At 47.2% G+C, this 57041-nt stretch carries 56 protein-coding genes and 1 tRNA gene (1 of these 57 cut by a window edge); 32 read left to right on the top strand and 25 right to left on the bottom strand.

Annotated features, from left to right (window positions below; genetic code table 11):
• From LEPBO_RS0105435 to LEPBO_RS0105455, 4 genes are all read right to left on the bottom strand, one after another.
• Positions 1–36, bottom strand: the beginning of a protein-coding gene (locus LEPBO_RS0105435; RefSeq protein WP_017286526.1) for an efflux RND transporter permease subunit. The gene continues 3081 nt to the left of window position 1, outside the view; only the first 36 of its 3117 coding nucleotides appear in the window; its start codon is at positions 34–36; the stop codon falls past the left edge of the window.
• 4 nt (positions 37–40) lie between these two features.
• Positions 41–1699 (bottom strand): efflux RND transporter periplasmic adaptor subunit, encoded by a 1659-nt coding sequence (locus LEPBO_RS0105440; RefSeq protein WP_017286527.1) that lies wholly within the window; start codon positions 1697–1699, stop codon positions 41–43.
• A 150-nt stretch (positions 1700–1849) separates the two neighbouring features.
• Complete coding sequence (locus LEPBO_RS0105445; protein WP_017286528.1) at positions 1850–2560, bottom strand: DUF305 domain-containing protein; 711 nt, start codon at positions 2558–2560, stop codon at positions 1850–1852.
• 553 nt (positions 2561–3113) lie between these two features.
• Positions 3114–3200: transfer RNA gene (locus LEPBO_RS0105455), tRNA-Ser, on the bottom strand.
• 90 nt (positions 3201–3290) lie between these two features.
• Here LEPBO_RS0105455 and LEPBO_RS0105460 point away from each other — a divergent pair.
• The gene (locus LEPBO_RS0105460) at positions 3291–3659 is read left to right on the top strand and encodes a 2Fe-2S iron-sulfur cluster-binding protein (RefSeq protein WP_017286529.1); all 369 of its coding nucleotides are present in this window, start codon (positions 3291–3293) and stop codon (positions 3657–3659) included.
• Between the two features lies 1 nt (position 3660).
• On the opposite strand, the gene LEPBO_RS0105465 is transcribed toward LEPBO_RS0105460, so the two are convergent.
• The 4 genes from LEPBO_RS0105465 to LEPBO_RS0105480 form a co-directional block, all read right to left on the bottom strand.
• On the bottom strand, positions 3661–5592 hold the full coding sequence (locus LEPBO_RS0105465) for an ATP-binding protein (RefSeq protein WP_017286530.1): 1932 nt from the start codon (positions 5590–5592) through the stop codon (positions 3661–3663).
• Between the two features lie 30 nt (positions 5593–5622).
• Entirely contained in the window at positions 5623–6924 is a 1302-nt protein-coding gene (locus LEPBO_RS0105470; protein ID WP_017286531.1) for a P-loop NTPase family protein, read from the bottom strand.
• A 137-nt stretch (positions 6925–7061) separates the two neighbouring features.
• On the bottom strand, positions 7062–7301 hold the full coding sequence (locus LEPBO_RS0105475; RefSeq protein WP_017286532.1) for a helix-turn-helix domain-containing protein: 240 nt from the start codon (positions 7299–7301) through the stop codon (positions 7062–7064).
• Positions 7302–7402: 101 nt separating this feature from the next.
• Positions 7403–8464, bottom strand: coding sequence for an AAA family ATPase (locus LEPBO_RS0105480; protein ID WP_017286533.1), 1062 nt, complete (start codon positions 8462–8464; stop codon positions 7403–7405).
• A gap of 176 nt (positions 8465–8640) precedes the next feature.
• Here LEPBO_RS0105480 and LEPBO_RS0105485 point away from each other — a divergent pair, with 176 nt between their 5' ends.
• Together LEPBO_RS0105485 and LEPBO_RS0105490 are read left to right on the top strand one after the other, a co-directional pair.
• Complete coding sequence (locus LEPBO_RS0105485) at positions 8641–11487, top strand: cation-translocating P-type ATPase (RefSeq protein WP_017286534.1); 2847 nt, start codon at positions 8641–8643, stop codon at positions 11485–11487.
• 110 nt (positions 11488–11597) lie between these two features.
• The gene (locus LEPBO_RS0105490; RefSeq protein ID WP_017286535.1) at positions 11598–12083 is read left to right on the top strand and encodes a DUF29 domain-containing protein; all 486 of its coding nucleotides are present in this window, start codon (positions 11598–11600) and stop codon (positions 12081–12083) included.
• A 20-nt stretch (positions 12084–12103) separates the two neighbouring features.
• On the opposite strand, the gene LEPBO_RS0105495 is transcribed toward LEPBO_RS0105490, so the two are convergent.
• Positions 12104–13480: a cytochrome P450 gene (locus tag LEPBO_RS0105495; RefSeq protein WP_036045386.1), complete on the bottom strand. Its 1377-nt coding sequence runs from the start codon at positions 13478–13480 to the stop codon at positions 12104–12106.
• A 169-nt stretch (positions 13481–13649) separates the two neighbouring features.
• Between LEPBO_RS0105495 and recF the strand changes: the two genes are divergently transcribed.
• The 4 genes from recF (at position 13650) to LEPBO_RS0105515 (ending at position 16458) form a co-directional block, all read left to right on the top strand.
• A complete protein-coding gene (gene recF / locus LEPBO_RS0105500; protein ID WP_017286537.1) occupies positions 13650–14822 on the top strand; it encodes a DNA replication/repair protein RecF in 1173 nt (390 codons plus the stop codon).
• A 100-nt stretch (positions 14823–14922) separates the two neighbouring features.
• Complete coding sequence (locus LEPBO_RS0105505) at positions 14923–15720, top strand: glutathione S-transferase family protein (protein ID WP_017286538.1); 798 nt, start codon at positions 14923–14925, stop codon at positions 15718–15720.
• Between the two features lie 101 nt (positions 15721–15821).
• Positions 15822–16049 carry a DUF2281 domain-containing protein gene (locus LEPBO_RS36245; RefSeq protein WP_017286539.1) on the top strand — a complete coding sequence of 76 codons (228 nt, stop codon included), beginning with the start codon at positions 15822–15824 and terminating at the stop codon, positions 16047–16049.
• The gene (locus LEPBO_RS0105515; RefSeq protein ID WP_017286540.1) at positions 16042–16458 is read left to right on the top strand and encodes a type II toxin-antitoxin system VapC family toxin; all 417 of its coding nucleotides are present in this window, start codon (positions 16042–16044) and stop codon (positions 16456–16458) included. The genes LEPBO_RS36245 and LEPBO_RS0105515 overlap by 8 nt, the downstream gene beginning before the upstream one ends.
• 16 nt (positions 16459–16474) lie before the next feature.
• Here LEPBO_RS0105515 and LEPBO_RS0105520 read toward each other — a convergent pair whose 3' ends face one another.
• Positions 16475–18094, bottom strand: coding sequence for an ArnT family glycosyltransferase (locus tag LEPBO_RS0105520; protein ID WP_017286541.1), 1620 nt, complete (start codon positions 18092–18094; stop codon positions 16475–16477).
• Positions 18095–18207: 113 nt separating this feature from the next.
• Here LEPBO_RS0105520 and LEPBO_RS0105525 point away from each other — a divergent pair, with 113 nt between their 5' ends.
• Positions 18208–19905 carry a helicase HerA domain-containing protein gene (locus tag LEPBO_RS0105525; protein ID WP_017286542.1) on the top strand — a complete coding sequence of 566 codons (1698 nt, stop codon included), beginning with the start codon at positions 18208–18210 and terminating at the stop codon, positions 19903–19905.
• Between the two features lie 2 nt (positions 19906–19907).
• Positions 19908–20270, top strand: a complete 363-nt coding sequence (locus tag LEPBO_RS0105530; RefSeq protein WP_017286543.1) for a Lin0512 family protein — start codon at positions 19908–19910, stop codon at positions 20268–20270.
• On the opposite strand, the gene LEPBO_RS0105535 is transcribed toward LEPBO_RS0105530, so the two are convergent.
• Positions 20267–21229, bottom strand: a complete 963-nt coding sequence (locus LEPBO_RS0105535; RefSeq protein ID WP_017286544.1) for a lysophospholipid acyltransferase family protein — start codon at positions 21227–21229, stop codon at positions 20267–20269. The two genes, LEPBO_RS0105530 and LEPBO_RS0105535, sit on opposite strands and share 4 nt — an antisense overlap.
• 172 nt (positions 21230–21401) lie before the next feature.
• On the opposite strand from LEPBO_RS0105535, the gene LEPBO_RS0105540 reads away from it, so the two are divergent.
• Both LEPBO_RS0105540 and LEPBO_RS0105545 read left to right on the top strand, forming a co-directional pair.
• A complete protein-coding gene (locus LEPBO_RS0105540; RefSeq protein ID WP_017286545.1) occupies positions 21402–21692 on the top strand; it encodes a hypothetical protein in 291 nt (96 codons plus the stop codon).
• A 3-nt stretch (positions 21693–21695) separates the two neighbouring features.
• Positions 21696–22088 (top strand): type II toxin-antitoxin system VapC family toxin, encoded by a 393-nt coding sequence (locus LEPBO_RS0105545; RefSeq protein WP_017286546.1) that lies wholly within the window; start codon positions 21696–21698, stop codon positions 22086–22088.
• Between the two features lie 146 nt (positions 22089–22234).
• Here LEPBO_RS0105545 and LEPBO_RS0105550 read toward each other — a convergent pair whose 3' ends face one another.
• The 4 genes from LEPBO_RS0105550 to LEPBO_RS0105570 form a co-directional block, all read right to left on the bottom strand.
• On the bottom strand, positions 22235–22570 hold the full coding sequence (locus LEPBO_RS0105550) for a XisI protein (RefSeq protein ID WP_017286547.1): 336 nt from the start codon (positions 22568–22570) through the stop codon (positions 22235–22237).
• The gene (locus LEPBO_RS0105555; protein WP_017286548.1) at positions 22558–22974 is read right to left on the bottom strand and encodes an element excision factor XisH family protein; all 417 of its coding nucleotides are present in this window, start codon (positions 22972–22974) and stop codon (positions 22558–22560) included. The genes LEPBO_RS0105550 and LEPBO_RS0105555 overlap by 13 nt, the downstream gene beginning before the upstream one ends.
• An 87-nt stretch (positions 22975–23061) precedes the next feature.
• The gene (glgA, locus tag LEPBO_RS0105565; protein WP_017286550.1) at positions 23062–24468 is read right to left on the bottom strand and encodes a glycogen synthase GlgA; all 1407 of its coding nucleotides are present in this window, start codon (positions 24466–24468) and stop codon (positions 23062–23064) included.
• A 43-nt stretch (positions 24469–24511) separates the two neighbouring features.
• Entirely contained in the window at positions 24512–25870 is a 1359-nt protein-coding gene (locus tag LEPBO_RS0105570; RefSeq protein WP_026148440.1) for an 8-oxoguanine deaminase, read from the bottom strand.
• 223 nt (positions 25871–26093) lie between these two features.
• On the opposite strand from LEPBO_RS0105570, the gene LEPBO_RS0105575 reads away from it, so the two are divergent.
• Positions 26094–26426 carry a hypothetical protein gene (locus tag LEPBO_RS0105575; protein ID WP_144056149.1) on the top strand — a complete coding sequence of 111 codons (333 nt, stop codon included), beginning with the start codon at positions 26094–26096 and terminating at the stop codon, positions 26424–26426.
• 119 nt (positions 26427–26545) lie between these two features.
• Here the strand turns inward: LEPBO_RS0105575 and codA are convergent, their stop codons facing one another.
• Both codA and LEPBO_RS36250 read right to left on the bottom strand, forming a co-directional pair.
• Positions 26546–27799, bottom strand: a complete 1254-nt coding sequence (gene codA / locus LEPBO_RS0105580) for a cytosine deaminase (protein WP_017286553.1) — start codon at positions 27797–27799, stop codon at positions 26546–26548.
• Between the two features lie 155 nt (positions 27800–27954).
• Positions 27955–28299 carry a hypothetical protein gene (locus LEPBO_RS36250; RefSeq protein WP_017286554.1) on the bottom strand — a complete coding sequence of 115 codons (345 nt, stop codon included), beginning with the start codon at positions 28297–28299 and terminating at the stop codon, positions 27955–27957.
• 323 nt (positions 28300–28622) lie between these two features.
• Between LEPBO_RS36250 and LEPBO_RS0105590 the strand changes: the two genes are divergently transcribed.
• From LEPBO_RS0105590 to nuoK, 5 genes are all read left to right on the top strand, one after another.
• Positions 28623–29765, top strand: a complete 1143-nt coding sequence (locus LEPBO_RS0105590) for a citrate synthase (protein WP_017286555.1) — start codon at positions 28623–28625, stop codon at positions 29763–29765.
• A gap of 381 nt (positions 29766–30146) precedes the next feature.
• The gene (gene nuoH, locus LEPBO_RS0105595) at positions 30147–31265 is read left to right on the top strand and encodes an NADH-quinone oxidoreductase subunit NuoH (RefSeq protein WP_017286556.1); all 1119 of its coding nucleotides are present in this window, start codon (positions 30147–30149) and stop codon (positions 31263–31265) included.
• Between the two features lie 29 nt (positions 31266–31294).
• Positions 31295–31876, top strand: a complete 582-nt coding sequence (ndhI, locus tag LEPBO_RS0105600; protein ID WP_197693408.1) for an NAD(P)H-quinone oxidoreductase subunit I — start codon at positions 31295–31297, stop codon at positions 31874–31876.
• 49 nt (positions 31877–31925) lie between these two features.
• Positions 31926–32525, top strand: a complete 600-nt coding sequence (locus LEPBO_RS0105605) for an NADH-quinone oxidoreductase subunit J (protein WP_017286558.1) — start codon at positions 31926–31928, stop codon at positions 32523–32525.
• Between the two features lie 12 nt (positions 32526–32537).
• Entirely contained in the window at positions 32538–32843 is a 306-nt protein-coding gene (gene nuoK / locus LEPBO_RS0105610; protein ID WP_017286559.1) for an NADH-quinone oxidoreductase subunit NuoK, read from the top strand.
• 68 nt (positions 32844–32911) lie between these two features.
• On the opposite strand, the gene LEPBO_RS0105615 is transcribed toward nuoK, so the two are convergent.
• A complete protein-coding gene (locus tag LEPBO_RS0105615; RefSeq protein WP_017286560.1) occupies positions 32912–33799 on the bottom strand; it encodes an RpnC/YadD family protein in 888 nt (295 codons plus the stop codon).
• 114 nt (positions 33800–33913) lie between these two features.
• Between LEPBO_RS0105615 and LEPBO_RS0105620 the strand changes: the two genes are divergently transcribed.
• The 10 genes from LEPBO_RS0105620 to LEPBO_RS0105660 all read left to right on the top strand — a co-directional run bounded on the left by LEPBO_RS0105620 (position 33914) and on the right by LEPBO_RS0105660 (position 41650).
• Entirely contained in the window at positions 33914–34351 is a 438-nt protein-coding gene (locus LEPBO_RS0105620) for a hypothetical protein (protein WP_017286561.1), read from the top strand.
• A gap of 43 nt (positions 34352–34394) precedes the next feature.
• On the top strand, positions 34395–34931 hold the full coding sequence (locus LEPBO_RS0105625) for a tol-pal system YbgF family protein (RefSeq protein WP_017286562.1): 537 nt from the start codon (positions 34395–34397) through the stop codon (positions 34929–34931).
• Between the two features lie 58 nt (positions 34932–34989).
• Positions 34990–35730: a DUF3153 domain-containing protein gene (locus LEPBO_RS36255; protein ID WP_017286563.1), complete on the top strand. Its 741-nt coding sequence runs from the start codon at positions 34990–34992 to the stop codon at positions 35728–35730.
• 6 nt (positions 35731–35736) lie between these two features.
• Positions 35737–36816: an AI-2E family transporter gene (locus tag LEPBO_RS0105635; protein ID WP_017286564.1), complete on the top strand. Its 1080-nt coding sequence runs from the start codon at positions 35737–35739 to the stop codon at positions 36814–36816.
• A gap of 125 nt (positions 36817–36941) precedes the next feature.
• Positions 36942–37295, top strand: coding sequence for a LapA family protein (locus tag LEPBO_RS0105640; RefSeq protein ID WP_017286565.1), 354 nt, complete (start codon positions 36942–36944; stop codon positions 37293–37295).
• Between the two features lie 75 nt (positions 37296–37370).
• Entirely contained in the window at positions 37371–37523 is a 153-nt protein-coding gene (locus tag LEPBO_RS42815) for a hypothetical protein (protein ID WP_154660823.1), read from the top strand.
• A 15-nt stretch (positions 37524–37538) separates the two neighbouring features.
• Positions 37539–38357 (top strand): segregation/condensation protein A, encoded by an 819-nt coding sequence (locus tag LEPBO_RS0105645; protein WP_017286566.1) that lies wholly within the window; start codon positions 37539–37541, stop codon positions 38355–38357.
• Between the two features lie 105 nt (positions 38358–38462).
• Entirely contained in the window at positions 38463–39548 is a 1086-nt protein-coding gene (gene murG / locus LEPBO_RS0105650; RefSeq protein WP_017286567.1) for an undecaprenyldiphospho-muramoylpentapeptide beta-N-acetylglucosaminyltransferase, read from the top strand.
• 2 nt (positions 39549–39550) lie between these two features.
• Positions 39551–40675: a THUMP domain-containing class I SAM-dependent RNA methyltransferase gene (locus tag LEPBO_RS0105655; RefSeq protein WP_017286568.1), complete on the top strand. Its 1125-nt coding sequence runs from the start codon at positions 39551–39553 to the stop codon at positions 40673–40675.
• Between the two features lie 255 nt (positions 40676–40930).
• Positions 40931–41650: a carbonic anhydrase gene (locus LEPBO_RS0105660; RefSeq protein ID WP_017286569.1), complete on the top strand. Its 720-nt coding sequence runs from the start codon at positions 40931–40933 to the stop codon at positions 41648–41650.
• Between the two features lie 93 nt (positions 41651–41743).
• Here LEPBO_RS0105660 and LEPBO_RS0105665 read toward each other — a convergent pair whose 3' ends face one another.
• From LEPBO_RS0105665 to LEPBO_RS0105685, 5 genes are all read right to left on the bottom strand, one after another.
• Positions 41744–42913: a zinc-dependent alcohol dehydrogenase gene (locus LEPBO_RS0105665; protein WP_017286570.1), complete on the bottom strand. Its 1170-nt coding sequence runs from the start codon at positions 42911–42913 to the stop codon at positions 41744–41746.
• On the bottom strand, positions 42914–43357 hold the full coding sequence (locus tag LEPBO_RS36260) for a hypothetical protein (RefSeq protein ID WP_017286571.1): 444 nt from the start codon (positions 43355–43357) through the stop codon (positions 42914–42916).
• Between the two features lie 2 nt (positions 43358–43359).
• Complete coding sequence (locus tag LEPBO_RS0105675; protein ID WP_017286572.1) at positions 43360–44529, bottom strand: zinc-dependent alcohol dehydrogenase; 1170 nt, start codon at positions 44527–44529, stop codon at positions 43360–43362.
• Between the two features lie 18 nt (positions 44530–44547).
• Positions 44548–45258: an SRPBCC family protein gene (locus LEPBO_RS0105680; protein ID WP_017286573.1), complete on the bottom strand. Its 711-nt coding sequence runs from the start codon at positions 45256–45258 to the stop codon at positions 44548–44550.
• 70 nt (positions 45259–45328) lie between these two features.
• Positions 45329–46420, bottom strand: a complete 1092-nt coding sequence (locus LEPBO_RS0105685; protein WP_239741291.1) for a DJ-1/PfpI/YhbO family deglycase/protease — start codon at positions 46418–46420, stop codon at positions 45329–45331.
• Positions 46421–46610: 190 nt separating this feature from the next.
• Here LEPBO_RS0105685 and LEPBO_RS0105695 point away from each other — a divergent pair, with 190 nt between their 5' ends.
• From LEPBO_RS0105695 to LEPBO_RS0105705, 3 genes are all read left to right on the top strand, one after another.
• Complete coding sequence (locus LEPBO_RS0105695) at positions 46611–47120, top strand: DUF6335 family protein (RefSeq protein ID WP_017286576.1); 510 nt, start codon at positions 46611–46613, stop codon at positions 47118–47120.
• A gap of 12 nt (positions 47121–47132) precedes the next feature.
• Positions 47133–48146 carry an SDR family oxidoreductase gene (locus LEPBO_RS0105700; protein ID WP_017286577.1) on the top strand — a complete coding sequence of 338 codons (1014 nt, stop codon included), beginning with the start codon at positions 47133–47135 and terminating at the stop codon, positions 48144–48146.
• 67 nt (positions 48147–48213) lie between these two features.
• Positions 48214–49851: a RecQ family ATP-dependent DNA helicase gene (locus tag LEPBO_RS0105705; protein WP_017286578.1), complete on the top strand. Its 1638-nt coding sequence runs from the start codon at positions 48214–48216 to the stop codon at positions 49849–49851.
• An 83-nt stretch (positions 49852–49934) separates the two neighbouring features.
• On the opposite strand, the gene LEPBO_RS36265 is transcribed toward LEPBO_RS0105705, so the two are convergent.
• Complete coding sequence (locus LEPBO_RS36265) at positions 49935–53390, bottom strand: HEAT repeat domain-containing protein (protein WP_017286579.1); 3456 nt, start codon at positions 53388–53390, stop codon at positions 49935–49937.
• 485 nt (positions 53391–53875) lie between these two features.
• Here LEPBO_RS36265 and LEPBO_RS0105715 point away from each other — a divergent pair, with 485 nt between their 5' ends.
• Positions 53876–54253 carry a hypothetical protein gene (locus tag LEPBO_RS0105715; protein WP_017286580.1) on the top strand — a complete coding sequence of 126 codons (378 nt, stop codon included), beginning with the start codon at positions 53876–53878 and terminating at the stop codon, positions 54251–54253.
• 209 nt (positions 54254–54462) lie between these two features.
• A complete protein-coding gene (wecB, locus tag LEPBO_RS0105720; protein ID WP_017286581.1) occupies positions 54463–55578 on the top strand; it encodes a non-hydrolyzing UDP-N-acetylglucosamine 2-epimerase in 1116 nt (371 codons plus the stop codon).
• A gap of 132 nt (positions 55579–55710) precedes the next feature.
• Here wecB and LEPBO_RS0105725 read toward each other — a convergent pair whose 3' ends face one another.
• Positions 55711–56979 (bottom strand): NAD(P)/FAD-dependent oxidoreductase, encoded by a 1269-nt coding sequence (locus LEPBO_RS0105725; RefSeq protein ID WP_017286582.1) that lies wholly within the window; start codon positions 56977–56979, stop codon positions 55711–55713.
• Positions 56980–57041: the final 62 nt, after the last annotated feature.

Raw genomic sequence — 57041 nt, forward strand, 5'->3', positions numbered from 1 at the left:
GCGTGCGATCGCCCATCTCACAATAGAACTCAGCATAGGTCTAATTCTGGGGACGATCGAACTGTTTCTCGGTCACTTCAGTCGGCAATTTGCCGTTTTGGGATTGAAAATGATTCAGGTCAATCTCTGGATTAGGATGAAATCCATTGGACTCTGCGGGAACAGGTGAAGCAAAGCGTTGACGACGATTCGCCCAATACATCCCTGCCCAGAATGTAGATCCGATCAGCAAACCTCCGATAGGCAGAATTGCCCACCACGGTAAAGGCATGGAACTTTGAGAAGTCACAGTGTTAGGGGAATGATTCGCTTCTTTCTGGCCCCCAGTGCGTAACGATTGCGCGTAGAGTTGAGTGGCTCGTTGTGTAACCACGCGATCGCCATCAAATAACCCGTTTGTGACCTCGACAAACTCTCCCGATTCGCGACCCAGTGAGACTTCGGTTGGTTGGAAAGCTTGACCGTTTTGGACAAACACAATCTTTTTCTTGTCGTTGGTTTCAACGATCGCGGATTTCGGAACAGCCAAAACTGCAACAGGGGTTCGATCTGTTAACACTTCCAGTTCAGCAAACATTCCCGGCTTGAGCGCACCATCAGCATTATCGAGTTCCGCTTTGACCGGAACAACACGAGTATCACCTTGCACCGTTGCACCGATCACACTAATTCGTCCGCGAAACATGCGATTCGGCAAGCCATTGACTCTGACCTGTACCCCTTGCCCTTGTTGAACTTTATCTAAATCTTTCTCATAGATATCGGCAGCGATCAATACACTACTGCCATTTACGATCGTCATGATCTTTTTGCCCGCATCCTGTCCCGATTCGCCGATTGTCGCTTCTCGGTCTGCGACCACTCCAGAAATAGGAGCTGTGATGGTAATTGTCCCGTCTGCATTCGCACTTGCGCCTAACTGCCTCAGTCGAGTTTGATAAGTCTGCCCACTCAATTGACTCTTGGATTGCGCTACATCAACGGCAGACTGGGCGCGTTTAAGTTGTGCCTGAGCTTCAGAGACTTGCAACTGACTTCTAACTTTTGCAAATGCCGCTTTCGCCTCGGCGAGTTTCGATTCGGACTCTAGAACGGTACGGCGGGGGATAGCTCCAGTAGAAAGAAGGTCGCGATCGCGGTCATATTGCTCTTGAGCCACATTTAACGCCACTTGTGCCTGCTGAATCTCGGCTTGAGCAATTCGCTGTTGCTGCTCATAGTTTTGCTGCGCTAGGCGTAAATCTGCCTCGGCTTGTTGAACGCTGCCTATTGCTTCGGACTGTCGATCAAGGGCAATGGTGCGAAGTTCGGCAAGCTCTGGACTAGTCATGATGGCAACGGGTTGTCCTACCCTGACTTGTTCTCCGGGCTTAACCAACAATCGCAACACGGTTCCCCCAACAGGCGTTGTTACCTCTGCTTGTTGATTCGGCTGGGCTTCAATCTGTCCGGTCGTTTTGATACCCGAGACAAGACGTTGACGGCTCACGGATTCCACTGTCAGCCCCATACGTTCTGCGGTAGCAGCATCCACCTCAATCGCTCCCACAGTCTGGACAGGCTGACTGTCATGCTGAAACTCGTTGCCGTGTCCAGCATGCGCTAGCGTGATTTGGGGAGCTACTATGATCAGCAACAAGCCCAAGACGGTTGCAGAAGCACCGCTAGAACGCTTGGGACGGTAAGAAATGTGAAGCATCGGTCGCGTCCTTGATAGAGGTTCGGGGCAGGTTGAGTTCAGCAGAATCTGGAGGAATTCGGCTGCGACACAGTCTGCATGAGCCAAAGGCAGCAAGCAGATACCCAGTCAACAGTTTCGCAGCCAAACCTAAAACTAAGATGAAATGGGCTACTGGTTATACCAAGCTTTCCGCCACTGTTTCATCTGAGCAATTTCCTTCTCCTGCGAAGCGATAATCTCTTGAGCGAGCTTCTTGATTTCTGGACGCTTTGATTTACTCAGAGCATCCTGCGCCATCGTAACGGCTCCCTCATGGTGCGGAATCATCGCATTAATAAAGCGCAAATCGAACTGATTATCCGCAGCCCCTAAATCCATTCCCATCATCATGCCTTTCATCTGATCAGCCGACATCGGCATCATCTGTCCCATCTTCGAGTCATACGCCATCGGAATGCTATTGGCTTTGGGATACCAGGCTTGCCGCCACTGCTTCATCTCTCCAATCTCTTGATCCTGGGCTTTGATGATATCGGCCGCCAGTTTCTTGATTTCTGGGCGCTTGGATTTTTGCTGCGCCTCTTTTGCCATCTCGACCGCGCCTTGATGATGTGGGGTCATGGCATCAATGAAGCGTAAATCAAAGCTGGCATCGGCTGGACCTAAATCCATCATCATGTTGCCATGATTCATACTGCCGTGATCCATATTGCTATGATCCATTCCCAGCATCGTGCTGGCAGCAGGAGAAGAATTGGTAGCAGGATTTTGTCCAGTTGTGGTGGAACAGGCGGCGAGAGTAGCAATTGCAACGATTCCAACAACGGTTTGGGTCGTCGTTGACTTGAGAGATCGTCTTAAAAATCGAGAATTGAACATGGAGCGTTTCATTGAGAGAGGCTGGAGTAATAGAACCTCTTTATTCTGATCTCTCCAGTCAGATAGAGAGTCAAGGGTTGAGGCTAAGGATTTGATAGAACTATCCCTACCGACTAAAAGAACATACAAAAATAAAATCAGGATGAAATAAAGCGACTCATTCAACTAGAAATCGAATGCCTGACGCTTGGTAGGGGCGACTTCAAGATGTTGAGTTTCAGCTTCAACTTAGGAGAACGAACAATGCCTCATCAGCCATATCAGTCGATTATTAATGCTGCGGTTCACTGCGCTTCCGAATGTGAACATTGTGCCAAGTGTGTCTGACTGATACGGAATGGGCGCGAGTCTGCCAGGATTGCGCTCAACTCTGCTGAACGATCGCGTCTTTTATCAGCCGCAGTTCCCGCTTTATTCCCACGTTGCGCGATCGTGCATCGAAGTCTGTCAAGCCTGTGTCACCGAATGTGAAAAGCATTTGATGTTTGAAGCAAAAAGAACTCTCGGATTTTCGAGGACTTCCTGAAAACCTTAATCTACTGAGGCTTTAGAACGGAGAGAGAGGGATTCGAACCCTCGTTACAGTCACCCGTAAACAGCATTTCCAGTGCTGCGCCTTCAACCACTCGGCCATCTCTCCAAACCATGCAGCTTTTTACGCCGCAGAATTCATATAGTAACAGAACATGTCGCATACTGAATAGAGAAGATTCAAAATTTGTTGATCATCATGCCTGAGTTTCATACTGTTCGTGTTTATCACCGCCAAGAAAATAAATTTTATTCTTTTGAAGTGCCGAGCGATCGCTATATCCTCCAAAGCGGCGAAACCCAAGGCGTTGAACTTCCCTTCTCCTGCCGTAATGGAGCCTGTACCGCTTGTGCGGTGAGAGTTTTATCGGGGCATTTAGAGCAGCCAGAAGCCGTCGGACTCTCACCCGAGTTGAAGCGGCAAGGATATGCATTACTCTGTGTCAGTTACGCAAAATCAGATATCGAAGTCGAAACCCAAGACGAAGATGAAGTGTATGAACTACAATTTGGACGATTCTTTGCGAAAGGACGTGTGAAACGAGGACTGCCACTCGACGAAGAATAGGTCAATGCGATTTGTCTGAATGAGAAATGGTTGCGGTGACTGCATCGACAAAATCTGTCACCGCCTGTACCAAAGGTTTGGGCAAATGCTTTCGGAACCATTGATACACATAAATTAACGTCAAGCCATCGACTTTCTTCTGAGTAAACAATTCTTCTTGCAAATCATTCAAATGCTCCAAGGCTCGATTCTTCAAATCGATTGGAGCCTCTGCATTGACTTGCGCTTTTAACTGATTAAAGTTCTGCTGTAAGGTCTGCAAATCTGCTTGTTCCGCATTCATTTCCGCGATCGAGGAAATGTAAGCGCGATTCTGACTCGTGATCGGAATCACTCGCAGATGCTCTATATACTGCTGCTCTTTGCGGACTTGTTCTAATAATCGTCTGATTTGTAGATTTTCAGGTTCGATCGCTAAGGCTTCTTCTAAGTGAGCGATCGCATCTTGAGTTTCTCCCAAGTTATGCAATTCTTCGCCATAATCGAGCAGCGCTTGAACATAACTATCTCGAACGCGCACCGCATCGACTAAATAAGCACGTTTGTAATATTTTAACGCCTGCCCAAACTCTCGCATTTCCGCCAAACTATCTGCCAGTTCAAATAGCGATTCAAAATGATTGGGATTGAGTCGCAGTGCTTCATTCAACAGGCTGACAATCTTCGGATTCGTGCCGCGCAGCCGCGCAGATTTTGCGGCTTCGTATAAATTTTGGGCTTCTGTATTCAGATCTTCGAGTCCCCGGAATTCTCGCCGCACCGGATGCCGCTGAATCAGCCAACGGCGTACCAGTTCGATCGACACTCGATAGGTCGCCAAAGTCGGAGGCATAGAAAGATGTTTCTGCCCTGGAAGAATTCCCGATCGCACTCCAGAGGTTCTTAACAGTTTCCAGCCCACCAGATTCAACAAGGCTTTGCGGATCGGTTCAGTGAGTTCAACGCCGCATTCGCGCAATAATTGCAACGGCTCGACTTCGCTAAAGTCTAAGCTCGAAATTTCAGGAAACTCCATTTGTCGTGCCCGTGGAACCTCTGCTGCCGCTGAAAAAACGACGCGTTCCGGCAAGGGAATGCCTTCCCAAAACCAACCTAATCCGCCTTCACCGAGTTCGATCGCCCGATCGACAATAAATCGCACATCAGATCGCGTCACTCTCCACCGTTTTTCTGCCCGAGCATTAGAAAAGAGCGCAAAACAGACGACTTGAGTGAAATAGGGATGCCCAGCCGTCAATTCCCAAATTCCATCGATCGCGGCTAAGTCGTATTCTAAAATTCCTTTGGCGGGAATTGTGATCAACTGTTCAGTACTGCGTTGATCGAGAAGCCCTACTTCTTGATTCGGCGCTTCTCGAAACAGACTGAGCATCAAAGGCAAATCTTCTAACTGCCGACCAACGACAGGAATAATGTACAAATTCGGATTGTCATAGACCGCCGTTTGTAAATACCCGAACAGATGCTCGGCTGCTTGCTTGACATCGACATTGTAGAGCGTATCAAACTCATCCAGCAGCAGCACGATATTTTTAACGCCTAATTCGCGCCGCAGGGCTGGAATAAAATTATCGATAAAAATTTGCGGATTTTCGGCAAAAGCCTGAACCGGAGGAACCTGAATCGTCAAGTCAAACTGTTGCACAGAATCGCGTGACAATTCGTGCAGCACCTCAGCCAGCGATTTCCGGCTATCTCCTTCAAGAGAAAGGGGCACAAATGCAAACTCTTTGAGGTCAATTGCTCTGGGAATTTGCGCCAATACCGAAGACTTACCGATGCGGCGATGCCCGTGCAATAAAATCACTTGAGCTGATTGAAGCAAATTGTCTTCGATGAACTCAAATAAGCGATCGCGTCCGAAAAAACGGTCAGGTTCGGTAATAGGACGACCGATAATATATGGATTTCTCCGCTCGATCGAGTAACTCATATCTAAAGCAGTGGCTTACGCCGCTCCGAATTATCCCTGAATGAAACCAATCGGTAGGGCAGATGTAACCTTCCCTAACCAAGACAGAATAGATGGTATTTCTTCTTTATGCTGCCAAAGCCAGCGTATCGCATTGGTCACGGTTTCCGCTTGGCGACGGCTCATGAGATTCAGAAACGTGCGCTGTCGGGCTTGTAACGCTTCTTCGTCACTATTCTCGATCTCTTTGACGACCCACCACTCCATGAGCGAGGAAGCAAAGCGATACTGTTTCTTGCCCTCTTGCACTTGGTAGACCACAACCCCTCGTTCTTCGAGATCCCTTAATTCTCGCTCCTTTTGGCTAAAAATTACATCCGTATCACCGAGGTCATAACGTTTCTTCAGTAGCCGCCCTTTCAAATGGGTCAGTGCGAGGAGCATTAATAACGTCTGTTCGGTATCGTTCGACTGATTCCAGTTGTCTTCAAAATAATGCTCGGTGGCTCGCTGAAATTCTGTAGCGAAGGCATCGCTATCTGGAATACGCTCAGCGCGGAATTCTCGGAACAAAAGGTATCCAGCAACTTGTAAAAGGGCAGGACTGCCATCCGCAATATCGCGAATGCCATCCCGCAGAGCAGGGGTCAACGGCAATCCTCCTAATAGCGAGGCTGCATCGGTTTCACTGAACGGCTTCAAGGGCTGGAATAAGTAATGATTATACCAAGGGGATTCTCCGGGTTTGAGTTTGATCCCCGCTTCATTCAGCCGCCGCAGTGAGGTGACAATGCTGGCGAAATAATCGGATTCTTTGGAGTGAGAGGCGAGATTCCGACAATCGCTTAAGAAATCGCTGGCATCATCTTCGGTGTAGTTTGCTGTAGGACGAAGCGCGACATCGTAATCGTCGATCAGGAGTAAGAGGAATTTATTGCGATCGCCAATCATGCGGAGAATCGATCGTAAACAATCTTTACTTGCAGTTCGTCGCTCAATAAATTTATCGACTTCGGCAGCAATTTCTGGTTCATTCGCGAGGGCATCTTTCAAGATCACAAAGACTTCGTGCCAAAAGTTTTCCGCGGTGAACGGAGTCACGCCCAGGCAACTGAGCAGCACAACGACTGCCTGAGTCGGATCATGCCCCCGAAACTTCCAAGTTTGCGGCGCAGCGATCATATTGAGAAACGACGTTTTCCCAATTCCAGAGCCGCCCCAAACTGCGAGGTGTCCCCGACTGAGAATTTGATCGAATGCCGTTTCGATTTCTCCTGTCCGCCCGATAAACAGTAAGGGCGAAACAGGTTTTCCTGGCACGTACGGATTTCGTAAAAATGGAGAGTCGGGCATATCAGGTCATCGATCAGGCTTTTTTCGATCGTACCTGTGATTTCCTTAACCGAGGCAAACTTCCGCCGAATTAACTAGGGTGGGGAGTGGGGAGTGGGAGAGTGGGGAATAGTTTAGTTCGCCCCATTCCCCATCTTCTAAATCTCCTCATCCGCTCCAATCCCCAGGTATAGACGTACAAATTCCGACGCAGCCTTTGGATTAATTGACTTGAGGGCTTTGTAAATTTCGACGACCACTTCTGCTAATGGATCACGCTCACCGCGCAACCACCGACTAAAGTTTGATCGATTCACACCCATAATTGCAGACAATTGATACTGCGTGATGCTGTGAGATTCCAGCACCTGCTTCAATGCACTCCCCGCTTTCGACATGCTCTGTGCTGACTAACAACAATAGATGAAATGACTATATAATTTTTTACCTCTCCTGGAAAGTAAAATCGAGTATCACTTATCACGGAACGATGATTTTTCTACGAGAGTCGATACTTCATCCAGGCTCCTAACATCGGGAGTGCAATCCGATATCCTAGCTCTGCTCCGTAAACTAAACCTTTCTGCTCCAAACTTGCCAGCGCCCCCTGTAAGCCTCCGCCTCGGGATAAGTTATGTTTCTGAATATATTCACGCGCATGGGGACTGTCGGTTGGATCGAGCGCTAAGCTTTCTAACACCCGCACTTGGCTGTGTGGGAGTAATAAAATTAATGATTCAAACGTGACTGAGAGATCTTCGATTAATGCGATCGCACTTCTTTCCACATGGTGGGGCTGCACAATCGTTTCTGCTTCCAATCGAATCCGGCGCGCCAACGTAATCGCATCGCCAAAATGCCCTTGTACATAGTTCAGAAACACCGCTACGCTTTCTGGCTCAAATTTTAATTTCTCAGCCGCCATTGCTTCGATGAGCCAAGTTTGTAACACTTCATCTGGGAGCGGACTCAGCGAGAGTACTCGCAACTCATCCGGTTCTGACCAACGCTCTGCGACCGTCGCGATCAGTGCGTAGCTCACCCGGCTCTGTCGCTGGACTTCCTGGCGCAAATATTGCTCCCATTTGTTGGAGCGATCGAATGATTTCAAATGCGGGAAGTTCTGAAATACAATCACCACCCGACTGTCGAGCCACTCGGCTAGAGCCTGCGGCAAGGTCAGTAGTGCCTCAAACAATGTCCATTCCTTGCCCGGTACAGGGTGCCAAACTAGTTGAGTTCGTCCCTGTTGCGATCGCAAAATGAAGGGATGCTCCTTACTCCAACGATCGATAAACGCTAGTTCCTCTGGAGACTTGAACGTCTGAATAATCGCTTCTGCCAGCAATTCAAGAAATCGAGAATAGTTCGTCGCGCGCAGGCAATCGATTTCTAGTACTCTTGCACTACAAGCCTGAGCAGCTGCACGCATGAGTGTTCGTCTACCGATACCTGGAACCCCTGCTAAGAGAATGTCATGATCACCCAACAAAATTTGGCTGACCTGCTCTAGTTCAGCGTGTCGTCCAATCAGTTGAGAAAAAGAAAAGGGATGACTCACTGCAAATCTCTACTACAAATCTCTACGAATAGAGGGTTCACAAAGCGCTCGAAACGCAGTAATGTCTAGACTCTATCATCTAGCTTTAAAGATAATACTATTTAATAGTGCCATATTCTACGCTTTAGCACTATGATAAGGTGCTGTAGGTCATTATTCCTCAACCTCTTCAGTCTATGTCTGGTCATTCACTTCCATCGCCAAACACGGCTTGGCATACGCTCGATACTGTTGGATCACTGGCGACGTTAAATAGCGATCGCACCACAGGATTAAGTGAGCAAGAAGCCGCCACTCGCCTAGAACAATACGGAACGAACGAACTCGAAGAATCTGGGGGTCGTAGCTCCTGGGAAATTCTGATCGACCAATTTAAAAACGTCATGCTCCTGATGCTGATCGGAGTGGCGTTAGTGTCTGGGATTTTGGATATCATCGCCCTGACGCAAGGAAATCTCAAACCCGGTGAAGTTCCTTTCAAAGATACGATCGCGATTTTAGCGATCGTGGTTTTAAATGGAGCACTCGGTTACATCCAGGAAAGTCGAGCAGAACAAGCATTAGCCGCCCTGAAACAGCTTTCTTCGCCGCGAGTTCGTGTCTTACGCGGTGGGCGAGTCAGCGAAGTCGATTCTAAATATTTAGTGCCAGGCGATGTGATGCTCGTCGAAGCCGGGACGCAAGTCTCCGCAGATGGTCGAATTCTAGAAGCCGCAAACTTGCAAATTCGAGAAGCTGCCCTGACAGGGGAAGCAGAAGCCGTTAGCAAGAATGCGAACATCACCGTCAAAGAAGATGCGATGCCTGCCGATCGCATTAACATGACCTACCAAGGAACTGAGGTTGTGAATGGTCGCGGAACGGTTTTGGTGACGGGAACCGGAATGCGGACTGAGTTAGGAAAAATTGCCGCACAGATTCAAGGAGTCGAATCAGAACCAACGCCGTTGCAACGACGCATGGATCAACTGAGCCAAGCTCTAGTAACAGGTGCCTTAATCTTAGTTGCGATCGTGGTCGTCGGTGGGTTGCTGATCAGTCGCAACTTTGGGTTGCTGCAGAATTTGCTGCAAACGTCTTTAAGTATGGCAGTTGCGGTTGTACCGGAAGGATTGCCTGCGGTGATCACGGTGACCTTAGCGATCGGAACTCAGCGCATGGTACGCCGCAATGCGCTGATTCGTAAGTTGCCTGCTGTTGAAACATTAGGTTCTGTCACGACGATTTGTTCGGATAAGACTGGAACCTTGACCCAAAACAAAATGGTCGTGCAATCGCTGCATACGATTAGTGCTAGCCCGAAAATTACAGGGCAAGGCTATGCACCCGATGGCGAATTTCTGCTCGATGGCACAAAGATTATCCCTGCAGAACAGCCGGAATTTAGAGCTTTACTCCTTGCTTGTACAGTGTGTAATGACTCGATTCTGCAACAAGAAGCGGGAGAATGGATCATCCTAGGCGATCCGACTGAAGGAGCATTACTTACGGCTGCTGCAAAAGCAGGATTGGAACGAGATCAGTGGAATAGTAAACTGCCACGGGTCGCAGAGTTTCCGTTCTCGAGCGATCGTAAACGAATGAGTGTGATCGTTGAAGATGCAGCAGGCTTGTTGCAATCTGAGACAGATTTCTTAGCAACACCTTATCTGATGTTTACTAAGGGGTCGCCTGAGATTGTTTTAGAGCGCTGTCAACAGATTCAAGTTGGCGATCAGGTTGAGCCAATCACTCAAGTTCAGCGCAGCCAAATTTTAGAGCGCAATAATGAACTTGCTGGAAACGGTTTGCGTGTGTTGGGCTTTGCTTACAAGCCTTTGCAAGGAGTTCCATCTGAAACCGATGAAGAAGGGGCAGAACAGGACTTAGTTTGGTTAGGCTTAGTCGATATGTTGGATGCGCCTCGTCCTGAAGTTCGAGAAGCAGTCAAACGCTGCCGGACTGCTGGAATTCGCCCTGTGATGATTACAGGAGATCACCAATTAACGGCAAGCGCGATCGCTCAAGATCTAGGCATTGCTAAACCGGGTGATGAAGTTCTCATTGGACGTGAACTAGAAGCAATGAGCCAGCAAGAACTCGAATCGCATGTCGATCGTGTGAGTGTCTATGCGCGTGTGGCTCCAGAACATAAACTCCGGATTGTTCAAGCGTTGCAAAAGACGGGGCAGATTGCTGCGATGACCGGAGATGGGGTGAATGATGCTCCGGCTCTGAAGCAAGCAGATATCGGGATTGCGATGGGCATTACTGGAACTGATGTCAGTAAAGAAGCCTCTGACATGGTGTTGTTGGATGATAACTTTGCCACGATCGTTTCTGCGACAGAAGAAGGTCGGGTGGTCTATACCAATATTCGACGATTTATCAAGTACATTCTGGGATCGAATATTGGGGAAGTAATTACGATCGCAGCTTCTGTGGTCTTGATTCCGGCAGTTGCAGCGACAGGAAGTGTTCCGTTGACTCCATTGCAAATTTTGTGGATGAACCTAGTAACCGATGGTTTGCCCGCTTTAGCTTTAGCAGTTGAGCCTGCGGAACCCAATGTGATGAACCGTCCGCCGAATCATCCGGGTGAAAGCATCTTTGCACGGGGCTTAGGTGCTTACATGATCCGGATTGGGATTATCCTTGCGATTCTCTCAGTTGCAACGATGGTGTGGGCTTATGACTGGACGACGAAGAATACAGCAGGTGGATTAGATCCAGATCGTTGGAAGACGATCGTGTTTACAACGCTGTGTTTAGCTCAGATGGGACATGCGATCGCGATTCGATCGAATAGTCGATTGACGATTGAATTGAATCCGTTTACGAATCTCTATGTCTGGGGTGCAGTTGTTCTGACTTCAATTCTGCAATTGGCGTTGGTGTATGTTGAACCGTTGCGGAGATTCTTTGGCACGCATTATCTGCCGTTTGATGAACTGATGGTTTGTGTGGGCGTGAGTGCGTTGATGTTTGTGTGGATTGAAATGGAGAAACTATTCATCCGTTTCTATTTCAGCAAGAAGCGCTAGCAACAACCGAAACCCTAGTAGTAATGCCTCTCGAATCCTGTTCGGGAGGCATTTGATTTTGAAGTGATTTTTTCTGGATAGAATGAGGGCATCAATAGAGGCATTCAGTGATGAAATCCGAAGTCACAGTCAACTCCAAGTCTTTATACGATACCGACTATCAACTGTGGATAGACCAAACTGTTGCCCAATTGAAAGCACAAGAATTTAGAGAGATTGATCTGGAGAATCTGATTGAGGAGATCGAGAGTTTGGGCAGAAGTGAAAAACACGCCATGTCGAGCTATCTAATGCGGCTGTGCGAACATCTCCTTAAGATCAAATACTGGGAATCTGAACGAGAAACCTGTTTTAGAGGGTGGGATATAGAAGTTGCTAATTTCCGGTTGCAGATTCAAGAGCTTCTGGAGACGAGTCCAAGCTTGAAATCGTTTTCGCAGGATATTTTTTCTAAGCAGTACAAAAATGGCAGAAAGCTTTTTCTCAAGGCAAGCCAATTGAGTGACAAGCTAGTTCCTGTAGAGCCTTGGTTTACTCTAGAGCAAGCTTTAGAAGAAGATTGGCTTCCCTGGCAACCTGAATCATTTGATAGATGAGTAAAGCAAAGCGATCGCATCTATCCAGACACGATCGCTTCACTCGGTCGAGTCGTTCTCTGCCCCAAAATCTGAATTTTGACTCTTCCCGATGGACCAAGTGTCACTCCCCGACGACGCGGAACTTCAGGACGACTATCAGCTAACGCAAGCTGATACTGAGACAAAACTGTTGCTAGCACAAGCTTCATTTCAGCCACAGCGAGTGCTTCCCCAATACAGCGCCGCGCCCCACCCCCAAACGGCATAAACTCAAACGGAGAAAACTGTCGTTCTAAAAAGCGCTCTGGTCGAAACTCGTGCGAATTTGGATACAGATCTTCCCGGTGATGCAGTAGATAAATACAGCCCACAACCGACATCCCCGGCTCAAGTGGATACCCCAACAGTTCTACAGGTTCGGTGACAATTCTAGTAAAAGTCAACATCGCAACCGGATAGAGCCGGAGCGTTTCATTGCAAACTGCACTCAGGTAAGGTAATCGAACGATCGACATCGGATCAGGATTCGCACCGAGCGCATCCAGTTCTTGCAGCAGTTTTTCGCGCACTTCTGGTTGATGATGAACCCAGTACAGTGCCCATGCCATCGCTGTTGCAGTCGTTTCATGCCCTGCAAACAGTAACGTCATCAGTTCATCTCGGAGTTCTGAATCACTCAGTGGCTGACCGTCTTCATCTCGCGTTTCCATCAGTAAGGAGAGAATATCAACGCGATCGCGAAGATCTTGCTGACGGCGATCGGCAATTTCGGCATAAAGCAATTTATCAATGTTCGATCTAGCGCGCAAAAATCTTCCCCAAGGCATCCAAGTTCCCAAATCTTGCTGCATCCAGGGGAAAAACAGAAAACTCGCACCTAAAGGATTGCGAAACAGTTCGCACATTTGCGTAATCGACGCTCTCAGTTGCTCAAACCGTTCGCCCTCGCAGACTCCAAACACCGCTTCTAAAATCACTTGTAGCGAGATTTCTTGCATCATCGATCGCGCATTCAACGGTTGGGCGAGCGCGCATTGACTCATCACTTTCTCGGTTAACTGACAAATCAACTTCCCATAAGCCCGCATTCGTTCCCCATGAAAAGGAGGCATCAAAAGTTGCCGTCGGCGCTTATGGCGATCTCCATCTAGCATAATCACCGAAGCATCGCCAATCAGTGGCGAGAGAATGCGATTGACTTCACCTGGAGCAATAAACCGTTTACGATCGCTGGTGAGAATCTCTTGAATCGCCTGCGGATGATTGATAAAAACTAAATGCTTCCCGCCCAAAATTGGTGCTGAGAAAATATCAGGATATTGCTGAGCCGACTTTTCCATATAACCGACTGGATCAGCAACCCAATGCAAGGTCTGAAGTAATGACGGCGCACGTAGCACATTTGGTAGATTCATCAGTCCCTCGACCATTCAGAATTTGATGGGAACGGTCTATATGGTAACTGGAGGAGCGATCAACCTTCAAATCTTCGATTGATCTTTCGATTTAGCGATCGCTGCTCAAATCCAGAACGGCAGTTTCTTCATCTTTGGTACACTTGGTAAGACTTTGCCCAAGCCAATCATGTACCTGCGCTCTCTGCATCTTCGTCACTTTCGGAATTACCTCGATCAGCAGGTCGATTTCACTTCCTCCAAGACCATTTTGCTGGGAAACAATGCACAGGGGAAATCGAACGTTCTTGAAGCGGTTGAATTGTTGTCGTCATTGAAATCGCATCGGACTTCTCGCGATCGCGATTTGATCTACGACGGTGAAACGCTTTCTCAAATTACCGGACACCTGAAACGCGAAACGGGAGAAACCGAACTGACGATTACGTTACGAGAAAACGGGCGGCGCACCGTGTCACAAAACGGTATGTCTTTGCGCCGACAGCTTGATTTTCTTGGCACGTTGAATATGGTGCAATTCTCTAGTCTCGATCTCGATCTGGTGCGAGGTGGACCCGATCAGCGCAGACATTGGATTGATGGGCTACTCGTTCAGCTTGAACCTGTTTATGCCTATGTGCTTCAGCAATACACTCAGGTTCTAAGGCAGCGCAATGCTTTGTTAAGAGCGCGCTTGCGAGAAGAAAGTGAAGGCAGATCGATCGAAGCTCCAGATTTAGCTCTGTGGGATGCTCAACTCGCGATCGCAGGTTCGCGCGTGATTCGCCGCCGAGCTAGAGTACTCGATCGCTTAGTGCCGTTTGCCGAGGAATGGCATCAAGCGATTAGTGGCAGTACTGAAAAACTAGAAATTCGCTACGCCCCGAATGTCCAAGCAGAGCAAGATACGCCAGAAGCCTTGCAGCAGGCATTTTTAGAGAAAATTCAGGCGAGAGCGATCGCAGAACAACATCAAGGCACAACTTTAGTCGGCGCACATCGCGACGAGATTGAATTTTTGATCAATCAAACCCCTGCTCGTCAGTACGGTTCACAAGGGCAACAGAGAACATTAGTTTTAGCATTGAAGTTAGCAGAACTGAAACTGATCGAAGATGTAATCGGTGAGCCACCGTTATTACTGTTAGATGATGTATTAGCAGAATTAGATCTAAATCGACAAAATCAATTGCTCGATGCGATTCAGGATCGGTTCCAGACTTTGATCACGACGACTCACTTAGGATCATTTGATGCCCAGTGGATTGATTCGGCTCAAATTTTGGAAGTGAAAGCAGGACATCTGTTTGAGCAGAGTGTGCGGCGCGAGCAGTCGGAGTTTTTGCAAAATTCTGATTTCTAAATTTGAGTTTCGTCGGAAATCTCTCCATAGGATCGGATGCGTTTCTGGGAATTTGGTTCTAAGGTAGAGATTGGCAAGATCGGCTTTAGGAGCTTTATTTATGCTTGAGTTATATCAATTTGAGATGTCACATTATGCGGAAAAGGTGCGGCTGATTCTCGATTACAAAGGACTTCCCTATCGTAAAGTTGAGGTCACACCGGGAATTGGGCAGATTGAACTCTTTCAAATGTCAGGACAGAGAAAGGTTCCCGTGCTGAAAGATGGAAGTGAAATTATTGCTGATTCGACTGCGATCGCGGAATATCTCGATCGAAAATATCCCGAAAATCCAATTATCCCATCTGATCCAAAGCAAAAAGGTCTATGTCTGCTGATCGAACAGTGGGCAGATGAGTCGTTAGGGTTGAATGCCCGGAAAGGATTAATCGGATCGCTTTCGCAAAATCAAAGTTTTCGCACAGCCGTACTACCTACTTCGACTCCAGATATTTTGAAGAATTTGGTCGGAGCAATTCCGGGTGATTTTCTTGGGATTTTAGGCGTGGGAGTCGGCATGGGTCCAGACACAGTGAAAGAAGCAACCGATGCACTGAAACGCAGTTTGACGGCTCTTTCGTTTATGTTGACTGAGCAACCCTACTTGGTCGGTGATTCGCCGACGCTGGCAGATTTTGCGGTGGCTGGATTGTCGATGTATGTCAAGTTTCCAACAGGCGCATATTTAGATATTCCTGAATCGCTCAAAGGCAAGGGTGTCGCTGGTATTGCAGATGTGAGCATCTTCGACCCGTTCTTTAACTGGCGAGATAAGCTCTACGCTGATTTTCGCCAGACTTCAACGAGTAGTTACACGCCTCCAAGCGGATCAGCACCGACTTCGATCAATATTGACTAATGGCTTTGATACCCTGGTGATCAGAGTTGCCAGGGTATTCTCGATATTCAATGGTTGAGACAAAGAGTAACCTATAGTTAGCGATATGCGGCGAGGATAAAATGACAACGCAGCGAGAGCAATTGATTCAAGAAATACAAGAAGCCTCTGATCCCGTGATTGCTGAAGTTTTAGATTTTCTTCGATTCATCAAGGCAAGGCAACCTGCTAGCAAAAGGACTTCAGATCATCTCACTGGATTATTTGCAGACGAGCCAGAGGCGATGCAGCAGATTATGGATTGGATTGAACAAGACCGCGAACTCGATCGACAAAAAAGCCTTGAATAAATCCCTTCTCGATGCAGATATCTTCTCAGAAATCCTCCGCGCAAAAAATCCGGCAGTTATCGCGCGCGCGAATGCTTACTTTGCTAGATTTGAGTGCTATACAATCTCTGCTATGACAGTAATGGAAATTGTTCAAGGATGGCATCGTCTTCAACGAGACGATCGCATTTCTCAGTTCCTTGATACAATTGATACCGCAGAAGTTTTACCGATGACAATTGAAGTTGCTGAATTAGCAGGACGCATGTTCGGTGATTTGCAGCGGAATGGGCAACCGATTGGAGTTGCTGATACGGTAATTGCGGCGACTGCGATTGAGAACAATCTTGTTCTAGTGACAGGTAATCAAGCGCATTATCAGAGAATTCAAGCCTTGAACTATGACCTGATTATCGATAACTGGAGATAACCCAGTATCACTCTACTTATTTCTTACAAATCCAAGCATCGTAAAACTCGGTAGATTCTCGTCGATCGTAAGTCTCAGCAAAGATTTTTCTAAAGCGATCGCTAAATAGTTTCTGAAGCGGCGGATAGTAACTATAAACCTGAAACGGCAGATTCTCTTTTGGAATTAACCAGATCTGAGTTTGGCAAGTTTTCAAAGCCTGCAATGTTTTTTCGGGAGTGTTATTCAACCCAGAAGCTTGCATTTCCATCAAAGAAGCAGAATCTAGTAGATAAGGATTGCCAGCAAAAACGAGCGGTGGACGATAGCTCGAAAGCTGGTAGCTCACAGCCCCATATCCCATACCGATTGTACGATTTGGATGTGCTGCAATAAAGCGATCGAGATCCGAGATCGCTCGGTGTCCAGGAGCCGTATTCATACGCTCAACAAACTTCACTTCGGTTGAATATACAGCTAAGCTACTCGCAGCAATAAACGCGATCGCGGCACTGATTCCAAGCACAGAAATCAGTTTAGGTCGTGATGCTCTCAGTCGAAATAGATCAATGGGTAAGTAAATCAAAAGCGGTACAAATGGCAGCATATTGTTCTCTAATGCGCCACGAGTTGAGCTAATTACAGCATTGAGCACAATTCCAGCTAGTAAAGTTAAACCGTATAACCAACGCTTTGAGAACCATCTTCGATTGCAGTTCAACAAAAGCGCGATCATGCTAGGAATCGCCATAAATGCTGTCCAGAGGAGATTCTTGGGAATCTGTTCAGATTTAATTCCTTTGAGCCGCACCTGTTGTAACCACTTCCAATAGTTCGTGAGCGAGATTTGAGGTAAGAGATAAGGCACGGCTGAAATTAAAAGTGAGCTAGCAGCCGAGATCAGTACTGAGACTATCCCAAATCGCTCAAGCAATAAAACATAGATGGGAATGAAATGCAGAAAAGCAGTAACTTTGAGATTCGTACTAACTCCTAGCGCGATCGCACTACCAAAAATCGCGATCGCTTTTCCACCTCGCACGACTAAAAAGAGTCCCAACACTGAGAAAAACAGCAGGAAAGAATCAGGGCGAACCCAAAATGAAGACGTGAGCAATCCCGACGCAGAAGTTTGATTGAGAAAGCAAAGACTTGCGATCGCAGTTCCAACGATCGCAAACCATCGGTTTAATTGATGCTTAATTAATAAAAAAATCAACGTTAAACTTGAAAGACCTGCCAGACTTCCTGCCAATTTTGACGAGAAAATACTCGGCTGAAAAACACTGAGAAAAGCAGCCTGGATAATATAAGAAAAAGCACCATAGTTATTGATATATCTTCCGGCTGCATCCAACGTTGGATAAATCTGTTCTCCTCGTCGCAATAACCAAGATACAGCCGCGACATTTGCCTCAGCCGGATCCGCGTAATCTGCCCAAGTTGGATAGAAAATCACCAGCCCAATGTAGTTGAGCAGAATGACGATCGCTAAAATTAGCGCCATCCATCGAGCGATCCGATTGAAATATCGAAATACAATCCATGATGGAATCAAACCCACAAAAAATAAAATCCAAAACAGTTGAAAAATCAGTTCTATTTCTAATCTGTTGCGATTCGCAATCGCATCTATCACCGTCTCTAAAACTTGCATTCGACACGAGGACTACAGCGATTAAATCGTATTACAAATTACTTAAGATTTGACAACTTTAGTACGCATGTCTCAAGCTGAACTAAGATAGAACAATTGCTTTGTCGTAGCGTATGGATTTAGAGAAACCATTAGGGTCAGTCATTCAAGGATCTCTGAGTCAAGGACTTGAAGTTCGGCTCCATCCCGATGTCTCGGTTGAAGAAATGAGGGTGGGCAAGTTCCTTGTTGTTCAGGGAACGCGATCGCGCTTTTTCTGCATGTTGACCGACGTTTCTCTGGGTACTTCTAGCCAGCGAATTATTGCCAATCCGCCAGAACCGACAAATTTATTTCTACAAGAAGTTCTGGCTGGAAGCGGAACCTATGGCACGATCGAGCTTTCTCCGATGTTGATGTTCACACCGACCGAGAAGCCCGTTGCAAAGAAAAAATCTTCTAAACTAGCCTCGTATGAAGCAAGTTCGAGTGAAGCGATCGAACTCTTACCCGTAAAAACGATTCCTAGTCACTTTAGCCAGGTTTTTGATGCGAGTGAACGAGATTTTCGAGCAGTCTTTGGTTGGGAAGATGATCCCCATCGGCGCAATTTCGCGATCGGAGAACCGATTGATATGGAGGTTCCGATTTGTTTAGATCTCGATCGCTTTGTCGAACGCAGTAACGGCGTATTCGGAAAATCAGGAACCGGAAAATCATTCCTGACGCGATTGCTGCTTGCGGGAATTGTCCGAAAGCAAGCGGCGGTAAATTTAATCTTCGATATGCACTCAGAGTACGGCTGGGAGGCAACAAGAGAAGGCAAGCAATTTAGCACCGTCAAAGGCTTGCGGCAGCTCTTTCCAGGACAAGTGCAAATCTTTACGCTCGATCCTGATTCGACAAAGCGAAGAGGCGTTCGGGATGCTCAAGAACTCTACGTCAGCTATGACCAAATTGACGTTGAAGATTTGATGCTCGTTCGAGGCGAGCTAAACCTCTCTGAAGCTGCACTCGAAAACGCAATTATTCTCAGAAATGAGTTTGGTAAAGCTTGGATCAATCGACTCTTAACCATGAGCAATGGCGAGATTCAGGAATTCTGCGAAACCAAGATGGGAAGTAAATCTTCGATTATGGCATTGCAGCGAAAACTCAATCGTCTGGATGAATTAAAGTACATTCGCAATAGTTGCCCACATAACTATGTCGGTCAAATTCTTGAATGTATTGATGCAGGAAAGCATGTTGTGGTTGAGTTTGGTTCTCAATCGAATTTACTCTCTTACATGCTGGCAACTAACATCATTGCCAGACGAATTCACCACGCTTATGTTCGCAAAGCTGAGCAATTTCTCCAAACCAAAGACATTAACGATCGACCTCAGCAGCTTGTAATTACGATCGAAGAAGCACACCGATTCCTCGATCCTGCAACCGTCGGACAAACGATTTTTGGCACGATCGCCCGTGAGATGCGAAAGTACTTTGTCACGTTGCTAGTGGTCGATCAGCGTCCATCTGGGATTGACAATGAAGTCATGTCGCAGATTGGCACTCGAATCACAGCATTGTTGAATGATGACAAAGATATTGAGGCAATTTTTACAGGCGTTTCTGGAGGGCAAAGTCTGCGATCGGTACTTGCCAAACTGGATTCCAAACAGCAAGCTCTAATCTTAGGTCACGCAGTTCCGATGCCTGTCGTCGTTCGGACTCGTCCTTATGATGAAAATTTCTACCGTGAGATTGGCGATACAGCTTGGGAAGAAATGCCCGATGTCGAAGTCTTTCGAGCGGCAGAAGCAGCAAAAGCAGATTTAGGATTTTAACGATGACACGGAAACGATTTGTAATTGAAATGGGAATGGGAATCGATCAGCATGGGCAAGATCCAACTGTTGCAGCTTCTAGAGCCGTAAGAAATGCGATCGCTCATAACGCCCTCCCCGGAATCTGGGAAGTCGCCGGACTAAGCCATCCCAACGAAATGATCATCGAAGTTCAAATCGCAGTTCCCTATCCCGAACAAGTACGCGAAGCCGAAGTTCTAGAAGTGCTTCCATTCGGGCAAAAAAATTTGAAAGTCGAATCCGGTGGAATGATTGTGCAAGGCAGAGCGATCGAGGAATTTAACGATAAAAATGATGACATGTACATCGCTGTTGCCTCAGTCACCGTCTGGGTCGATATCTAGCTGCGAGTCACAAGCTGATTAATCTCTTCTTGCAATTGCGATCGCATTTTCTCTGCCTGTTGCACCGACTCGGCTCGGCTCAGTTCAGTTTCAGGTAATTGTCGCGATCGCACATAGTACTTTAATTGCGTTCTCATTGCCCAAACTCCCATTGATGGAAACAATACAAAGACCAACACTAAAGGTGATACAGGTAACATCGGCATCTTGAACCATTTTGCCAATGTCTGAGAATTCAACGCCCAAGGATGTAGAGATTCATTACCAATACAAACAGTTGATACGATCGGCACTTGATACTGTGAACTCAAGCGTAAAAAGCTCGGATCATATTTTGCCAACTGATATCGATGCCGCCAGCCTTTTACTAATCCTCGCCAGCTTTCAGGTGCATAAAGTAATACTTTTTTCTCTGCGATCGCCGCTTCAAAGCTGTCTTTTTCTGCCCGCACCCCACCCAAAGCCTGTGCCCATCCAGGCGGCAACCACCACACCAACCAAGGATGATCAAAAAAGATGGGATGAGCTAAAAGCTGCACAAACCAGCCTGTTTTTCGTCCTAACAATACACCCAGACAGACAAAATCCCACGGGAAGCACATTCCAGCATGATTAAGCGTCACGATCGCGGGTGGTTCTGTCGGTAAATTCTCTGCATCATGCAGTTCGGCTTGGAAATAGCGAGTTACGATCGGGAAAAGAATCTCTTCTCGAAACGCATTTTGATAAATCGGATCAGGCTCTGTGAAGGTCGGTTTGGGCGCACGAAATCCCAACCGCATCCAGCGCAGCAGCAAAGCCAAATAAAACCCACCCGGAATCAGAAACAGCCCGAATTCCAGCCAATTCCAACCCTCCGGATCCGGATGATAATGCTGCCAATGACGATTAAACAGAATCAACCATCCAGGCGGATACCAAAAACAAAACCAGTCAAACCGGGAAAACTGGAAAGACATAGCGCAACAGGAAAAGGGGCTAGGCTATTTTATCGATCGTATCTCTAGCGATCTTCATTCGTCAGAAGCATTTTGTCGGTCTAGCTTGAGCATTATTTTGAACGATTTGTTTAGATTGAGCGCTGAATCCAGGAGTTATAATTACTCTAACCTCCATGTTTATCAAGTAACCGTGAGCCAGCAATTAACGCTACAACTGAGTGATGAGATCTATGCAGACCTTCAACAGAAAGCCGATGCTGCTGGATTGCCTATGACAGAGTGGATTATCACGGTTTTAAACCAACAAAATCGATCTCTCCAGGCGGATTCACCCTTAACAGCGCAGCAAGAAGAAGCTCGGCAAAGGTTTAGGAATCATGCCGGATCGATTCGCCTTGGACATCCCACAGGATCAGACAATGAAAGCATTGATGCTGATCTTGCCAGAGCTTATGCCGATGAGTATCAGAGGCAGGATTGATTTGTGCTGTTAGATACGTCAGGACTACTTTGCTACCTTCATCAAGATGAACCTCAACATCCGGAGGCAGTGCGATTTCTCAATAGTTCAAGTCAGAGGCTGCTTACTCATAGCTATGTCTTAGCGGAGTTGATTGCTTTAGCCTTAGTCCGTCGTTTTCCTCGTTCTGCAGGGTTAACTTACGCGACCGATTTACTTGACAGTCCAGATATTGAAGTGATTTGGGTCGATGAACAAATGCACCGAGAAGCGATGCAGCTTTTAGCCGATCGAGCGGATAAAACTTATTCGTTGTGTGATGCAGTGAGCTTTGTTTTGATGCGACAGCGTGGAATAACAGACGCATTAACGACCGATCGGCATTTTGAGCAAGAAGGATTTGTCCGTTTACTCTAATCTCGTCCTTAAACTCCTCATACCGATACGAGTACGAGAAGAAAACCCCAATCGGATGATCCACCATAGCACTTGCTTGACAAGTTACACATGAGTTTAACGAGCAGAAAACCGACTTGGGAAACACGATCGAGCTAAATTATCAATTAGGCGATCGCATATCCCGTATAAGGACGCACATCTTCAGGATGAAACGCCAATACAATATCCTGCTTTGGAATTCCAGCCTCAACTAATTCACGCGTCACGCCATCTTCTGTCTCGTCTCGCTGCACCCACACCTTCCCATCAATCAAATCCAAATGCACCAGGCACCCATGCACGCGCGTCTTACGATCCCAACCTAAAGTCATTAAAAGATAGCTATCTCGCTGCTGATCGAAAATCGGTTTACAAATCAAATCCCCGTGTGAATAAGGAATCTGTGTATAAGGCATCAGAACGAACTGAATAATTTGACGGTACTGGTCTAGTTTTTCCATTGCAGAATCACCTCTTCCTCTGCGTCAAATACAACAAGCTTTAAACCTTCATCTTCGATCAAAAGTTGTCCAATTGGTTCTTCAAATAAGGAGACATAAGTAACATTTCGCACAGCTAAATACAGCGTATAGTCTGGATTCGTTCGACGCAGGACAGAACGATAAATCGCAAACTGTCCAATCGCATCTCGAAACGCTTGCATTTCCGAGTCACTAATAAAGCTTTTCACCTCAACCGCGATCTTCTGTTCCGCACGTTCTGCTACTAGCAATCGTTTGGCTCCCAGATCCACATACATATCCTTGCGTCCCCAACGCAGATGAAACGGGTCATGGGTAATATTCCACCCTTCTTTAATCAGTGCCCGTTTCACTGCATTATGATAGAGGTCAAGCGCTGGCATAGGAAATCTGTTCGCGAAACTTGTTTTTATTGTCGCAGCGATCGTTCATTCCAAGCTCAAAATCATTATCTAGCTGAAACCAGCCAATCAAGCTTCTACAGCAACCGTCACATCTTCCTCTGGCATTCCTAACACTCGCCGATACAATCGATCGTATTCCACCGCCGATTTTTTCCAATCAAAGTTCTGCTGCATTCCTCGTTGCTGAAGTTCTTTCCACAGTCCTTTAAAGCGGAATGCCTCATTCGCTCTCACCATTGAGGTAAAGAGATCCAATGGTTCATAGCGATCGAAACAATACCCAGTTCCTGCATGTTTCTCCGGATCATGATGCGAAACGGTATCGACTAAGCCACCCGTTCGTCTCACGATCGGCACACAGCCATATCGCATCGACAGCATTTGACTAATGCCACAAGGCTCAAATCTTGAAGGCATCAAGAACGCATCTGCACCCGCATAAATTCGACGAGCTAACGCATCGTTATAGAGCAAATACACAGACATCCGACCCCCATAGCGAGAAGACAGTTGCCACATCTGCGTTTCGTAATAGCGATCGCCAGTGCCCAGCAAAATAAATTGAGCATCGGTATAAGCCAAATAGCGATCGAGAATCTGAATCACCAAATCTAAGCCCTTCTGCTCAACCAATCGTGAAACCATGCCAATGAGAAAGGCTTTGGAATTCACTTCCAGTCCCACTTCTTCTTGGAGAGCAATCTTGTTTTTAATGCGATCGTCGATGGTATCGATCGAGAACGTCTTCGTCAGCGCTTTATCCGTCTCTGGATTGTAAGCCTCGGTATCAATTCCATTCACAATTCCACTCAGCCGACCGCTGATAAACGAGAGCAATCCCTCTAATTCCTCCCCATACGTCGGCGTTTTAATCTGCTCGGCATACGTCGGTGAAACGGTTGTCACCCAATTCGCGTACTGCACAGCCGCCGCCATCGTGTTATGTCCCTGCATGTACCAAGGACACCAAGTAATTTTTTCTAACTTCCAGCGCCACGGCCCTTGATACGCCAAATTATGAATCGTAAAAATCGTCGCAATATCAGGATCTTGATGCATCCACACCGGAATCATTCCCGTATGCCAATCATGGCAATGCATCACCTGCGGCTTCCAATAGTTCCAAGCAAACTCAGCCGCGCCATTTGCAAAAAAGGTATACCGCCACTCTTCATCCTCACCGCCGTAAATCCGACGCGGATCAAAAGCAGGATGCCCGAATAAATACAGCGGCACATCGGTTCCCGGCAAAACCGTCTCATAGACCGCAAAGTCGTTAAACATTGCATAGCCTTTCCAAACCGGCTCGGCTGGAATTTCGATTTTGTCGTTGAGAAATCCGAAATATGGGAGAAAGATTCGGACATCATGCCCCATCGCTTTCAGGACTTTCGGCAATGCACCTACGACATCCCCCATCCCGCCTACTTTTGCGATCGGTGCTGCTTCCGCTGCCACAAACAAGATCCGCATCTGGCTCCCCTCTTTAATTTTCGCTCTGTCATCATACCGAGTTTTACTGCACCAATTTCAGCGAAAGAGTATTGTGTTTCTCGACCAACGTCTCAAGCTCGATCGTGGTCAATCGCCCCTGATCGACAACTTTTCGCCCATTGATAAAACTGTAATCAACCTGATTCACCTGACAGAAAATCATTGCCGCGATCGGATCATGCAGTGCTCCTGCAAACTCGACTCGATCGAGATTCACTGCAATAAAATCCGCCGACATTCCCGGCGCTAAATAGCCAATATCATCGCGCCCCAGCACTTTCGCTCCGCCTAATGTGGCTAATTCTAAAGCTTCTCTCGCACTCATTGCAGCAGCATCCAATTCTCGCACTCGCGCCATCAGAAAAGCGGTGCGCGCCTCATTCAACAGGTTTGAAGTATCATTCGAGGCTGATCCATCAACTCCTAATCCCACAGGAACCCGATGCTGGAGCATTTTCCGAATCGGAGCCATGCCACTGGCAAGCCGCATATTACTACAAGGACAATGTGCAATCCCAGTTCCAGTCTTACCGAAGCTGAGAATTGCGCGATCGTCTAACTGGACACAATGCGCGTGCCACACATCATTGCCTAACCAACCGACGGATTCTGCATAGTCGCCTGGAGTCATTCCGAAGGTCGCTAAGCTGTATTCGACATCTGAGCGATTTTCAGCTAAGTGAGTATGCAATCGAATGCCCGGATACGATCGAGCGAGTGCCGCCGATTCCCGCATCAAATCCTGAGTGACTGAGAACGGAGAACAAGGAGCTAAGGTAATTCTCAGCATCGCATGTCGATCGTTGTCATGATATTGCTCGATCAAGCGCTGACTATCTTTGAGAATATCCGGCTCTTTCTCAACAACAGAATCGGGTGGCAGTCCGCCCTGACTTTCCCCTACACTCATGCTGCCGCGACTGGCATGGAATCGTAATCCAATCTCTTGAACTGCCCGAATTTCATCATCTAAAGTACTGCCATTCGGATAGATATACAGATGATCACTGGCTGTCGTACAGCCGGATAGAATCAATTCTGCTGCTGCCAGTTGAGCACTGATATAAATCGCTTCTGAAGTCAGATTTGACCAAATCGGATAAAGCGCTTGCAGCCAATTGAATAAATCACAATTCTGTGCGGCTGGAATCACGCGCGTTAACGTTTGGAAGAAATGATGATGCGTGTTGACTAAACCAGGAAGGACAACATAGCGATCGTGCAAATCCAGCACTTCATCTGCGGTTTGGGGCAGTTCGGCAGTTGTGCCAACTTGCTCAATCACATTGTCTCGAATATAAAGCGCTGCATGGCGGATTTCTCGGCGATCAGCGTCCATTGTGGCAAGGGTGTGAATATTCTTGACTAGTAAAGTAGGCATGGCATTCAGCGTGAAGACTAAGCTTGATTTAGCGCATTCCCACACAAGTTAGAGTGCTGAACCTAACATTTCCTAAAAATAGACCTTCACTGATCTCCTTAACTTTCCTCAATTTATAGCCATCGACTCGATCAAAAAAACCGAATACCTTATGAGTATCAACAACACGAAAGCCAAACAGCACAAGGCTTTCAGGCAATATCACTCAAAAGGAGATTTCATCATGAAACGCCAATTCCTCGCATTCCTCGCTCTATCCTCGATCGTTGCTGGGAGCACCACACTATTACCCACTGCTCCTGCAAAGGCTGCAACCGTTTGCCAGATGAATGGACTGAAATTTAGCTACAACAGAGCGGACTTTCAAGCTTGGGAAAATCCATTTGCCTGCGACCACCTAATCGGTACGATGTCGCAATCAGCAGCAAATAAGTATTGCAAAGCACTGTTCGCTCCAAAAGCGGTCGAACTCTTCTTCAAGGGAAGAATCCCTCGCAATCCTCATGTTTGGGGACATCTTGATAGCCACACCTGTGTCTATAACAGCAAGAAGTAAGGGTAGAGATTCCTTGTTTGATCCTGTGTGTTTGATTCCTGAATCGGAAAGTGTTTTCACATATACACTTTCCGATTCAGTTTTTTATGCTCACGCTTTTCTATGATAACGAGGAAGCTCTAATTCCCGCGCCATTTGGTTTTCGGAGGCTCCGTCTGTGCCAAAAGCTTGCCTTGCGAAATTACATATTGCACTGTGGCGCGGCGGCGAATCGCATCATATCGATCGATCGCATCTAAGACAATCAAATTTGCAGGTTTACCTACCTCAACTCCATACTGGTCTAGATTCAGCGTCTTAGCTCCGCCCCAAGTCACCATGTCGAAACACGCATTCATTTCATCCTGACCCGTCATCTGGCAGATATGAATCGCCATTGCAGCCACATCAAGCATGTTGCCTGTCCCCAGCGAATACCACGGGTCTTGAACGCAGTCATGTCCTAAACTGACATTCATACCCTGCTGCCAAAGCTCCTTCACCCGTGTTACCCCACGCCGTTTCGGATAAGTATCTGTCCGACCTTGCAGCGTAATATTAATCAACGGATTTGCAACGAAATTCAACTGAGTGCGTTTGAGAAAACCCAGTAACTTAAACGCATACGCATTGTTATACGACCCAAAAGCAGTCGTATGGCTTGCTGTCACTCTTGACCCCATTTCAGTCCGAATCGCACAAGCTGCGACGACTTCTAAAAATCGCGACTGATCATCATCAATCTCATCGCAATGAATATCAATCAAGCGATCGTACTGTTCTGCCAGTTCAAAAATTCGATGCACCGATCGCACCCCATCTTCGCGGGTCAGTTCATAGTGCGGGATACCCCCGACCACATCTGCCCCCAGTACCATTGCTTCTTCCATCAAGGCATCATTCTTTGCCCCACCATAGATGCCATCTTGGGGAAACGCAACGACTTGCAAAGTGATCCAATCTTTGACGGCTTCGCGGACTTCAAGTAAAGCTTTTAGCGCCGTTAAGCTTGCTTCACTCACATCCGCATGACTTCGCACGAAAAGAACCCCCTGCATCGCTTGTTGCTTCAGAGTCTCGATCGCTCTCGCTTTTACATCATCGAGCGAAAGATTTTGCTTCCGCTCTCTCCAAATTTCGATGCCCTCAAACAGAGTTCCACTCTGGTTCCAGCGAGGCTCACCTGCGGTAAGGGCAGAGTCTAAATGAATATGCGATTCGACAAACGGAGGACTAACTAGATGCCCTTGGATTTCTAGTTCCACCTCCGCTGTTGCGTCTAAGTGAGGGGCAATCTCAACAATCTCACCCGCATGAATCGCAACATCCACCAACTCAGAAACATGATGCGATCGAAGTAACTGACATTGACGAAGCAGAAGGTCGTAAGACATAGCACCGCAAGAAATCTGATCTGCTCAACTCTAGCGGATTTAGAAACTTGCGAACGGTGTTGCACATTTCAAAATTGTTAGCAGATTTCGGATCTTTGATTCTGCGTTCCCAAGCGGATGATGCTAACAATCGGAAAAGCTAACCCGTGGAAAATCTAACACGCTTGATCCATCAAAGGTTCAATCCAAGGTTGAAATTGATCTCGTCGGAAGATTTGGGCACGTCGATGAGAATCAAATCGAACCAGACTTGGAAGTCCATATTGTCGAATGCAATCTTTTATCCAGGAAGCAACACCAAGGTTCGCTTCAGCAGACATTTCAGCCTGAAAGAATCCGTACATTAACACCAGTTGACTGTGAGAAAAGAGCGGGGCATCTTGCTCAATGAGGCGAGTCAACATGGTCTTCGGAGCGTCTTCACGGAATCGAGAATTGTTAGAGCGATGTTCTTTATGATGAGCCGTTTCACGTTGTTTACGAGCATGGTTATGAGGCATAAAACTCCTTACGATCGAATATAAAAAATCGCCAATCGACTCCCTCCAGTCAGAAACCAGTTTGGGAAGAGAGTCAGTTGGCAAGGTGGTAGATGCAATTTCGTCAAGATGTAAAGCTTTCTAACTCGATAGTATTAGCTTTTATAAAAAACCGCAATTGTTTACAGATTCATATCTCAAATTTGTAATCTTTAACACCAAACTGTGCTATTTCAGTAGGTGAGGAAAACTGTTAAAAAATTCTGAACAGGTTTGTTCTGGACAAAGCTTGCCAGGAGATCTGGTAAGTTAACTTGTGAGTCTTAATTAGCCATACCGTAAACATGACTGTCGAATTTAGGGCAGGTCTAGAGGGCATTCCTGCAACTCAGTCCAGCATTAGCTTTGTGGATGGGCAGAAAGGAATTCTGGAGTATCGCGGCATTCCGATTCAGGATCTCGCGATGCAAGAGCAGAATACCTTTTTAGAAACTGCGTATCTTCTGATTTGGAACGAATTGCCAAACCGTGACACTTTGGCAGAGTTTGAGCATGAAATTCAGTTTCATCGTCGCTTAAAGTACAGAATTCGCGACATGATGAAGTGTTTTCCGGAGTCGGGGCATCCCATGGATGCTCTGCAAGCCTGTGCTGCGGCGTTGGGTTTGTTCTACTCGAAACGGGCACTCGACGATCCGACCTACATCCGAGAAGCTGTCGTGCGAATCCTGGCAAAGATTCCAACGATGGTCGCAGCATTTCAACTGATGCGGAAAGGAAATGACCCCGTTCAGCCTCGAGATGATTTGGGGTATGCTGCAAACTTTCTTTACATGTTGAATGAGCAGGAGCCAGATCCCTTCGCCGCTCGAATTTTCGATATCAGCTTGACTTTGCATGCTGAACACACGATCAATGCCTCTACCTTCTCAGCAATGGTGACTGCTTCGACGCTCACTGATCCTTACGCAGTGATTGCTTCAGCCGTAGGAACGCTGGCAGGGCCGTTGCATGGAGGAGCCAGCGAGGAAGTCATTTTGATGCTGGAAGAAATCGGATCGGTTGAGAATGTCCGCCCATTCTTACAAGATCGGTTGGAGCGCAAAGATCGGATCATGGGATTTGGGCACCGGGTTTACAAGGTGAAAGATCCAAGAGCGATCATTCTGCAACAGCTGGCTGAACAGCTATTCGACAAATTTGGGCAAGACAAGTATTACGATATCGCAGTTGAATTGGAGAAAGCGGTCGAGGAAAAACTGGGGCATAAAGGGATTTACCCGAATGTCGATTTTTACTCGGGACTGGTGTATCGCAAGTTGGGCATTCCCACCGATCTGTTTACGCCTGTGTTTGCAATTTCCCGCGCTGCAGGCTGGTTAGCGCATTGGAAAGAGCAGCTTGCAGAAAACCGGATCTTCCGTCCGACGCAGATTTACACGGGGCTGCATGGGCAGCCTTACACCACGATCGAGAAACGAGGATAAAGATTGCGTAATTTCGATGATGGGTTAGACCCCTCTTGCAGATTCCCCAATCCCTTGCAACTATAACAACGTGACGATTTTCAGGAACTCCAGCCCTCAGGAATCTTGCTTCTGGGGGTTTCTTTTATTTTTACAAATTCTGACTAGGGATAATTTCCTAGACAATATAGAGTATTAGCAGGCCTTATCGGCTGAACCATTCAATTTACTCAATCCGCTGCATCAGATACTTTGATGGCTCAAATCGGCAGAAATTCAGTAGTTCGATACGTTTCGCACCCAGTCCGACCGCTATACTGAAAGACGTTGAGAGCATCGATAAATCTTCATGTCGAGAAGATCTACTCCTCTCAACGCTGCCTTCTTACTGCGTTGGGAACCATGAACCCAGGAATTGACCTTCAAGGAACCTTTATTGAAACTGTGCAGAGCCTTGGCATCCCCGCCGGGGCAGCAAAAGCCCTCTGGATGCCATTGCCGATGCTGATCATGCTGGTTGCAGCGACGGTCAGCGTTCTGGTTGTGGTGTGGCTAGAACGGAAAATCTCAGCCGCCGCGCAACAGCGGATTGGTCCTGAATTCATCGGACCGCTCGGCGTTCTCGCCCCGCTTGCGGATGGCTTAAAACTCGTATTGAAAGAAGATGTGGTTCCGGCGAAAGCAGATAAGCTGCTCTTTACCCTAGGTCCCGCGATCGTGGTTATTCCCGTCTTTTTGTCCTACTTGATTCTGCCGTTTGGACAAAACCTTCAAATCACCGATGTCGGGCTGGGAATCTTCCTTTGGATTGCCTTATCGAGCGTTGTGCCGATCGGGCTTTTGATGTCGGGCTATGCCTCGAATAACAAATACTCGCTGCTGGGTGGATTGCGGGCTGCGGCTCAGTCGATTAGCTATGAACTGCCGCTGGCACTATCAGTTTTAGCCGTTGTCATGATGTCGAACTCGCTGAGTACGGTTGATATCGTCAATCAGCAAGCGGGCTACGGAATTCTGGGCTGGAATATTTGGCGACAACCGGTTGGATTTATTATTTTCTGGATTGCGGCTCTGGCAGAATGTGAGCGGATTCCCTTTGACTTACCAGAAGCGGAAGAAGAACTCGTTGCAGGGTATCAGACTGAATATTCAGGCATGAAGTTTGCCCTGTTCTATCTCGGGTCTTATGTGAACTTGACGCTCTCAGCCTTGCTGTTTGCTGTCCTTTACCTGGGTGGTTGGGAATTCCCAATTTCGCTAAGTGTCATCTCCGGACTGATTGGCGTGCCCGAATCGACTCCTTGGTTGCAGTTGATTTTCGCCACAATCGGCATTGGAATGACGCTCTTGAAGGCTTATTTCTTGATCTTCCTGGCGATTTTGATGCGTTGGACTGTGCCCCGTGTGCGGATTGACCAACTGCTCGACCTCGGCTGGAAGTTTCTACTTCCCGTCTCGCTTGTCAACTTGCTGATCACCGCAGGTTTGAAACTGGCATTCCCGGTCGCGTTTGGCGGCTAATCCTCTCGAACTGGAGAACACCCATCATGATGAAATTTCTCAAACAAGTCGGTGATTACACGAAAGAGGCGATCCAAGCAGGCAAGTATATCGGTCAAGGCTTGTCTGTGACCTTTGACCACATGCGCCGTCGCCCTATCACCGTTCAGTATCCTTACGAAAAGCTGATTCTTTCTGAGCGCTTCCGGGGACGGATTCACTTTGAATTTGACAAGTGTATTGCTTGCGAAGTCTGTGTGCGGGTTTGCCCGATCAACTTGCCTGTCGTAGATTGGGAATTCAACAAAGAAACCAAGAAAAAGAAACTCAATCATTACAGTATTGATTTCGGCGTTTGTATTTTCTGTGGAAACTGCGTGGAATATTGCCCCACGAATTGTTTATCCATGACAGAAGAATATGAGCTGTCTACCTACGATCGACATGAACTGAACTACGACAATGTGGCACTGGGTCGTCTGCCGTACAAAGTGACGAATGATCCGATGGTGACTCCGTTGCGTGAGTTTGCATACTTACCGAAGGGTGCGATCGATCCACATGATCTACCTGCTGGTTCGCGTCGGGCTGGCTTACGTCCTGAAGAGATTGTTGAACAATCGCAGCAATAGGTGTTAGTTGGGGCGTGACTGCCCCACTTGGTATTTAGGGAGAGAGACCGTGAATTTAGCGGAAGGTGTTCAAATTGTATCGTTCGCGATCCTGGCAGCCATGATGATTGGATCTGCGATCGGGGTCGTTTTACTGGAAAATGTGGTTTATTCTGCCTTTCTTTTAGGCGGCGTTTTCATTAGCATTGCGGGATTATATTTGCTGCTGAATGCAGACTTCGTGGCAGCGGCGCAAGTTTTGATTTACGTCGGGGCAGTCAACGTCTTGATTTTGTTTGCGATTATGTTGGTGAACAAGCGTGAGGCATTTCAGCCGATCGCGAAGTCTTGGATTCGTCGGGCTGCAACTGCACTCGTCTGTGCTGGAATCTTTGCGCTGCTGAGCGCAATGGTGTTGACGACTCCTTGGGCGATTTCAACAGCGGTTCCGATCGAGAGTTCGATTATTACGATCGGGCTGCATTTCTTCACCGATTTCCTCTTGCCGTTTGAATTGGCATCGATTTTGTTGCTGATGGCATTAGTTGGCGCGATCGTGCTGGCACGTCGTGAGTTTCTGCCGGATGAGGATGAGGCGGATACCGCTTTAACTTTGCCAGAGCGTCCGCGTGAGTTGGTTCCCGCTGGACAGAACAACCCTGAAAACTAAGGACTTTGAACGATGCAACTTCAATATTTCTTACTCATTGCAGCCGCGTTGTTCTGCATTGGCGTATATGGTCTGGTGACGAGCCGAAATGCGGTTCGAGTCCTGATGTCGATCGAGTTGATGCTGAACGCTGTGAATTTGAATTTGATGGCGTTTTCTAACTATCTTGATCCGCAAGAGATCAAAGGTCAGATGTTTACGATTTTCGTGATTACGATCGCGGCTGCAGAAGCGGCAGTTGGTTTAGCGATCGTGCTAGCGATCTATCGGAACCGCGATACGGTCGATATGGAACAATTCAATTTACTCAAGTGGTAAATTGTTCTCCAACTTTTCTGAAGAGAGGTGTAGTGAGTCTGCACCTCTTTTTTGTTTGAGGATAGCAATTAATCTTGCTGTTGCTGAGATTGAAGGATTTGAATTTCAGCGATCGTCAAGCCAGTCACTTCAGCAATGAGTTCCATATCGAGATTTCTACGAAGCATATTGAGAGCAATCGCCTGCTTTTCTTCCAATTTTGCTCTCCGCTCTAGTGATGACACATACTTCATCCGTCTAGCCTCCTCAAAAGTTTCTAACTCAGCCTGTAACTGGCGCTCTAACTCTTCAGGCAAATTCATCAGCCAGTCTAAAAAGTTGTGTAGCTCTAGTATATCTTGCTCACTATAGCCACGATCGTAAAGCATTGTCGTCAGATGATACCGCCAGCGCTTGCGCTCAAGTGGCTGATTGTGCGTTTCCTTGGTCTTTAGATGAGCCATCGCGACGACAGCAAAAGGATTTTGAATGGCTTCTAATTCTGTCCATTGAGATTGATAGTCTGATAGCTTCACGATTGGAAACTCAAAATGAGTGGCACAGCCCCACAATTCGTCATAAAACCTGCTGGGTCGCCAATTCGGGCGGTCATCACCCAGAATGGCTAAGCTGACAACAGGGCAATTATAGCGATCGCGCAATCGATAGTTGTAGCTGTACATCCTGGCGACGAAATCGCGCTCCTCTTGACTTTGCACTTCAATGTGACAAATCACTAAGGTTCTCTCACCCCGCAGACGGTGAACTTCGACTAATTTATCGGCATAGCGTTTGGGAATCTCTGCATCTCTGACGATTTTCTGTAATTCTTTATCTAGAAAGCGAACCGGCTTTGACCAGTCAACATCTGCCTCAATCGTTGGGAAAAAGAAGGCTAGAAACTCTCGAAAATACAGTTCGATAAAGGTTTTCCAAGGATTATCGTAATCTGTATTTTCAGAGGATTGTTGCGTCATTACGCCAAAATTAGTTGATATGTTCTATATCCTATCATTGCATGATTAGAGTTTATTGAAGTTGCTTGAGGCTGTAAACGATATCCTATCTTTAGGAATTTAGGCGGACTTATTATGAGTGAGTGGGCTGAAACTGTTCGAGAAATTTGGACAAATAAGGTTGCAAATGACTATCAAGCGCAGGCAGATGGCGCACAGTCTTTTCAGGCGAACCCTTCGATCACTTTGAATTTGACCGATGAAGAAGAACGATCGATGGTTCCTAAACCTGTTCTCAATGCTTATGATTACTACGTCGAAGAAGTCGAAGCCGCAGATTGGGGATCGGTCACAGCCACGATCGAGAAACTTCAAAATCAAGAAGTGTTTGCAGTCACCGTTAGTACCGATGGCAACGATGGCTGGGTAGAACTGTTCGATCAAAAAGGCGAAAAACTCGGGGCAGCGAGAACCCTAGAAGCTTGGACAGCTTGGGGAGAAACCAACGAAATTCGCGCTTATACGCAAGATTCAGAGCTTCCCCACGAATTGAAAGCGAAACAGAGGTCTTAAATTTTCGATACCCTGAGAGAAGGCGAATGGTTCAATTTTCGGCATGACAACAGAACAGAAAGAGCTTGCACAACGGGAATATCAAGCAGGAAAAGCAGCTTTTGAGCGGGGAGATTATCGGCAGGCAGTCACCGCTTTAGAGCGATCGAATGCGCTGGTCGAACCGGGGTCTAAACTCGGTGGCGAGATGCAAATTTGGTTAGTGACCGCTTACGAAGCAGCAGGGCAGAGAACCGAAGCAATTACTCTTTGTCGCAAAGCTTGCCAACATCCAGATTTGACCACTCGCAAACAGGGCAAACGCTTGCTCTACATTCTAGAAGCACCAAGATTAAAGACGCGACCGGAATGGCTCACCGAAATTCCAAATTTAGAAGGAATCGATGAAAATGAATCCGATCGCGATTTTGGACGGTCTAAATTTGCGCCAACAAAGCCAACCAGACGAGTGGAGCCGAAAAAACCGATTGTGCCGGAAGAAGTTGATCTTAGCCAAGTGAATACCCAAGACAACGCTTTTATTTGGGTAGCATTAATCGCCGCGATCGCAATTATTGCAGGTTTAGTTTGGCTAAGTTAGGGATTCATACCCCGCATCGTGGTACATCATAGAAGACACTGACTGAATCGCCCCCGATATGATTGCTAAACTCGCTCGCTTGCTCAAACATCTCGTCGTTTTGTGTATCGTTTGTCTGATCACGTCCGGCTGTGTCAACTACGATGTCGGGGTGAAGTTTGATAGTCCAAATGGGGGCGCGATCGTCCAAAAAATTCAGCTCGACGATCGCTTATTGACCAGTGGGACATCTCAAACTTGGCTCGCCAATATTGAGCAACGCACTCGCAAATTGCAGGGCAAAATTCGCAAAGTCTCCAGTAATGAGATCATTGCCACCATTCCATTTAGCAACGGGCAGGACTTAGAGAAGAAATTTAACGAGTTTTTCAGCACAGAACTTGCGGCAAAAGTTCGCGGCAAGAAATCCCTGGAATTGCCACAAATCGATTCTAAATTTGTGGTGCAGCAAGGAAATTTCATTGTCTTGGAGCGGACGCGATTGATTTATGACATCGATCTACGATCGCTAGGAATTGCTACAGACAGTCCAATTAGTCCAAATTCATTGCTAGATTTGCAGTTTAGCGTCGAGGCTCCGTGGGGCGCACAGAGTCTGAACCGGACAAAGAATGGGGTGGTGATTCCGGCTCGTCGAAACGGCAAACAATTGATTTGGACACTTCAACCGGGTGTACAAAATCATATTGAAACGGCATTTTGGATGCCTAACCCATTGGGCATCGGAGCGTTGGTGATTGCGGCGATCGTAGCGGCTGGAATCTTTTTCAAAAAACAGCAGCCAGTGACAGTGAGTTAAGGCAATATGGCTCGTCCTTCTCACGATTTACAGCGCTTGTTAATGATTGGGCTAAGTGGTCCAATTATTGCCTTGAATGTCTATCTGCTTGGATGGGTCGTGTCATATTTTGATCACCTATTTACTGTGTTGACGATCGCGGCAATTCTGGCGTTTCTCCTCGATTATCCCGTCCAAGCCTTTGAGAGACTTCGGATTAAACGGCAAGGAGCGATCGTGATTGTGATCGTGATGACGATCGCGCTTGTGGCGATTTTGGCGACGACTTTGATGCCGATTTTGCTCACCCAGACCACCCAACTTTTGGGAAAAATTCCTGGGTGGTTAGAACTGAGCCAATCGAATTTAGAATTTTGGGACAATTGGGCAAAGGCGCGAAATTATCCGATCGATCTCAAAGGATTTGGCGGACGGCTGAGTACACAGATTGAGAACCAGTTGCAAAACATTGCCCCGCAAGCTTTAGGGCTGGCATTGGGAACCGTAACAGGCTTAGTCGATACGGTTCTGGTGATTGTGCTGGCGTTTTATATGTTGATGTACGGCGGACAACTTTGGACTGGATTCTTAAATCTGATTCCAGCGAAGTTTTCGGTTCCGTTGAGTCGATCTCTGAGAACAAATTTTCATAACTTCTTCTTGAGTCAAATTGTCCTAGCGCTGTTTATGGCGTTAGCGGTGATCCCAGTCTTTACCGCATTGAAAGTGCCGTTTACGTTAGTGTTTGCGCTGATCATCGGCGTTGCGGAAATTATTCCATTTATCGGTGCGACCTTGGGAATTGGTCTTGTGACGTTATTGGTAGCGTTTCAGAGCGGTTGGCTTGCCGTCCAGGTGGCATTCGCTGCGATCGTGCTTCAGCAAATTCGAGACAATCTGATTGCGCCCAAGATTATGGGAGATTTTACGGGGTTAAATCCTTTGTGGATTTTTATTGCATTATTGATTGGACTTCAGGTGGCGGGAGTGTTAGGCATCATTGTGGCAGTTCCAATTGCAGGAACGATTAAGGGCATCATTGATGCGATCGTTCAGGGAAATTCAGCGATCGTGATTCCCCCTGAGAAAGAACTGCCACCCGCTTAAACTCAAATCGAGTAACCGCGATCGTGCAGCGGGGGCAGAACTGTTTAATCATTTACTTAGATTTTCTTCAAATTAGTTTCTGCTGAATCTTGCTAAACTAGCGGCGTGATTCGGAGCATCAAACGATGAGACAAGTAAATTTTGTAATCATTTTTGTCATCTGCTTAGCTTTGGTGTTATTCGGCATCGAAAACACCGAGCCTGTCGTGATTCACATTGTTAAAAACATTCAGTTTCAAGCCCCTTTATCGGTCGAGTTGATTCTCTCAGCCGGAATTGGTGCAGTTTTAGCTTGGGTGTTTAGTGTTTGGTCGCACGTCCAACATACCGTTGAAATCGGCAAAGAAGTCACCGTTCGAGACGAGCGGATTCATGAACTCGAAGACGATATCCAACGGTATAAGGCTGAACTGGAAGAGCAGCAACGTCTATTGCCTGCGGCATCGAATGTTCAAGATGCAGAGGTTTATGCGCAGTAGGGGAATGGGAGAATAGGGGAATAGGGTGAAGATCTGAAATCATGGTTGCTGCTCCACATCTCCCCACTCCCCACTATGAACTTTGGAGAAATGCCGATCGACGTGACAAACTCAGTCAGCCAGATTAATCTTTTATCGAGTCGTCCGTGGAGTTTTTGTGTACCATTGACGCTATTAGCCTTGATTATTCTGGCTGCCGTCTATTTTGCACGCGTTAAGATCCGCTAATTTCCAAGCTATTTTATGGCAGTTTCTCTCGCTCAAGATGCGATATCACTTTTAATTGATCTGGCTGAACGCGGTGAAATCGATCCGTGGGACGTGAAGGTAATTGATGTGATTGATCGCTTTCTCAGTGAGCTTGCTCCGGCGACTGGACGCGAACTCTATGAGGCAAATCTTTCTCAATCGGGGCAAGCGTTTCTCTATGCCTCGATGTTGCTATTGCTGAAAGCGAATACGCTGGCACAGGTCGAGATTACGCCAGAGGTTTCGGAGTTCCCGGAAGAAGAGTTTTTTGATGAAATGGCAGTTGGGCAAACGGTTTTGCCCTTGAATTTGGAACGGCAACTTCGTCGTCGCGCGGTTGCTCAACCGCCACAACGACGGCGCGTCACGCTGAAAGAATTGATTGAGCAACTGCAAATTATTGCGGTGGCATTAGAAGAGAAGGAGCCGCGACCTCGGACGAAACGGCTGAAAGTTCCGCGTGCCGAAGCCGTTAAAACGATCGCCGCTTTGGCGCATGAAGAAAATTTGTCTGAGATGGCAGTTGCGATCGAGGAATTTTTTGCGGATCACTGGTCAGAAGTCTCGCATGGCAAAGACTGGATTGATTTTGAATTGGTTTTAGAGTTTTGGGTCGCAGTGCAGGAACGGAACAATAAAATTGACCCGCATCATACGGAAAATCATGAGCGGGTTGGGGTGTTTTGGGCGTTGTTGCTGCTGTCGGCACAGTCAAAAGTGGAATTATCGCAGGATGAGTTTTATCAGGAACTGCGAGTGAAATCTTTAGTGGGATTACCGATGGAGCTTGCAGAGACAGTACTGCCAGATTGAGCAAGTTTTTCAGGACTGAGGCGAATTCCCAACATGAACTGAGAATAATTTCTGTCATGCTTTCCAGAGTGCGGTAGAATCCCTTCGTGTTCTGTTAATTTCGCCGTGGAATCCTCGTTAAATCAGCCTAAATCGCGCCGTCTCCTGATTGCTGCTAGTGGAACAGGAGGACATGTTTTTCCTGCGATCGCAATTGCGGAACAGTTGCCAGAGTTTCATATCGAATGGCTTGGAGTTCCGGATCGTCTAGAATCACAACTTGTGGGCGATCGCTATCCGATGCACAAAATCTCCGTTGCAGGCTTTCAGCAAAAATTCGGCTTAGGGACGCTGAAGATTCTATTTCGCTTGATCAACTCGATTCGTCAAGTCCGCCAAATTATCCGGCGAGGTAAGTTTGAAGGCGTAGTGACGACTGGAGGATACATCTCTGCACCTGCAATTATCGCGGCTCGAACCTTGGGATTGCCTGTGATTTTGCATGAATCGAATGCTTTACCCGGAAAAGTGACGCGATTTTTTGCGCCTTGGTGTACCGTTGTGGCGATCGGGTTTGATGTCGCAGCTAAGTCATTACGGAAAGCAAAAACTGTTGTAGTGGGAACGCCTGTACGATCGCAGTTTCGAGCAGCACTTGCTAATCCAGAATTGCCAGATTTGCCGATTCCCTCTGGCGTGCCGCTAATTGTGGTGGTCGGAGGCAGTCAAGGTGCAGTCGCGATGAATAAACTCGTGCGCGAAGCGGCTCCTGCTTGGTTTGAGAAAGGCGCTTGGGTCGTGCATTTGACTGGAGAAAACGATCCAGACGTAAAAAGCTTGCAGCATCCCCAGTATTTAGCGTTGCCGTTCTATCAAAATATGGCGGCATTGTTTCAGCGAACCGATTTAGCAATTAGTCGATCGGGAGCCGGAACTGTGACTGAGTTGCTAGTCACAGGAACGCCTGCAATTCTAATTCCTTATCCATTTGCCGCAGAGGATCATCAAGCTTTTAATGCGATGGTAATGGTTCGCGTAGGGGCAGCAGAGATGTTTCGACAAGCGGAATTGACTGCCGAGCAACTTCAGCAATCGGTGCTTGACCTATTGAATGATCCAGCTCGGTTAGCAACAATGAGTCAGCAGGCATTGTCGATCGCGATAATTGATAGTGCAGAGCGAACTGCACAGTTAGTGAGAGAAGCGCTCTAATCATGAATCAGTATTTTGCAACAGTCGCGCGGGGACTCGAATCCCTAGCTGCACAGGAATTAGAGCAGTTAGGAGCAAAAACGATCGAGCCTGGATTTTGTGGCGTTTCATTCACAGGCGATCGTGATCTTCTCTATCGCGTTAACCTTTGGGCAAGATTACCATTTCGGATTTTGATGAAGTTACATGAGTTTCCCTGTCAGGATTCGGAAGACTTGTATCGGGGAGTGCAATCCATCGATTGGTCATTGTATCTAACTCCCGATATGACCTTAGCTGTGAAGGCAACAGGCAAAAATCAACAGCTCAACCATACTCATTTCACAGCGCTTCAGGTCAAAAACGCGATCGTTGATCAGCAGCAAGATCGATTTAGCGATCGCTCTAATGTCGAATTGCAATCACCCGATGTGCAAGTTACAGTACACATCGATCGTGACCTTTGTACGGTGAGCCTCGATAGTTCGGGTGAGAGTTTACATCGTCGGGGATATCGCCCTGCTGTTGGTGCAGCTCCTCTAAAAGAATCACTCGCTGCCGCATTGATCCAACTCTCTGGATGGCAGCCAGAGCAAATGTTTTACGATCCGCTTTGTGGGTCTGGGACGTTGCCTTTAGAGGCAAGTTTGAAAGCGCTGAATGTTGCCCCAGGACTATTTCGTGAACGATTTGGATTTGAAACCTGGCTCGATGCTGATCTAAATTTACTGGATGAGCTAATTAAAGCAGCAGAAGCGAGCCAGCGAGAAAGTTTGCCTGCACCAATTTGGGGCAGCGATCGCAATCCAGAAGTAATTGAACAAGCGATCGTCAATGCGACCAATTGTGGGGTATCAAACCATGTCTATTTTTCAACGATCGAGCTAGAAGACGTTGCTGCACCCGCAGATAGTGGGGTACTGTTTTGCAATCCACCTTATGGTGAGCGCTTAGGTCGAGATAGCGACTTAGGCGCATTCTACAAACGCTTAGGCAATGTCTTAAAACAACGTTTCAAAGGTTGGACAGCCTTTGTTCTGAGCGGAAATAAGGAGCTTGCTCAATCGATCGGACTGCGATCGTCGCAAAGATTTGCAGTTTACAATGGTGCATTACCTTGTCAGTTGATGAAGTACGAACTTTACTAAGCTCGTGAATTAACTACCTCCGAACTTTTGCCTAGCACATTCGCCTACAAAGCGTTAAGGGTACTTGCCAACCTGAATTCAATTCGCGATCGTTAGAGAGGATTGCTCTTCGATTGAGCCTAAACTCCGGTTCGTATGGATGGACAGGCTTAGCTGAATAAGTGAACAGTGATTCTGATATAGTCTCCTCATCACCTGCATCAATGCTATCGATAGAGAAAATTGCATTGATGATAGTAGCTTGAGGTTGATCAAATGACTCAAAGACACGGATTTATTGGACGACGATCATTTCTGCAACTTGCCGGATTAGGCGGAATGGGTGTTGCTGCCAGCAGCGGACTTCTGTGGCATCCAGAAGCATCAGTAGCACAAAACCCTACTACCAAACCTCAGCCTGTTAGCCCAGACGCTGCCCTAAAGCGACTGCTCGAAGGGAATCAGCGCTTTATGGAAGGGAAGCGACAGAACCCGAATCAATCTCGCTTGCGTCTGCAAGAAACTGCTGTCGCTCAATACCCCTTCGCGTCGATTTTGGGCTGTGCAGATTCGCGAGTGCCTGCTGAAATCGTGTTTGATCAAGGCTTGGGAGATTTGTTTGTCGTTCGCGTTGCCGGAAATGTGGCGAGTCAAACTGCGATCGGCAGTTTAGAATTTTCTACGGCTGTACTGGGTTCGCAACTCATTGTAGTCGTGGGGCATAGCCGTTGTGGGGCAGTCGTAGCAGCCACGAAAGGCGACCCCTTACCCGGTCGCATAGGTACGTTTGTAGAAGAGATTAAGCCTGCTGTTGCGCGTGTGGTCGCGAAAACGGGGGACTTACAGCAAAATGCAGTTATCGCAAATGTGCAATATCAGGCGGAGCGGCTGGCAGAGAGTTCAACTATCTTGGCTGGCTTGATCAAAGAAGGCAAACTCAAAATTGTTGGGGGACGCTATGACTTGTCAAGCGGTAAGTTCGTGATTGTGACTTAGCTAAATCTTGGTATGAAGTATACCTAAAACGATTCCCTCATTCCTGTTGTTAGCAGGAACGAGGGAATCCAACCAGTTCACAGCAGTTCGACGTTAAGGCTTCAACACAACCTTAATGCAGTTATCCTGCTTCTTCTTGAAGATCTCATAACCGTGAGGGGCTTGCTCTAAAGGTAGAGTGTGCGTCACCACAAACGACGGATCAATCTCTCCGCGTTGAATCCGATCGATTAACGGCTGAAGATATCGATGCACATGAGTTTGACCCATCTTAAAGGTTAGCCCTTTATTAAAGGCAGCACCCATCGGCATTTTATCGATGAAGCCTCCATAGACACCCGGTACAGAAACAGTTCCACCTTTACTACAAGCAACAATGACTTGCCGCAATGCTGTAGGTCGATCGGTTTCTAATCTCACCGCTTGCTTCGCTTTATCCATCCAGTAATCAATGTTGGTTCCATGCGCTTCTAAGCCCACAGCATCAATCACTGAATCGGGGCCACGCCCGCCCGTCAGTTCTTTGACAGCTTCGCCTACATCAACTTCTTCGTAGTTGAGCACTTCCGCACCGCTATAGCGTTTTGCAAGTTCAAGTCGCTCAGGGACACGATCGATCGCAATCACTCGTTCTGCACCGAGTAGAAAAGCACTCTTAATTGCAAACTGCCCTACTGGACCACAGCCCCAGACTGCCACAACGTGACCTGGTTTGATATCACAATGCTCCGCAGCCATGTAGCCTGTCGGAAAAATATCCGTTAAGAACAAGACCTGTTCATCGGTTAGCTCAGATGGCACTTTGAAAAGTCCTGTGTCTGCAAAGGGAACTCGCACATATTCTGCTTGTCCGCCTGCATATCCACCAAAGAAGTGTGAATAGCCAAACAATCCAGCCGGAGAATGACCATACAGCGGCTCAATCAGCCAAGCATTGGGATTCGAGTTATCGCATAATGACCACAAATCACGATGGCAAAATTCACAGCTTCCACAGGCGATCGTAAACGGAACAACGACACGATCGCCAATTTTCAGATTCTTTACCGAAGGCCCAACTTCAACAATCTCACCCATGAATTCATGACCGAGAATATCGCCCGACTGCATTGTTGGAATGAAACCATCATAGATATGCAGGTCAGAACCACAAATTGCTGTTGAAGTAATTTTGACGATCGCATCTCTGGGATTAAGAATTTTCGGATCAGGCACGTTATCGACTCGGACATCGAGCGCGCCATGCCAGCAAAGTGCTTTCATCTATTTTTCCTCAGTAAAGACTTGAGTTTGGCGATTACGTTGATAAGAACCTGGCTCTTCTCTCACCAAGGTTTTGCCGTTCGACTCGCCGATTTCTTCGCGTTTGCCCAGAAACTTTTTCGTGGAAGGTGGAAGAGGCTCATCTAGATTGAGCTTTTCTTTCACATTCTCAACTGCGCCTTTTAGTTTGTCTTGAGTTTTCGCGATCGGATCTTGAGCCGTATGAATCTTGTTTTCGCCATCAAATTTATACTGTTGGCGAACTTCTGCTGTTGAATCTGCTTCTCGGAGCTTTTCTGCTGCTTCCATCATGCTGCCAGAATCGCGAATAACACCTTTTGCTTCTCCAGGCGTAATAGCAGCGTGAGCAGGAATATTCGAGAAGCCAATCAAGAGCATCAGACTAAGAACGATCGTAGAAAAGAATTTGCGAAGTAATTTCATAGTTAAGGTCGGAGTAAAACTTTAATGCACTGATCGGTTTTGTGCTTGAACATTTCGTAAGCTTGCTTTGCCTCAGTCAAAGGCATGTGATGAGAAAACACAAAGGCTGGATCAATATCGCCGTTCAAAACGTGATCAATCAGCTTCGGCATGTAGCGCTGTCCGTGCATCTGACCCATTTTGAAGGTCAGACCTTTATTGAAGGCAGCACCCATCGGCATCTTATCGACGAAGCCAGCATAAACGCCCATCACTGAAATCACGCCGCCCTTCTTACAAGCAACAATCATTTGCCGCAGAACGTGAGGTCGATCAGTTTCAAGCCGAACACTCTGCTTTACTTCGTCATAGAAGCCCATGACCCCAGTTCCATGTGACTCAAGTCCAACAGCATCAATACAAGCATCAGGACCGCGACCACCTGTCATTTCTTTGAGCGCATCTCCAGCATCAACTTCTTCATAGTTGATCACTTCGGCATTGCACTGTGTTTTCGCCATTTGCAACCGTTCTGGAAAGCGATCGATAGCAATTACTTTTTCTGCTCCTAGCAAATAGGCACTCTTAATCGCAAACAATCCAACTGGCCCACAGCCCCAGACCGCAACGACATCTCTAGGCTTAATGTCACACATATCTGCGCCCATATATCCCGTGGGGAAGGCATCAGAAATCGGTAAAGCCTGCTCGTCGGTCATGCCATCCGGTACTTTGATACAGCCATGATCGGCGAAGGGAATCCGAACATACTGCGCTTGTGAGCCAGCATAGCCACCGAACAGATGCGAATAGCCAAAAATTCCCGCAGTTCCAAACCCAAAGATTGGCTCTTGTAAAGCACCATTGGGATTTGAGTTATCGCACAATGACCATTGGTGATGGCTGCAATAGTGACATTGACCACAGCCGATGATTGAAGAAACAACCACGCGATCGCCTTTCTTCAATTTTTTTACTTCGCGTCCCGTCTCGACAATTTCCCCCATAAATTCATGCCCGATAATGTCTCCGGGCTGCATGGAGGGAATATAGCCATCATAGATATGCAGATCTGAGCCGCAAATCGTGGTGGCTGTAACTTTGAGAATGGCATCTCTGGGGTTCAAAAGTGTGGGATCAGGCACATTATCGACACGAACATCGTTCGCACCATGCCAACAGACTGCTTTCATAATTGACTCTTTGATAAATTAACCATGACAGCGAGGCTGCCCTTCCGTCGTTGCAATTTCTCCAGCTTCCATTAATTGCTTGAAGCGGCGAAGTTCGTCTCCAATCTGCTGTTCTGGTTCTTCACCAAACAGTTTTGCGATCGCAGCGCTGACTCTTCCCCCAGGGATGTCATATTCCAGCACGACTTTGACTTCGGTTCCGCGATCGCCCGGAGCAGGACTAAACCGCACAAACCCTGAATTATTGACTTCTGCGTTTTCGGCTGATGCCCAAGCAATTAAATGATTCGGTTCGTCTTTGATAATGTCTGCATCCCATTCAACGGATTGTCCTAATGGAGCATTAGCAATCCAATGCGATCGCGTTCCATCCGTGACTGTCACCGACTTCACATGCTTCATGAATGTCGGTAGGTTCTCGAAATTATGCCAGTAGTTGTAAAGTTCTTCGGCTGATTTTCTAATCGTGACGGTCTTTTCAACTTTCAGCGATTGATTGATACCCACTGCATCGGACACTTTGTCGGTCAGACTTTTCTCAGCCGTAGCACCGTGGTAAGCAAGACTTCCACCTGCGATCGCAGTTAAAACTCCTCTTAGCGATCGCTGTTGCAAGCCAAACAGCACCATCGCACTGCCGCCCACGATCGATGCCCACTTTTCGGTATCAGTTAGAGACTGGGGCTGCGTTTCTGAGGAATTGATAATTTTGTTTGATTCAGTTTCCATAATTCATCCTGTTTGAAAACCTGTTTGAAAAAGCGGAACTCGGAATTTCCTCCGAGTTCCAAGCCTGTATTTACGCACCTGTTGCAGCAGGACGACTGGATGGCATCGGAGATTGAGGAGTTCGTTCGCCCAATCGATCCTTGTAAAGATTGGCGATCCGAGATTCATCTCGCGCCAAAGTAACTTCCATCTGATCAAGAATCTCGACTGTTGCCGGATCAGTGATTTTATTCCGCAGATTGTAGGTATCGACGACTCCGGTTTGGATATCGCCGAGCGCGCGTCGCAGAATCTCTACATCCGTTTGATTGTTTTGGAAAAAGGACTTAATGCTTGCATAGACATTACTCACATTTGCCGTAAGAGAAGGCTGCTCGCCCAAGACAGATAATCTTGCTTCTAATTGTTGAACATGCTGCTGCTTATGCTGGCAAACCTCCTGGAATACTTCTTTCATGGCATCATCTACGGCATTATCCAAATAGTGCTGGAATGCTTCTAATCCATATTTTTCGCCGGAAAGTGCAGTATTAATCGCCTGAACAATCTCGCTCTTGCTAGAACCACCCCAATCTTCGCCGAGTTTCCACCAGCCTGCATCCATATCGCCCACAGGCGGCAAGGTTGTATCAGGAATACTCAATCCCAAGTGCTGTAAGATAGCTGTGACAAAAATCGGCAGATCTCCCGGACGACGCGAGGTAATCAAGTTGTCATCGATCACCAAAGGCTCATCTACAAATTCTGCGCCTGCATTCTGCATATCTTTGCGAATGGCTCGAAATCCAGTCGCACGAACGCCTTTCAGCATGTCACCTTCAATCAACACTTGCGGCCCGTGACACACTGAAGCAACTAAAACACCATTCTCCAGTGCATCTTCTACGAACTGTACGGTCTTCAGGTTTGTTCGCATCTTGTCAGGAGCTTGTCCTCCTGGCACAATGACCGCATCAAAATCCGTGGCAATCGCTTCTGTTGTCGTTGCGTCTGCTTTGATTGTCAACTTGCCTTGCTTGCCCTTATATTCTTCATTGATACGCGATCCGAGCACCACCACTTCAGCCCCTGCTTTTTTCAGAGCATTGTAGGGAAGTTGAAACTCTGCATCCTCTACGCCCTGTTCAATTAAGATTGCGACCCGCTTCGATCCTTCAGTCATCACCATATCTCCCAGTGTCCCAATGCTCTCCTAGCGTAAGAGGGGAGTATCGATCGCTCCTCGCTCTGATGACAGAAGCAAAGCTCTTACTTTTGATGGATCAACAAACTTTCTATTTGCTGAGTTGCAGAAGCCCTCGGATTCGCTACCTTGCAAAAGTGCGATGCTTTCTAAGACGGAGAACACAATCATGACCTACAGCAAAGATTCAGCATTTCCAAATCCGACTGATCTCGATGATTTAGAAGCGTCGCTCAATGACCTCGGCGGCGAAGTAGAAGACGATGATTTAGATGATTTGGAAGACGAGCAGGACTTCGGAGACATTCCGCAAGAGTATACAGAGTCTTATGGCACTGGAGTTGAAGAACTACCCGGATACAACATAGGCGGTCGGACGATGATGGCTCGTCGTCACGAACTTCATGAAGCTTCGCCTGATTTGACCGGGGGAGACATTGATGCGAACTACGAGCAAGCTAATGCCGTTGGGGATGAATCTGTTGGCGGCACAGCAATGACTCCGGATATGGATATTGTCGATGATCTCGGTCGAGCCGTTGGACTAGAAATGGATGACCGGAACTTTCTGCATACCAATGAGATTTTAGAAAATCGCGATGATCGCCGCTGGGAACTTGAACCGCGTTCCTCTGAAGATTACGACGATCGACGAATGACGGAAGACGAACTTGAATAAAGTGATAAAAGCATGAATTTAAAGCCGATTAGTCAACAAGTTGTCACGATTATGGGCGCATCGAGCGGCATTGGTCGCGATGCAGCCTTAAAGTTTGCGGAGCAGGGTGCAAAGGTTGTTGTCTCTGCTCGGAGCCAAGAAGGCTTAGCAACATTAGTCGAAGCCATCCAGCAGCAAGGTGGAGAAGCGATCGCGGTTCCAGCCGATACAGCCGATTTTGATCAAGTAAAAGCCGTTGCAGATAAGACGGTTGAACGATTTGGGCGGATTGATACTTGGGTACATGCCGCAGCAACGAGTGTGTTTGCGACGTTCGATCGCATTTCTCCTGAAGAGTTCAAGCGAGTCATTGATGTTAATTTGACTGGGCAAGCGTATGGAGCAATGGCTGCTTTACCTCATTTAAAAGCCGCTAAAGGTGGATCGCTGATTCATATTACGTCGATGGAAGCTCGGCGATCGCTACCTTACCAAAGTCCTTACTCTGCTTCTAAACATGGCACAGCAGGCTTTCTTGATGCCCTCCGCATTGAGTTGAAGCATCAAGGATATAACAACATCAATGTTGCGAACATTCTACCTTCGGTGATTAACACACCGTTCTACAACAAAGGAAAAACCAAGCTCGGTGTAAAGCCGACGGGATTGCCGCCTTACTATAATCCGAGTCTCGTCACAGATGCGATTCTCTATGCTGCTGAACATCCAGTCCGCGACTACATTGTTGGAGATGTGGGACGATTGCTCGATTTAGCACAACGGATTTCGCCAAGCTTAGTCGATGCGATTCTGCTCGCGATTAGCTTCGACGGGCAGCGAACCTCAGACGAGAAAGGTGAAGAACCGAATAATCTGTTTGAGCCGATGCAAGGATACGATCGCGTAGAAGGCGATTTCAAACAGCTTGAAGTACCGAGTGTGACTGATGTGATCGCTAAAAATCCGGCGGCGATGTTTAGCACGATCGCGCTTGCAGCTTTAGGTGGATTGTCGCTCTTGCTATCTGGCGCAAGTGATAAGCACTAAGTCGAGATTCTCAAGGCTCTGAGTTCTTGCAAATCTCAGAGCCTTCACCCCACGATCGCAGTTTGAAATGCCTAAGAAAAAGACTGTTTCCATTCAAGAATTAGCAGAAACTCATCTCGGTTATGAAGACCTCCGCCCTGGACAAGAAGCTGCGATCGCATCAATCTTAGACCATCGTGACACCTTGGCAGTCATGCCAACAGGCTCAGGTAAATCGGCAATCTACCAACTTGCTGCCGCGCAAATTCCGGGTTCAACGATCGTCATTTCCCCGCTCTTAGCTCTACAACGCGATCAAGTTGAATCGATCTCTCAGGATGACGTTGATGTCGGTCATGCTGCCGTTCTGAACTCGACAATCTCAGCAAGTCAGCGTTCTACGATTCTCGATCGCTGGAGACAAGGCGACCTCGAATTTCTCTTTCTTGCTCCAGAACAGTTCAATAATCCGGATACGATCGAGCTTCTTCAAGCTGCAAAACCTTCTTTATTCGTTGTGGATGAAGCGCATTGCATTAGTCAATGGGGACATGATTTTCGTCCTGATTACCTCCGGTTAGGAACCGTGATCGATGCAGTAGGACATCCGCCTATTCTGGCACTGACAGCAACTGCTTCTCCGCCTGTTCGCGAGGAAATCGTGCAGCGATTAGGGATGAACAATCCGCGCGTGATTGTTCGAGGCTTCAATCGACCCAATTTAAAGCTCTGTGTGAAGCGATACGAGAAAGATGACGATGAAAAGCGATCAGCATTTCTTCACCATGTACAAAAGCTGCAAAAGCCTGGAATTGTCTACGTAGCAACTCGAAAAATGACTGAGCAGCTTACCGCAGAATTAAACGAGGCTGGAGTTTCTGCGATCGCATATCATGCAGGACTCAAAGCCAAAGAGCGCGAACAGGCTCAAACTGCATTCATGAGCGATGAAGTAGAAGTAATCATTGCGACAACAGCTTTTGGCATGGGAATCGATAAGCCGAATGTTCGGTTTGTCTTGCACTACAACATCAGTGACTCGATCGATGCTTACTATCAAGAGATTGGACGAGCCGGACGAGATGGAAAACCTGCAGAAGCGATTCTGTTTTACACACCCGATGACTTAAATCTGCGAAAATTCTTCTCTGGCAGTGGCAAGCTTGATTCAGAAAAGATTGTAGAAGTTGCCCAAACGATTCAAGCTCAACCTGAGCCGATTCATCCCAAAGATTTAAAAGAAGTCGTCAACCTCTCACAAACTAAACTCAAAGCAGCATTGTCACAGCTAGAAGGAGTTGGGATCGTTGAATCACTACCAACAGGTGAAGTCGTTGCAAGTGATGTTTCTGAGCTAGAGCAAGCAGCAGAAGCAGTTATCGAAGCTCAGGAACGAAAGATCCAAGTCGAGCGATCGCGCTTAGAAATGATGCGAGGTTATGCTGAAGTGCGAGAGTGCCGACGCAATTACTTACTCAACTACTTTGGCGAACACAAAGACGATCACTGTGGCATATGTGATAACTGTAGACGAGGAATTTCTGAGCCACAGTGCGATCGCAGACAGCCTTATGCACTCAATAGCGATGTAATCCATCGATCTTGGGGTAAAGGGATAGTCATGCGATACGAAGGCGACAAGATTGTGATTTTATTCGATCAAGTTGGATACAAAACCCTAAGTTTAGATGCCGCAGCATTCAGAGGATTGCTCAGTCGGGTATAGTGTTATGCCCCTATCTGTATACCCCTATCTGATTGATTGTCGTGAACAACAAATCTCTCTTGCTTAGTACGAATTTACCTCTTTTAGTTGCGATCGTTACTCTGCTGCATTCCTCCCAATGCAGAAACAATCACCCCTGCTTCACCACTAATCCGCCAAAGTGTCCGGCTCGCCTCTTTACTGACTAGCTCATATTCGCCTCGAAACGCTTCAATCAAAGACGGAATTGCAGATTTTGCTTCAGGTCCAATACAGCCCAGCGCATAAGCCGCCACCCATCGAACTTGCCAATCCTCATCCTTAAGCGCCGCAATCAGGGCTGGAATTGCAGGCTTTGCAGCAGAATTGAAGCTTGCTAGCACCCAGGCTGCACTACTCCGGACAAAGGGTGTCTTGGCATCCAGCGCACTCACTAAAGCAGGAATGGCACTGACCCCCAACTTCCCTAACGTCGCGATCGCTTCTGTGCAGACCCGTCGATCTTCATCACGCAATCGCTCAACTAAGGCAGGAATAGCCGTTCGCGCTTCTGGACCAATATTCCCGATCGCACGGGCGACTTCTCGTCGGACAGACCAATCACGATCCTGAAACTCTCGAATCAAAGCCGGAAGCACATCTTTTGAAGCAGCTCCTAATTCGCCCAATTCGCGAATTGCCTCAATGCGATCGACAGTATCTCCAGTCGAAAGCATCGGGGTTAAGCGTCTCATGCGCTGGTCAATTTGGGATTTTCTCAGTACCTCAGCACTCAAGCCCACTCTTTGACCTAATTGCTCCAACACAGAATCAGGCACATCAATCTCAGCACTGCGAGTTAAGCAACAATCTCGCATTGCCATGAGAAAACCCTGAATCGTATCAGGCGAACCCGGCATCGCATCAGCTTGTATCAACCAGTTGTCCCAAGCAGATCGATCGTCTTGATAAAGCTCAACCAGATGCAACGCTGCTAGACATTCTGCAAGTGGATCAAGCGCAAAACAAATTTGATCTTGAGCAGGCCCGATCGCTTGGACAATTCGCAGCCGTCTTTCTAAATGCTTTAGTCTAATTTTAACTTCGTCTTCTTCTGCTTTAGTCTTGGCTTTGAGTGCTTCGAGAATGGCTTCACGCTTTGCTGGTGCAGGACGGTAATAGTGCTTTAAACACTCCCAAGCAATGATTTTGGCATCTTCATGCACCATGAGATTGTCAGGCTCATCTTCGGCAGTATCTCGATTGAGTTCATTCAAATAGCTCAACATCAAGTCTGGAATATTATCTGGCAATGTATCTTCACTGCCGTCTTTTTTAGCAATCATTTGCTCAGCGTAAAGCTTTGCCAGTAGCACGGTAATATTGCGCTGACCGACCATCTTCGAGAGTTGGCTACACGCATCAAAGTACTCTGGATCAGTGAAAAGCTCCCGCTTGCTGCGCTGATTCAGATAAGCTTCGAGGAAGGATGACAGACGATTGCCTTCAATCCGAAGCGGCTTCACCGTTGTTTTGGGAACTTCATCTAACGTTTCTTCAACTCGCGAAGTCACAATCAAAGCATTCGCTGGAAAATCAGGGTGCCCAGGACGAATCTGCTGACGGGTTTCTTCGCTCAGTTCAGACAATCGATCGACAATCACCAAAATCCGTCTCTGCCGCAGCAATTTTTCCAAAAATTCATCACTAATCGGCTCAGCCGCATCAATTAGAGCTTGCAGCTGTCCTCGAATCGCTTCTCGGAACGGATTCTTATCCTCTGGTAATTTGAAGTCTAACTCTTGCTCAAGCAATACAGGCAACATCCGATGACGGCTCAACCGCTCTAGCTTATTGTCTGACATCGACCATTTAGCAAGATGGCAAGCCAAGCTCGTTTTACCAATGCCCCCTTCACCCCAAATCAGTAAACACTGCCGACCATCCCAGAACGTGGTATGCAGATCCTCACTACACAGTTCTGCGATCGCATTGCCATCCATGACCACTGGAATCGGAATATAGACTTTACGATCATTGACCGTATTCTTGTGGGCAAAGGCTTCGCGGGCAACTTCAATTTGCTGCCCGACCCAAGCATCTAGGACTCTCGGATGATAGTGAAACCAACCGACAAATAAGACAAATCTCAGCGGGATTTTGATACTGCCACCTGTCGGACTTGGAATCTCAAAATCCGTGTAGGGCTGAAGGACATTGTTCAACTTCAGGAGCCAGATCGGACGAATGAGCAGCACTATCAGCCAAAGAGACGGCATCGCCAGTAGATAGGCTACAATTCCTGCGGTTGCTGGATTCGCTTGTGCCCACTCCCAGGTTTGCTCAAACAAACGCGAGTCTTTCTCATTTTTCAGCGATTTCAGCGATCGACGAACCGAATTCGTCACATCCTCATTAAAAGACGCTTGCGGATCTTCCAGAATTGGGAGTGCCGTCTCTAGCGTGCTGTAAGCCGCACTCAGTTCGTCAGCAGAGAGTTTGGCTGCTCTATCTTGTAAAGCTCCAGCCAGCCGACCCACGGCAAAGGCTGAATTGACTCGAACTCCTACATTTTCATCTTTCAAAGCATTCACTAATTCAGGTAATGCCGATCGCGCTTCTAACCCAATCCGTCCTAAGGCAGTTGCAGCGCTCGCTCGCACATCTTTATCGAAATCTTTGAGTAATCTTGTCAAGTCAGGAACTGCGGGTTCTGACTGACTTCCAATCCGTCCTAAGGCAGATGCGGCAAATGATCGCGTATTGCGATCCGGGTTTTGTAATGCCCGAGCTAATTGCGGAACTGCTTCAGCCGCATAGCCTTCTAATGTTCCTAGCGTTGTCGCGGTTGCAACTCGAATTTCAGAATCCGGATCTGCAAGCAGTTGCGCCAAGATCGGCACCGCAGGTTTTGCGTCTTGTCCTAACTTACTTAATGCAATGACTGCCGCTTTTTTAAATTCACGCTCCTGTGAGCTCAAAGTATCCATCAAAGCTGCAATCGCGGGTTTGGCTTGCGAGCCTGCCGCTGCGATCGCATCAACCGCCTTGACTCGCACCTTCAAATTCGGATCTGCAAGTGCACTAATCAAATCTGTGATGGCGAGACTGGCTTCAGTCCCTGCATTCGTTAATGCCTGAGCCGCCGCAATTTTAATTTCAGTATCTTTATCCTTGAGGGCAGTAACTTGAGCAGCAACCGCTTCTTTTCCAGGATTTTCAATCTTTGTAAATGCATCGAGTGCCGCTAGCCGAATCGCTTTTGGGCTAGCACTGACTAAATTACTCAAGACCGGAATCGCTGAGCGCGCATTCAACTCACCCAAGGCTACGATCGCAAAAATTCGGTTTTTCTGCGGCTCTTTCTCATCTCTCGCGAGCTGAATCAGCGTTTTGATGGCAGGATTGCCCTGTCGTTTCAGCGCAGCAATTGCAGATTGAGACTGCGTTTCTGCTGCCAGTTTCCGAACACCTGCTGGACTCGTTTGAGCGAGTCCAGCCCGAGGGATCAGCACACTCGTGAGACACAGCAGTGTGACTTGGCTAGCGAGAAAAACGATTTTGCGGGTGTGCGATGCCATAGAAAAAGCCTGCAAACGAGGATGAGTCGTGTGCAGGGCTACGATTCGGATTTGAATGCGTAAGTGTCATGATGGTGAGTTTTACAGAAATAACCTCCGTAAAATTCCATGTCTTCAAAAACGATGCAGCCCTGACTGCGTAATAGTTCCCATCAAGATCACGCAAATAACGTCGATCGTGGGGTTGACAGTGGCAGATTTCTTATGGCAAAACAGAGTGAGGGAAGATAAGTATTTATCCTCAGTGGAAATCCCAGTGACAATGCGAACCCAGATTCAGTGATCTCACTCAATCGTTGTCATAGATTCACTACAAATTTAAACTTTCTTTAACTACTATTCACTATTTCTAATCTTTTCCATATACTACTTTCATGAGCAAAGCGCGGTTGCTGAAACCGCCAGTCAGACGAGTTTCTCGTTTTCATATCCTCGTACAAGTTTTCGCACTATCAAATAAACCTCTATACTCTGGGAGTAAAGTTATGACCTTGGCTAACAGTCAAAGCCCTGAAACTTCTGCTGTCTTGTTTACACTGAAAAGCTTCTCGGTTTGGGTTTTCACGCTGACTGTCTGCATGATTGTGATTGGCTTCCCAGTCTTTGTTTTAGTTGTCTCAGTGAGCGCACTCGCGGCGTTTGTCTTGGACACGATTTTGCCATTTAGCTCGATCTTATTTGTTTCGATTAGCGTTCTGGGTGTGCACGCAGTTGGCGTAATGCTGGCTGCTGCTTGGCTGACCTCAAAAGGTATCCATCCCCAAGAAGTTGATTTCTTACGGTGGTTAAGCGGCAACGAAAACCCTCTGCATACTTCTGTGTATGCTTCTTGCCCCTTGACCTGCAACCTGACTGAAGAGTAAGGGTGCGTTGTTAATCATCATTCGGTGAACTGGTCTGACTCCCCCGACTTCGGTCGGGCTTTTTTATGAGAATATGCTTTACATTTCTTAATTATATTGAGAAGGTTGATCCCGATTTATGATGATTGGGCGATCGAGCGAACTCCGGATTTCTACGGAAAAAGCAGAAAACGGGATCGTGTGCTGTTGAAATTATTAAACGAGTCGTGATGTTAAAGTTGCCAATTCCAGTTTGTCTGATTGTGGGAACCCGTCCGGAAGCGATTAAGATGGCTCCAGTGATTCAGGCATTTCAGCGATCGCCTTTGTTCGAGACTCAGATTGTGCTGACCGGACAACATCGCGAGATGGTTGATCAGGTGATGAATTTTTTTGAATTGTCGCCGCAGCATGATTTAGCGATTATGCAGCCGAAGCAAAGCTTGACGGATATTACGTGTTGGGCGCTGCGAGGATTAGAGGAATTATTTCAGAAGCTTCAACCCCGCATGGTTTTGGTACAAGGCGATACAACGACTGCATTTGCAGCAGCCCTGGCAGCGTTTTATCAAAAAATTCCGGTCGGACATGTCGAAGCAGGGCTGCGAACCGAGAATGTGTTTAATCCGTATCCAGAAGAAGCAAATCGACGATTAGTTTCCCAGATTACGCAACTTCACTTTGCGCCGACTTCGCTTTCGGTAGAAAATCTACAGAAATCAGGCGTTCTGGGAGAAATTCATCAGACGGGAAATACTGTGATTGATGCGTTGTTAACAGTTGCGAATCGTCAACCTGCTTGTGAGATTCCGGGACTGAATTGGTCGAAGTATCGAACGATCCTGGCAACTGTGCATCGGCGCGAGAATTGGGGGCAACCGATCGAAGACATCGCTCAAGGATTTTTGAAGGTCTTGAATCAGTTTGAAGATACAGCTTTGTTGTTACCCTTGCATCGCAATCCGACCGTGCGAGAACCCTTGACCGCAATCTTGGGAGATCACCCGCGCGTCTTTTTAACAGAGCCATTGGATTACACCGAACTCGTCGGCGCAATGCAGCGGTGTTATCTATTGCTAACGGATTCAGGCGGAATTCAAGAAGAAGCGCCGAGTCTGGGTAAGCCCGTGTTGGTGCTGCGAGAAACGACAGAGCGACCGGAAGCAGTGATGGCGGGAACCGCAAAATTGATTGGAACAAATCCCGATCGTATTTTGCAGGAAGCTGGAACGTTATTGAGTGATGCAAGTGCGTATCAAACGATGGCGAATGCAGTCAGTCCGTTCGGAGATGGACTGGCATCAGAACGGATTGTCCAGATTGTTGAACGGTATTTGAATGCGTAGCAAGCCCTAAATCTAATGGGGAGATAGGGGGAAGATCTGAAATCATGGTTGCTTCTCCCCATCTCCCCATCAATTTTTTGAATCAGCGATCGCGATTCGATCTCTGATTCAACGTCGAAACGCTCCAATCTATCAGACAAATGAGCGAATAATTTCTCCTTCGTGCTGTTTGCCTTTCAACATGCGATTCCAATAAACCCAGGGCAGCACATGTCGCTTGAGAATCCACATACTGTAGCGTTCCTGAGTCGGATCGAGTGGAAAACTCGGCTCTGGCTTACCGTCATAGTCAAACTCTGCCAAAATCGTTTTGCCAAATCCAGTAATCAAGGGACAACAGCTATAGCCGTTGTAATTTCCTTCTAAGGGTCGCTTCTGCAAATGACTGAGTAGATTTTGTACGAGTACAGGTGCTTCTTTACGAATGGCAGCAGCCGTTTTCGAGGTCGGCAACGAAGAAGCATCGCCGAGACTAAACACATTGGGATAGCGCTGATGCTGCAACGTGTGTTTATGCACATCTACCCAACCTCCCGGCGCAGAGACAGCCAGCGGACTATTTTTGATAAAGTCCGGAGCGCTCATCGGTGGAGCCACATGCAGAATCTCATAGGGCATTACGATCGTTTCAGTCCCCGCATCGGTGGTGACTTCAAAAACGGCTTCCTTCGCTTCACCCCGAATTTCCTTGAGATTATGTTTCGTTTTCAGCTGAATTCCTTTGCGTTCGACAACTTGCATTAAAGGAGAGACAAATGTTTCGATCGCAAAAATCTTAGGGCCGGCTGTGCAGTAAAGCAGATTCGCTTTTTCTCGCACTCCATTGCGGCGAAAAATCTCGTCCGCCAAGTACATAATTTTTTGAGGCGCACCCGCACATTTAATCGGCGTTGCCGGAAAGGTAAATAAGACATTCCCTCCCTTAAAGTTATTCAGCAATTCCCAAGTGTAGTTTGCGCCTGCGATCGCATAGTTACTACACACGCCATTTTTACCCAATGCTTCTTCTAATCCTGGAATTGCCTTCCAGTTTAGTTGAATGCCAGGGCAGACGACCAACGCTTCGTAAGATACGGTTTTGCCATCGCGGGTTTGCAACTGATTTTGTTCAGGATCAAAAGATTCAACTGCGTCTTGAATCCATTTCACACCGTTCGGAATGCAATTTTGCTCGGGTTGCACGGTGTCTTCATAGGAATAGCAGCCTGCGCCAACCATCGTCCAAGCAGGCTGATAATAATGCTGAGAGGATGGCTCAATAATCAGAACATCTAGGGCTGCATCCTGAGCGATTAATTGTGCAGCAACCGTAATTCCGGCAGCCCCTCCTCCGACAATGACAATCTGATGCTGTAGGGATTGAGACGTTGAAAATGTTGAATCGGTGGATGTGGCAGTCATAGATACAGACTTGTGATCGATGAATTTGAGAATTCGAGGCTGCCGTCATTGTCTCGCAAAAA

Origin of the sequence: Leptolyngbya boryana PCC 6306, assembly GCF_000353285.1 — a bacterium.
Taxonomy (GTDB): domain Bacteria; phylum Cyanobacteriota; class Cyanobacteriia; order Leptolyngbyales; family Leptolyngbyaceae; genus Leptolyngbya; species Leptolyngbya boryana.

Bases quoted from the DNA above. Each gene is read 5' to 3' on its own strand.
- LEPBO_RS0105440 (WP_017286527.1), bottom strand. From the start codon at position 1,699: ATGCTTCACATTTCTTACCGTCCCAAGCGTTCTAGCGGTGCTTCTGCA.
- LEPBO_RS0105445 (WP_017286528.1), bottom strand. From the start codon at position 2,560: ATGTTCAATTCTCGATTTTTAAGACGATCTCTCAAGTCAACGACGACC.
- LEPBO_RS0105460 (WP_017286529.1), top strand. From the start codon at position 3,291: ATGCCTGAGTTTCATACTGTTCGTGTTTATCACCGCCAAGAAAATAAA.
- LEPBO_RS0105465 (WP_017286530.1), bottom strand. From the start codon at position 5,592: ATGAGTTACTCGATCGAGCGGAGAAATCCATATATTATCGGTCGTCCT.
- LEPBO_RS0105470 (WP_017286531.1), bottom strand. From the start codon at position 6,924: ATGCCCGACTCTCCATTTTTACGAAATCCGTACGTGCCAGGAAAACCT.
- LEPBO_RS0105475 (WP_017286532.1), bottom strand. From the start codon at position 7,301: ATGTCGAAAGCGGGGAGTGCATTGAAGCAGGTGCTGGAATCTCACAGC.
- LEPBO_RS0105485 (WP_017286534.1), top strand. From the start codon at position 8,641: ATGTCTGGTCATTCACTTCCATCGCCAAACACGGCTTGGCATACGCTC.
- LEPBO_RS0105490 (WP_017286535.1), top strand. From the start codon at position 11,598: ATGAAATCCGAAGTCACAGTCAACTCCAAGTCTTTATACGATACCGAC.
- LEPBO_RS0105495 (WP_036045386.1), bottom strand. From the start codon at position 13,480: ATGAATCTACCAAATGTGCTACGTGCGCCGTCATTACTTCAGACCTTG.
- recF (WP_017286537.1), top strand. From the start codon at position 13,650: ATGTACCTGCGCTCTCTGCATCTTCGTCACTTTCGGAATTACCTCGAT.
- LEPBO_RS0105505 (WP_017286538.1), top strand. From the start codon at position 14,923: ATGCTTGAGTTATATCAATTTGAGATGTCACATTATGCGGAAAAGGTG.
- LEPBO_RS36245 (WP_017286539.1), top strand. From the start codon at position 15,822: ATGACAACGCAGCGAGAGCAATTGATTCAAGAAATACAAGAAGCCTCT.
- LEPBO_RS0105520 (WP_017286541.1), bottom strand. From the start codon at position 18,094: ATGCAAGTTTTAGAGACGGTGATAGATGCGATTGCGAATCGCAACAGA.
- LEPBO_RS0105525 (WP_017286542.1), top strand. From the start codon at position 18,208: ATGGATTTAGAGAAACCATTAGGGTCAGTCATTCAAGGATCTCTGAGT.
- LEPBO_RS0105530 (WP_017286543.1), top strand. From the start codon at position 19,908: ATGACACGGAAACGATTTGTAATTGAAATGGGAATGGGAATCGATCAG.
- LEPBO_RS0105535 (WP_017286544.1), bottom strand. From the start codon at position 21,229: ATGTCTTTCCAGTTTTCCCGGTTTGACTGGTTTTGTTTTTGGTATCCG.
- LEPBO_RS0105550 (WP_017286547.1), bottom strand. From the start codon at position 22,570: ATGGAAAAACTAGACCAGTACCGTCAAATTATTCAGTTCGTTCTGATG.
- LEPBO_RS0105555 (WP_017286548.1), bottom strand. From the start codon at position 22,974: ATGCCAGCGCTTGACCTCTATCATAATGCAGTGAAACGGGCACTGATT.
- glgA (WP_017286550.1), bottom strand. From the start codon at position 24,468: ATGCGGATCTTGTTTGTGGCAGCGGAAGCAGCACCGATCGCAAAAGTA.
- LEPBO_RS0105570 (WP_026148440.1), bottom strand. From the start codon at position 25,870: ATGCCTACTTTACTAGTCAAGAATATTCACACCCTTGCCACAATGGAC.
- LEPBO_RS0105575 (WP_144056149.1), top strand. From the start codon at position 26,094: ATGAAACGCCAATTCCTCGCATTCCTCGCTCTATCCTCGATCGTTGCT.
- codA (WP_017286553.1), bottom strand. From the start codon at position 27,799: ATGTCTTACGACCTTCTGCTTCGTCAATGTCAGTTACTTCGATCGCAT.
- LEPBO_RS36250 (WP_017286554.1), bottom strand. From the start codon at position 28,299: ATGCCTCATAACCATGCTCGTAAACAACGTGAAACGGCTCATCATAAA.
- LEPBO_RS0105590 (WP_017286555.1), top strand. From the start codon at position 28,623: ATGACTGTCGAATTTAGGGCAGGTCTAGAGGGCATTCCTGCAACTCAG.
- nuoH (WP_017286556.1), top strand. From the start codon at position 30,147: ATGAACCCAGGAATTGACCTTCAAGGAACCTTTATTGAAACTGTGCAG.
- ndhI (WP_197693408.1), top strand. From the start codon at position 31,295: ATGAAATTTCTCAAACAAGTCGGTGATTACACGAAAGAGGCGATCCAA.
- nuoK (WP_017286559.1), top strand. From the start codon at position 32,538: ATGCAACTTCAATATTTCTTACTCATTGCAGCCGCGTTGTTCTGCATT.
- LEPBO_RS0105615 (WP_017286560.1), bottom strand. From the start codon at position 33,799: ATGACGCAACAATCCTCTGAAAATACAGATTACGATAATCCTTGGAAA.
- LEPBO_RS0105620 (WP_017286561.1), top strand. From the start codon at position 33,914: ATGAGTGAGTGGGCTGAAACTGTTCGAGAAATTTGGACAAATAAGGTT.
- LEPBO_RS0105625 (WP_017286562.1), top strand. From the start codon at position 34,395: ATGACAACAGAACAGAAAGAGCTTGCACAACGGGAATATCAAGCAGGA.
- LEPBO_RS36255 (WP_017286563.1), top strand. From the start codon at position 34,990: ATGATTGCTAAACTCGCTCGCTTGCTCAAACATCTCGTCGTTTTGTGT.
- LEPBO_RS0105635 (WP_017286564.1), top strand. From the start codon at position 35,737: ATGGCTCGTCCTTCTCACGATTTACAGCGCTTGTTAATGATTGGGCTA.
- LEPBO_RS0105640 (WP_017286565.1), top strand. From the start codon at position 36,942: ATGAGACAAGTAAATTTTGTAATCATTTTTGTCATCTGCTTAGCTTTG.
- LEPBO_RS42815 (WP_154660823.1), top strand. From the start codon at position 37,371: ATGAACTTTGGAGAAATGCCGATCGACGTGACAAACTCAGTCAGCCAG.
- LEPBO_RS0105645 (WP_017286566.1), top strand. From the start codon at position 37,539: ATGGCAGTTTCTCTCGCTCAAGATGCGATATCACTTTTAATTGATCTG.
- LEPBO_RS0105655 (WP_017286568.1), top strand. From the start codon at position 39,551: ATGAATCAGTATTTTGCAACAGTCGCGCGGGGACTCGAATCCCTAGCT.
- LEPBO_RS0105660 (WP_017286569.1), top strand. From the start codon at position 40,931: ATGACTCAAAGACACGGATTTATTGGACGACGATCATTTCTGCAACTT.
- LEPBO_RS0105665 (WP_017286570.1), bottom strand. From the start codon at position 42,913: ATGAAAGCACTTTGCTGGCATGGCGCGCTCGATGTCCGAGTCGATAAC.
- LEPBO_RS36260 (WP_017286571.1), bottom strand. From the start codon at position 43,357: ATGAAATTACTTCGCAAATTCTTTTCTACGATCGTTCTTAGTCTGATG.
- LEPBO_RS0105675 (WP_017286572.1), bottom strand. From the start codon at position 44,529: ATGAAAGCAGTCTGTTGGCATGGTGCGAACGATGTTCGTGTCGATAAT.
- LEPBO_RS0105680 (WP_017286573.1), bottom strand. From the start codon at position 45,258: ATGGAAACTGAATCAAACAAAATTATCAATTCCTCAGAAACGCAGCCC.
- LEPBO_RS0105685 (WP_239741291.1), bottom strand. From the start codon at position 46,420: ATGACTGAAGGATCGAAGCGGGTCGCAATCTTAATTGAACAGGGCGTA.
- LEPBO_RS0105695 (WP_017286576.1), top strand. From the start codon at position 46,611: ATGACCTACAGCAAAGATTCAGCATTTCCAAATCCGACTGATCTCGAT.
- LEPBO_RS0105700 (WP_017286577.1), top strand. From the start codon at position 47,133: ATGAATTTAAAGCCGATTAGTCAACAAGTTGTCACGATTATGGGCGCA.
- LEPBO_RS0105705 (WP_017286578.1), top strand. From the start codon at position 48,214: ATGCCTAAGAAAAAGACTGTTTCCATTCAAGAATTAGCAGAAACTCAT.
- LEPBO_RS36265 (WP_017286579.1), bottom strand. From the start codon at position 53,390: ATGGCATCGCACACCCGCAAAATCGTTTTTCTCGCTAGCCAAGTCACA.
- LEPBO_RS0105715 (WP_017286580.1), top strand. From the start codon at position 53,876: ATGACCTTGGCTAACAGTCAAAGCCCTGAAACTTCTGCTGTCTTGTTT.
- wecB (WP_017286581.1), top strand. From the start codon at position 54,463: ATGTTAAAGTTGCCAATTCCAGTTTGTCTGATTGTGGGAACCCGTCCG.
- LEPBO_RS0105725 (WP_017286582.1), bottom strand. From the start codon at position 56,979: ATGACTGCCACATCCACCGATTCAACATTTTCAACGTCTCAATCCCTA.